The organism is Streptomyces sp. NPDC039424 (genome assembly GCF_055639495.1).
In genome coordinates this window covers 1-57193 of sequence record NZ_JBVKAI010000005.1, presented here as the reverse complement: position 1 = coordinate 57193, position 57193 = coordinate 1, and the positions used below count along the sequence as shown (strand labels likewise).

Sequence of the window (57193 nt, the reverse complement as noted above, 5' to 3'; positions counted from 1 at the left end):
CAACCATGTGCTCAGCACCGAGCTGCCCGCCGGCGCCCCCGCCGACTGGCAGGGCCGCACCCTGGTGTGCAGGTCCCTGAACATGCTCCCGGTCGAGTGCGTGGCCCGCGGCTACCTCACCGGCTCGGGCCTCGCCGAGTACCGGGAGTCCCGTACGGTCTGCGGCCTCGCCCTCCCCGAAGGCCTGGTCGACGGCTCCGAGCTGCCCGCCCCGATCTTCACCCCGGCCACCAAGGCCGAGGTCGGCGAGCACGACGAGAACGTCTCCTACGAGGAGGTCGCCCGCCAGGTCGGCGCCGACACCGCCGCCCGGCTGCGCCAGGCCACCCTGGCCGTGTACACCCGCGGCCGGGACATCGCCCGGGACCGCGGGATCATCCTGGCGGACACCAAGTTCGAGTTCGGCTTCGACGGCGACACCCTCGTCCTCGCCGACGAGGTCCTCACCCCGGACTCCTCCCGCTTCTGGCCGGCCGACGAGTGGCAGCCGGGCCGCGCGCAGGCCTCGTACGACAAGCAGTTCGTCCGTGACTGGCTGACCTCCGCCGAGTCCGGCTGGGACCGCAAGAGCGAGCAGCCGCCGCCCGCGCTGCCGCAGCAGGTGGTGGAGGCGACCCGGGCGAAGTACGTGGAGGCGTACGAGCGCCTGACGGGCGTCAGCTGGAGCTGAACCCACGACGAAGGCCCCGGTCGAGATGACCGGGGCCTTCGGAACTGGAGCGGACGACGAGGCTCGAACTCGCGACCTCAACCTTGGCAAGGTTGCGCTCTACCAACTGAGCTACGTCCGCATTGCGCCGTGGCGCGAGAGCAACTATACCCAACCTCGCTCCCGAGCGAGACGCACCGCCGTATGCCGGTTCTCCGCACCGAGCTTCGTCGCGGCCGAGGAGAGGTAGTTCCGCACGGTCCCCGGCGACAGCGCGGCCCGCTCGGCGATCTCCGCGACCGGCGCCCCGTCCGCTGCCAGCTCCAGCACCTCCGCCTCCCGCACGGTCAGCGGCGAGTCCCCGGCGGAGATCGCGTCGGCGGCCAACTCCGGATCGACATAGCGGTTTCCGGCGTGCACGGTCCGGATGATCTCCGCGAGCCGCTGTGCGCTGACCGTCTTCGGCACGAACCCGCGCACCCCCGCCGCGAGGGCCCGTTTCAGATGCCCGGGCCGTCCATGACCGGTGACGATGAGCACCCGGCAGCCCGGCAGCTCGGCGCGCAACGCTGTGGCCACCTTCACACCGTCCGCCCCCGGCATCTGGAGATCCAGGACGGCGACATCGGGCACGTGGGCCCGCGCCATCGCCAGCGCCTCCGGCCCGCTGGCGGCCTCCGCCACCACCAGCAGGTCGTCCTCCAGGGAGAGCAGGGCGGCCAGTGCCCCCCGGATCAGATGCTCGTCGTCGGCGAGCAGCAGCCGTACCGGAGCGCTCATGCCGTGACCCCGCTCACGGCCACCAGGGGCACCTCGGCCACCAGCCGGAACTTGTCCTCGCCGACGGCCCCAGCCCTCAGCGTCCCGTCCACCGCCGCCAGCCGCTCCCGCAGCCCGGCGAGCCCCGACCCGCCGCTCCCGGCGGGACCCGCGACCCCGTCGTTCTCCACCCTCAGCACCACGTGCCCCTCCTGTACCCGCAGTTCCACCACGCACCGACCGGCGTTCCCGTGCCGCAGCACGTTGGTCGTCGCCTCCCGCACCACCCAGCCGAGCGCCGACTGCACGGCGGCGGGCAGCCCGTCGGCCGCGCCGGTGATCTCGCAGTCGATCCCGGCGGCCGTCAACACGCCCTGCGCACCGGCGAGTTCGACCCCGAGGTCGGCCTCCCGGTAACCCCGTACGACATCGCGTACCTCGCGCTGCGACTCCTGGGCGATGCGCTGCACCTCGATCATCTGCTCCACGGCCTCCGGCCGCCCCCGCCGGACCAGTTGCACGGCCAGCTCGCTCTTGAGGGAGATGACGGAGAGGTTGCGCCCCAGCACGTCGTGCAGATCCCGCCCGAACCGCAGCCGCTCCTCGGCGACGGCCAGCCGGGTCCGGGTCTCACGGGCCGCGTCGAGTTCGTAGACGGCGTTGAGCAGCCAGACGGAGAAGGTGGAGGTGAAGGCGAGGAACCCGGCGCCGACTAGCACCGCGAAGGCGTTGCCCAGCGCGGCGGGCCCGGACACGCCCAGCGGGAAGGACTCGACCCCGGCGCCGAAGGCGAACCCGACCACCAGCCCGAACACCCGCCGCCGGTGGCGGATGCCGAGCGCCATGGTGCCCGCGCCGAAGGTCAGCACGCCCGCGAAGACCGTGCCCGCGGCCGTGTCGGTCCCGTCACCGGGCGGGCCGTACTTCTGGATCACCAGGGCGACGGCCGCGAACGCGTAGGTGGTCGCACCGAGCGCCCACAGCAGCCCCAGTGGCTGCTCCCGCCGCTCGCGTGTCCAGTCCAGGGCCCGGGAGGCGGTCACGGTGGTGAGCGTCGCGTGGGCGACCACCATGGCCATCATCCAGCCCGCGAGCCCGGCCTCCACCTGCCCGAACACCGGCAGGCCGATCGCCGAGACCTCGATCACGCCGAAGAAGTGGAACGACCAGCGCGTGTACGTCTCGAATTTCGCCGGCGTGCTCTTGCCCCGCCACCAGCCCGCGGACCTGCCCATGTCCCCCATGTCCGTGTCCCCCGTAGGTCACCGTCGAGGCTCCCACCGGAACCACCGCCGTACAGCAAACACCGCCACGACGGTCCAGGCCAGCGCGGTCGCCAGGGTGCCCAGGGTCTCGTACGCGCTCAACTGGCCGGTCCAGCCCGCGCGGACCAGCCGGATCGCGGGGGAGAGCGGGAGGAACTGGCAGACGGAGGCGATCCGGTCGGACATGACCTCGGTGGGGACCGCGATGCCGGAGCCCACCATGGAGAGGAACACCAGCGGCAGCGCGGTCACCTGGGCGCTCTCGGCGGTCCGGGTGAAGGACGCGGTGAGCGCGGCGAGCGCGGCGCTCACGACGAGACCGGCCGCCAGGCCCAGCGGGATCAGATACGGCGCCCTGGGCGCCCCGGTGTGCAGCAGCGCCGCGCAGCCCGCGCTCAGCAGCACGGCCTGGGCGAGGCCGAGACCGACGGCGGGCAGGGCCGTGCCGGTGAGGATCTCGGCGTCGGAGAGTTCGCCGGTGCGCAGCCGCTTGAGGACGAGTTCCTCGCGGCGGGCGACGTAGGCGTTCACCAGGGAGGTGTAGACGGCGTAGAGGAAGGAGAAGCCGATCGCCGCCGTCAGCATCACCACGCCGACGTTCAGCCCCTGCTTGGGCAGGTCCATCTCGTCCAGGGCCGGCCGCACGCTGAACGGCAGCGCGAGCGGCACCACCAGCGCGGTGAACAGGACACCGCGGCTGCGGCCGAGGAGGGCGAACTCGGCGCGGGCCAGTGCCCGCAGCCGGCGGCCCGCGGGTGCCCAGGCGACGCTGCTCATGCCACGACCTCCCGCTCCCGCGCGATCCCCAGGAACGCCTCCTCCAGCGAGGCGGAGCGCACATCGAGCTGGCGCAGCTCCACCCCGGCCCGCTCGGCCCACACCAGCAGCCCGGTGGCGGTGCGCTGCAACTCGCGGGTGCGCAGCCGTACGGTCCCGCCGTCGGCCTCGTGTTCGCACACCCCGAGTTCGGCGAGCGGCGGCAGGTCCCCGAGGAAGTACCCCGCGGGCAGCTCGAAGGAGATCCGCGAGGGGCGGCCGGCGGTGACCTCGGCGGGTGTCCCGGCGGTCGCGATGCGCCCCTCGTGCAGGATCGCGAGCCGGTCGGCGAGGCCCTCGGCCTCCTCCAGGTAGTGCGTGGTCAGCAGCACGGTCGTGCCGGCGTCGCGCAGCGCCCGCACCAACTCCCAGGTGTCCCGGCGCCCTTCGACGTCCAGCCCGGTCGTCGGCTCGTCCAGGAACAGCACCTCGGGCTCGCCGAGCAGGGCGAGCGCGAGGTCCAGCCGCCGCCGCTCGCCCCCGGACAGCTGCTTCACCCGCACGGCTGCCTTCCCGGCCAGTCCGACCAGGCTCAGTGCCTCCCCCTCGGGCCGGGACCCGCTGGTGCAACCGGCCCACATCCGCGCGGTCTCGGCGACGGTCAGCTCGGACGGGAAGCCGCCCTCCTGGAGCATCACGCCGGTGCGCGGGCGTACGGCGGCCCGTTCCAGGTAGGGGTCGTGGCCGAGGACGCGCACCCGGCCGCCCGCCGGGGCCGCGAGCCCTTCCAGCAGCTCGACCGTCGACGTCTTGCCCGCGCCGTTGGTGCCGAGCAGCGCGAAGACCTCCCCGCGGGCCACGCGGAAGCTGATTCCGCGCACCGCCTCGAACCCGTCCCCGTACACACGCCGGAGGTCGGTGACCTCGATCACGTGCTCGTGTTCGTCGCTGTCCCTGTGGTTCATGACTCAAGCGTCCCGGCCGCCGGGGCCGGACAGCAGTGCGCGGTGTCATCGCTCGGCATGACAAATGTCAGACGCGTCCGGGCACGAAAAAACCCCGGTCGAGTTGACCGGGGCCTTCGGAACTGGAGCGGACGACGAGGCTCGAACTCGCGACCTCAACCTTGGCAAGGTTGCGCTCTACCAACTGAGCTACGTCCGCACTGCTCCCGACCGGCTCCCACCGATCGGTGCGAGCACCAGCCTACCTGATCCACTTCATGGTCAGGACCGGCGGTGCAGAGCGGGTGACAGGAATTGCACACTGCGCCTTCCCCCTGGAAGGGGGATGTTCTACTACTGAACTACACCCGCATGTACTCCGGGGATCCGGCCTTTCGGCCTCGCCCCTCGGCGTGCTCCAGACATTAGCTGATCAGCAGGGGGGTTGCGCAAGTCGGTTCTCCCCCGCACCCAAGTCGGCTGCCCTCAGAGCCCGCTGACGGACCCTGAGGGCTCACCCCTCGCGGGCGTCACTGTGCCGCGCTGAACGCCTCGTAGACCTTCTTGGGGATGCGACCGCGCGCGGGCACGTCCATCTTGTTCGCCTGCGCCCAGGCGCGGACCGCCGCGGGGTCCGGGGCGACCTCCGTCTGGCGGTACGCCTTGCCCGACCTGGACCGCTTGCGGCCGGCCGCCACGTACGGCTCGAGGGCCTTACGCAGTTTCTTGGCATTGGTTTGGTTCAGGTCGATCTCGTACGACTTGCCGTCGAGTCCGAAGGCGATCGTCTCCGCCGCTTCCGAGCCGTCGATGTCGTCAAAGAGAGTGACCACGACCTTCTGCGCCACGAATATCGGTCCCTTCGTGCGACACCGCCCGGTGACGTGCCAAGACGCACCGGAGATGTCGACTGTCCGCCTGTTATTGGGCAAAGTATCGGCTATTGCTAATTCATTTGTACAGTGCCCGGCATTGCAAAGTGAAGCCCGACTAAATCCATCCGCGTGTCCGGGTGCAATAGGGCCCGCAAGCCGTTCCCGGAACTTTCCCAGAACTTTTCACCGTGGTACCTGTCCGACACCGGATCGTGATGACCCTCACGTAGGTTCCTACAACTCTACCCGCGTAGAAATTTTGTGCGGGTAGTCTGAAGGGACCTGCTCAGCACCACACACCGGGAGTGCCAGTGGCACGCGTCGTAGTCGACGTCATGCTCAAGCCGGAGATCCTCGACCCCCAGGGCCAGGCGGTGCAGCGCGCACTGCCGCGACTGGGTTTCGAAGGCATCTCCGACGTACGTCAGGGAAAGCGATTCGAGCTGGAAGTCGACGGTCCGGTCGACGAGGCCGCGCTCGCCCGCATTCACGATCTTGCCGAATCCTTCCTCGCCAACACCGTGATCGAGGACTTCACCGTCAAGGTGGAGGAAGTCGCGGAGGCCGTGAAGTGACCGCTCGTATTGGCGTCGTCACTTTCCCGGGCAGCCTCGACGACCGGGACACTCAGCGGGCGGTCCGCCTCGCGGGCGCCGAACCGGTCGCGCTGTGGCACAAGGACAAGGACCTCAAGCAGGTCGACGCCGTGGTGCTGTGCGGTGGTTTCTCCTACGGCGACTATCTGCGTGCCGGTGCCATCGCGCGCTTCTCGCCGGTGATGGAACCCCTCATCGAACAGGCGAAGGCCGGCCTTCCGGTCCTCGGCATCTGCAACGGCTTCCAGATCCTCACCGAGGCCCATCTGCTGCCCGGCGCGATGCTCGGCAACGACCACCTGCACTTCATCTGCCGCGACCAGAAGCTGCGGGTGGAGAACGCGGAGACGTCCTGGACCAGCGACTACCGCGAGGGCCAGGAGATCCACATCCCGCTGAAGAACATGGACGGGCGGTACGTCGCCGACGAGTACACGCTCGACAAGCTGGAGGCCGAGGGGCGGGTCGCCTTCCGCTACGTCGACTTCAACCCGAACGGCTCGCTGCGGGACATCGCCGGCATCAGCAACGAGGCGGGCAATGTCGTCGGCCTCATGCCGCACCCCGAGCACGCCGTCGAGCCGCTGATCGGCAGCGGTCGTACCGACGGACTGCCGTTCTTCACCTCGATCCTCAAGAAGCTGGTCAACGCATGAGCCGGACGCCTCTGGACACGGTCGAGCACGCGGCCGCGACCCCCGACGTCGAGCTGCCCTGGGCCGAACTCGGTCTGAAGAAGGACGAGTACGAGCGGGTGGTGGAGATCCTCGGCCGCCGCCCGACCGGCGCCGAACTCGCCATGTACTCCGTGATGTGGTCCGAGCACTGCTCGTACAAGTCCTCCAAGGTCCATCTGCGCCAGTTCGGCGAGAAGGCCCCCCAGTCCGACGCCCTCCTCGTCGGCATCGGCGAGAACGCCGGTGTCGTCGACGTCGGCCAGGGCTACGCGGTCACCTTCAAGGTGGAGTCGCACAACCACCCGTCCTACGTCGAGCCCTACCAGGGCGCGGCCACGGGCGTCGGCGGCATCGTGCGCGACATCATCGCGATGGGCGCCCGCCCGGTCGCCGTGGTCGACCCGCTGCGCTTCGGCGCCGCCGACCACCCCGACACCAAGCGCGTCCTGCCCGGCGTGGTCGCGGGCATCGGCGGCTACGGCAACTGCCTGGGCCTGCCCAACATCGGCGGCGAGGTCGTCTTCGACGCCTGCTACCAGGGCAACCCGCTGGTCAACGCCGGTGCCATCGGTGTGATGCGGCACGAGGACATCCACCTCGCCAAGGCGTCCGGCGCGGGCAACAAGGTCATCCTGTACGGGGCCCGGACCGGCGGCGACGGCATCGGCGGCGCCTCGATCCTGGCCTCCGAGACCTTCGACGACGCCAAGCCCTCCAAGCGCCCCGCCGTCCAGGTCGGCGACCCCTTCCAGGAGAAGCTCCTCATCGAGTGCACCCTGGAGGCCTTCAAGGAGAAGCTGGTCGTCGGCATCCAGGACCTCGGCGCGGCCGGTCTGTCCTGCGCCACCTCCGAGCTGGCCTCCAACGGCTCCGGCGGCATGCGCGTCACCCTGGACGACGTACCCCTGCGCGACTCGACGCTCTCGCCCGAGGAAATCCTCATGAGCGAGTCGCAGGAGCGCATGTGCGCGGTGGTGGAGCCGGAGAAGGTCGACCGGTTCCTGGAGATCTGCGAGAAGTGGGACGTCATCGCCACCGTCATCGGTGAGGTGACCGACGGCGACCGCCTGGAGATCTACTGGCACGGCGGCAAGATCGTCGACGTCGACCCGCGCACGGTCGCGCACGAGGGCCCGGTCTACGAGCGCCCGTACGCCCGCCCGTCCTGGCAGGACGAGCTCCAGGCCGACGACGCGAACAAGCTGCCGCGGCCGTCGACGAGCGAGGAGCTGAAGGACCAGGTCCTGAAGCTGGTCGGCTCCCCCAACCAGGCCTCCAAGAAGTGGATCACCTCGCAGTACGACCACTTCGTGCAGGGCAACACCGTCCTCGCCCAGCCCGAGGACTCCGGCATGATCCGCGTCGACGAGGAGACCGGCCTCGGCGTCGCCATCGCGACCGACGGCAACGGCCGGTACGCCAAGCTCGACCCGTACGCGGGCGCGCAGCTGGCCCTCGCGGAGGCCTACCGCAACGTCGCCACCACCGGCGCCAAGCCGCTCGCCGTCTCCGACTGCCTGAACTTCGGCTCGCCCGAGGACCCGGCGGTCATGTGGCAGTTCGCGGAGGCGGTACGGGGTCTCGCGGACGCCTGCCAGCAGCTCGGCACCCCCGTGACCGGCGGCAACGTCTCGCTCTACAACCAGACGGGCGAGGCGGCCATCCACCCGACCCCGGTCGTGGCCGTGCTCGGCGTCATCGACGACGTGGCCCGCCGCACGCCGGTCGCCTTCCAGGAGGAGGGCCAGCTGATCTACCTCCTCGGCGACACGCGTGCGGAGTTCGGCGGCTCGGCCTGGTCGCAGGTGGTCCACGACCACCTCGGCGGCCTGCCCCCGAAGGTCGACCTGGAGCGCGAGCGCCTGCTCGCCGAGATCCTGATCTCCGCCTCCCGCGACGGCATGATCGACTCCGCGCACGACCTGTCCGACGGCGGTCTGATCCAGGCGGTCGTGGAGTCGGCGCTGCTCGGCGGCAAGGGCGCCCGGCTGATCGTCCCCGACGGCCTGGACGCCTTCACCTTCCTCCTCTCCGAGTCGGCGGGCCGCGCGATCGTCGCCGTGCCGCGCTCGGAGGAGGTCCGCTTCAACGACATGTGCGGCGCCCGGGGCCTCCCGGCCACCCGCATCGGTGTCGTCGACGGCGACTCGGTGGATGTCCAGGGCGAGTTCGCCCTCACGCTGGAGGAGCTGCGGAAGGCCCACGAGGAGACCATCCCGGCGCTGCTCAAGTAGGCCGTCGCACGCCTGGCCAAGGCCCTGCCCGGGGTTCCGGGCGGGGCCTTCGCGCGTGCCGGTTTCGGCGGGACACGGCGGCACCTCCCGGCTCACGCCGCCACAGCCTCCCGGACCGGGTCCGCCTGTGCGGGCCGGGGGCTGGGCAGCAGCAGGCCAGGGCCGAGGGCGGTGCCCAGGGTCTGGAAGAAGCGGATGGCGGTGGTGGCGACGCCCAGCCGGCGCGGGGGTGCCGCGGCCTGTACCAGTTGGATCAGCTGGCCGAGGAGCTGGCCGAAGCCGATGCCGACGAGCAGGAGCGCGGCACGCGAAGAGGGCGAGCGCCGCCGCCGAGGCCACGGCCGCCCCGGCCACCGGCACCAAAGAGGACCTGGTCATCCGGCCCATGGAGGACCACTTCGGTGACGCGGCCCGCGCGGTCCGCGAGCGCGTGCCCGGGGAGTCCGCGGTGCAGGCCGTGCGCCGGCAGTTCCTGGAGATGGCCGAGGCCCGCGAGCCCTCCGTCGGGCTGCACAGCGACCCGTTCACCCGGCAGGTGCGCCGGCTCGTCATGGAGACCCCGGTGCTGATGGAGCGCGTGTTCCTCGGCATGCGGAAGCACCCCGGAGCTGGCCGGCGAAAAAGGCCTGAGCGGATACGCCGTCAAGGAATAGGCTCCCGGCCATGCCACCGGCCAAGAAGCGCACCCGGACCTACGACCCCGCCAAGATCCGCACAGCTGTCCTCGGCCAGCTCGCCCAGGTGCGGGACGCCGTCCGCGGCCTCACGCCCGAGCAGCTCGCGCTCCCCACCCGGCTGGGCGAGTGGACCGTACGGGAGCTGGTCGCACACATCGGGATGGCGCTCACGGCCATCGAGCGTTCCCTCGGTCTGCCGGAACCGGTGAAGCAGGACGCCACGGTCCTCGACTGGCCGTTCGCGACCTCCGCCAACTCCTCGGCCATCGCCGACTTCACCCGGCGGCTCGCCGAGGAGCACCCCGACCTCGACGCCTACCTCGCCGAGATCGCGCGCAAGCTCGCCGAGCAGCTCGACGCCCACCCGGGGGGCCGGCTGCTGCAGACCAACGCGGGCGCCCTGCCGCTCGCCGACTACCTCGTCACCCGGGCCGTCGAACTCGTCGTCCACACCGACGACCTGAACGCCGCCGTGCCCGGCCTCGACGTGCCCTACGAGCGTCAGGCCCTCGCCGCCACCACCCGGCTGCTCGCCGACGCGCTCGCCGTGAAGGCGCCCGGCGGCTCCACCGAGGTGCGGATCCCGCCGTACGCCGTCGTGCAGTGCGTCGAGGGGCCCCGGCATACCCGTGGCACCCCGCCCAACGTCGTCGAGACCGACCCGCTGACCTGGATCCGGCTCGCCACCGGGCGGCTGGCCTGGAAGGACGCGCTCGCGCAGGCCAAGGTGAGCGCGAGCGGGGAGCGGGCGGATCTCGAAGGGCTGCTGCCGCTGATGTCGTGAGGGGAACCGGGCGCCCGCGCCTACCGTCGAATCGGAATGAAACGGCACAAGCAGTGCATGAACCTGACGGTCGCCGCCGTGCTCGTACCGCTGGCGGTGGCCTGCGGCGGTGAGCGGGCGGGCAGCGGCTCGGTCGCGGTCCGGGAGCCCGTCACCGGCGTCGACTGGCACATCGACAGCGTCACCGTCGACGGCACGGCCCGCCGGGCTCCGGCCGCCGCGCACCTCCGGATCGACGACGGCACGGCCCGGGGCAACTACGGCTGCAACGGGTTCAGCGCCAGGGCCACCGTCCGGGGCGACCGGATCCGGCTGAGCGAGGCGCGCTCCACCAGGATGGCCTGCGAACCCCGCCGTATGGCCTTCGAGAACGCCCTCGCCCGCACCCTCACCACCGGCCCGCTCACCGCCAGGACCGACGGCGACCGGCTCACGCTCACCGCGGACGACGGCGACCGGGTCGGCCTGACCCGGGCACCCGATTGATGTGCGACGCCTCACTCACGCATGCGGAAAAGAGCCCCCCTCGCCTGCCCGACGGTCCGGCAGCCAGGCGTATGAATCCCTGAAACAACCGCCCTGACCAGGGGAAACGGCGAGATCATGATCATCCGGGCCGACGGGTGATCCATTACCGCCGGGTATCCCCAATTCGGACCAGTGGTCGACCTCGCCTACACTCGGAAGCGTGCCACGTGGTGACGGTCGACTCAATCACGATCTGCTCCCCGGTGAGAAAGGCCCCCAGGACGCGTGTGGCGTCTTCGGTGTCTGGGCTCCGGGCGAAGAGGTCGCAAAGCTCACGTACTTCGGGCTCTACGCCCTCCAGCACCGGGGTCAGGAATCCGCGGGAATCGCGGTCAGCAACGGCTCCCAGATCCTCGTCTTCAAGGACATGGGCCTGGTCTCCCAGGTCTTCGACGAGACCTCGCTCGGTTCGCTCCAGGGTCACATCGCGGTCGGACACGCCCGCTACTCGACCACCGGCGCCTCCGTGTGGGAGAACGCCCAGCCGACGTTCCGGGCCACCGGGCACGGCTCCATCGCGCTCGGCCACAACGGCAACCTGGTCAACACGGCGCAGCTCGCCGAGATGGTCGCCGAACTGCCGAAGGACACCAACGGCCGCTCGACCCGTGTCGCGGCCACCAACGACACCGACCTGCTCACCGCGCTCCTCGCGGCCCAGGTCGACGACGACGGCAAGCCGCTGACCATCGAGGAGGCCGCCCACACGGTCCTCCCGAAGGTGCGCGGCGCCTTCTCCCTCGTCTTCATGGACGAGCACACCCTCTACGCCGCCCGTGACCCGCAGGGCATCCGCCCGCTGGTCCTCGGCCGGCTGGAGCGCGGCTGGGTCGTCGCCTCGGAGTCCGCCGCTCTCGACATCTGCGGCGCCAGCTACGTCCGGGAGATCGAGCCCGGCGAGTTCGTGGCCATCGACGAGAACGGCCTGAGGACCTCCCGATTCGCGGAAGCGAAGCCCAAGGGCTGTGTCTTCGAGTACGTGTACCTGGCCCGCCCGGACACCGACATCGCCGGCCGGAACGTCTACCTCTCCCGGGTCGAGATGGGCCGCCGCCTGGCGAAGGAGGCCCCCGTCGAGGCCGACCTCGTCATAGCGACCCCGGAGTCCGGCACCCCCGCCGCCATCGGCTACGCGGAGGCCTCCGGCATCCCCTTCGGCTCGGGCCTGGTCAAGAACGCCTACGTCGGCCGGACCTTCATCCAGCCCTCGCAGACCATCCGCCAGCTCGGCATCCGCTTGAAGCTGAACCCGCTGAAGGAAGTCATCAAGGGCAAGCGCCTGGTCGTCGTCGACGACTCGATCGTGCGCGGCAACACCCAGCGGGCCCTGGTGCGCATGCTGCGCGAGGCCGGCGCCGCCGAGGTCCACATCCGGATCTCCTCGCCGCCCGTGAAGTGGCCCTGCTTCTTCGGCATCGACTTCGCCACCCGCGCCGAGCTCATCGCCAACGGCATGACCATCGACGAGATCGGCACCTCCCTCGGCGCCGACTCGCTGGCGTACATCTCCATCGACGGCATGATCGACGCGACCACCATCGCCAAGCCGAACCTGTGCCGCGCCTGCTTCGACGGCGAGTACCCGATGGAGCTCCCGGACCCCGAGCTGCTCGGCAAGCAGCTGCTGGAGACCGAGCTGGCCGCCGGGCCCGCCGCCACGGCTGCCGCCGACGCGATCCGCCGTCCGTAGACAGCCCGTCATACCTGCCGTACGACACGAAAGTTCTCACCGTCATGTCTGAGACAACTGGTGCCAGCTACGCAGCCGCGGGCGTCGACATCGAAGCGGGCGACCGCGCCGTGGAACTCATGAAGGAGTGGGTGAAGAAGACACAGCGCCCCGAGGTGCTCGGCGGCCTCGGCGGCTTCGCCGGACTCTTCGACGCCTCCGCCCTCAAGCGCTACGAGCGGCCCCTGCTCGCCTCCGCCACCGACGGCGTCGGCACCAAGGTGGATGTCGCGCGCCAGATGGGCGTCTACGACACCATCGGCCACGACCTGGTCGCCATGGTCATGGACGACATCGTGGTGTGCGGTGCCGAGCCGCTGTTCATGACCGACTACATCTGTGTCGGCAAGGTCCACCCCGAGCGGGTCGCCGCCATCGTCAAGGGCATCGCGGAGGGCTGTGTGCTGGCCGGCTGCGCCCTGGTCGGCGGTGAGACGGCCGAACACCCCGGGCTGCTGGGCGAGAACGACTTCGACGTCGCCGGCGCCGGTACGGGCGTGGTGGAGGCCGACCGGCTGCTGGGCGCGGATCGTATCCGTAAGGGTGACGCGGTGATCGCCATGGCGGCCTCCGGGCTTCACTCGAACGGGTACTCCCTGGTCCGCCACGTCCTGCTGAACACCGCGAAGCTGTCGCTCGACACGCGGATCGAGGAACTCGGCCGGACCCTCGGCGAGGAGCTGCTGGAGCCGACGAAGATCTACTCCCTGGACTGCCTGGCCCTCACCCGCACCACCGATGTGCACGCCTTCAGCCACATCACCGGCGGCGGGCTGGCCGCCAACCTGGCCCGGGTGATCCCGGACACACTGCACGCGACCGTCGACCGCTCCACCTGGACCCCGGACGCGATCTTCGACCTGGTCGGCAAGACCGGTGACGTCGAGCGCCTGGAGCTGGAGAAGACCCTCAACATGGGCGTCGGCATGATCGCGATCGTCCCCGAGGAATCGGCGGACGTCGCCCTCGAGACCCTGGCCGACCGCGGGGTCGAGGCCTGGGTGGCGGGCGAGATCACGGACCGCGGCGACCACGGGTCGGGCGCGGAACTGGTGGGGGACTACGCGTAACGCCGGGTCGACAGCACGAAACCCGGTCCGGCGCTAGAAGCCCCGGACCGGGTGAACGGCAAAGCCGCCGTAAGCGTTATGCGCCGCGACGGTGCTGTGAGGACTGGTCGTCCTCGTCCTCGTCGTCGTCCTCGTCGTAGAGGTCGGCGTACCGAGAGTACAGGTCGTCGTCGTCATGCTCATCGTCCTCGAAACGCTCGCCATTAGGCGGCGGATTCGACGTCGATGCGCCCAGCTCCTCGGCCAGGCGTGAGAGATCAGTCCCACCGCTGTTGTACTTCAGCTGGCGGGCGACCTTCGTCTGCTTGGCCTTGGCCCGGCCGCGCCCCATGGCTCGACCCCCTCAACGACGGGGCTCGACGGCCCCAGAGTCTGACACGCGTTCATGATCTAGAACGGACTCTCCGCGGAGAGGCCGGTCCGTAGGGCTTCCACGGTACCTGAGCCCACGCCCATACGGTACGTCGCCCGCAGCACGCGCGTGTGCACAGGACCTTCGAGGTGCCCTGTCCTCGCTGGTCAGTGGCGATTTTAACCACTTATCCGGGGACGACCCGCCGACGGAAGTGAGAGTTCTCTCTAAGTTCCCGCCGACGGGTACCGCTCAGGCGTGCGATCGGAAGCCCGGGCCTGCCCTCGGATCAGAGGGCCGCGCCGGCCGCCGCCCGGCCCTCGGCCATCCGCTGCTCGGCGATACGGTCGGCCGCGGCGGCCGGCGGAATGCCGTCTTCCTTCGCACGTGCGAATATGGCCAGCGTGGTGTCGAAGATCTTCGCCGCCTTCGCCTTGCACCGGTCGAAGTCGAAGCCGTGCAACTCGTCGGCCACCTGGATGACCCCGCCGGCGTTCACCACGTAGTCCGGCGCGTAGAGGATCCCGCGGTCGGCGAGGTCCTTCTCCACGCCCGGGTGGGCGAGCTGGTTGTTGGCCGCGCCGCACACCACCTTGGCGGTCAGCACCGGCACGGAGTCGTCGTTCAGCGCACCGCCGAGCGCGCAGGGGGCGTAGATGTCGAGCCCCTCGACGCGGATCAGCGCGTCGGTGTCGGCGACCACGTCCACGGAGGGGTGCTTGCCGGCGATCCTCCCCACGGCCTCCGCCCGTACGTCGGTGATGACGATCTCGGCGCCCTCGGCCAGCAGGTGCTCGACCAGGTGGTGCCCCACCTTGCCCACGCCCGCGATACCGACCTTGCGGCCGCGCAGCGAGGGGTCGCCCCACAGGTGCTGGGCGGAGGCCCGCATGCCCTGGTAGACGCCGAACGCGGTGAGCACGGAGGAGTCGCCGGCGCCGCCGTGCTCCGGGGAGCGGCCGGTCGTCCAGCGGCACTCGCGGGCCACGACGTCCATGTCGGAGACGTACGTGCCGACGTCGCACGCGGTGACGTACCGCCCGCCGAGCGAGGCCACGAACCGCCCGTAGGCGAGCAGCAGCTCCTCGGTCTTGATGCGCTCGGGATCCCCGATGATCACGGCTTTGCCGCCGCCGTGGTCGAGACCGGCCATGGCGTTCTTGTACGACATCCCGCGCGCGAGGTTGAGCGCGTCGGCGACGGCCTCCGCCTCGGTCGCGTACGGGTAGAAACGCGTACCGCCGAGCGCGGGGCCCAGCGCGGTGGAGTGGATGGCGATGACGGCCTTCAGGCCGCTGGCGCGGTCCTGGCAGAGCACGACTTGCTCATGACCGCCCTGGTCCGAGTGGAACAGGGTGTGCAGTACATCAGCAGGTGCGCCGGTTACGTCGGTCACGGTGGTGACTCCTGTAGCGAGTAGCGGCGATGGTCCTGGGACCAGCTCCCGTGCGGGTGGCGGGTGCTGTGGCATGAGCGTAGAGCCTGTGCCCGCACACCATCCGCGCAGTGTTCAGGATCACCCTCCCAGGCCTTCCACGCACGTATCCGCGTGACACGGTTCGCAGTGACTTCCCATCCGTGCCGAGCACGGCTCGTGCGGATCCGGTGCCGGTCCGGCGAGGGTTTCGAGCCGATTCGGGTGGGGAGGGAGCAGGCGTGCCCAAGGTGTCCCCGGTGATCGTCCCCTACGCCACGTACCTGCGCGTGTACGAGCCGCTGGCCGCCTTCCCCGAGCCGGAGCGCGGCCACTGGGCCCGGTACGCCCGCCGCCCCGACCGGCCCTCCTACCAGGACGAACTCCGTCGCTCCCTGGCTGACCTGCTGCCCACCCCGCCGGTCGTGGTGCCGGTGCACGAGAGCGGCGACGCCTTCGTCCTGGACGTCGAAGGGGTGGTCTGCGTCTGCCCCTGGCGCACCCGGCTGCGCGGCTGGCAGGCCCTGGGCGACCTGGCCGAGGTACTGCCGCCGCCGGTACTGGACGCGGTGCTCCCCCCGGTCGTACGCCACCAGACCACCCGGGACTACGAGCGCTGGCTCGCCCGCAACCCCGACGCCCGCCCCTGGATCCGCACCGCGACCTGGCAGGTGCCGCTGAACTGGTTCGTGCTGGTCTCCGACGACGAGCGGGAGTACGCCAAGGGCACCGGCGACCCCCAGGCGGCCGGCGCCGAGCCGCCCGTGCTGCGCTACCGCACACCCATGGTGCAGGCCAGGCGGCGGGTGGCCCGGGGCCTGCGCGCGCTGAAGGACGCCGTCGAGGAGGGTCCACTGATCGACGGCCTGGTGGACGTGGGCCGCTGGCTGGAGGAGTTCCACCCGCGCTCGCTGGTCGAGCTGGACTACGGCGGCCTGGTGCACGTACTGCCCGCCGGCGAGCTCGAGGGGGACCACTCGGCGGCCGACGTGGCCGCGGGCATCGAGGCGCTGCGCCGCGGGGACGGGGCCGCCGCGGGGGACGCGTACGGGCGGCTCGTGGAGCGCTGGCGGGCGGTGCGGGACCGGCGTTCCGCGAACTGACGAGCCATAAGTGACGTACGTCACGGCCAAAACGTCGTAGAACAGCGTACGGTCAACCGCACTTCCGTGACTCACGGGGCGTTGGCCCCGGATCCGGGCTTTTGTGTCAAGGGTGATGGACCGCACGTACACCACCCTTGCGTCTCTTGCCCCTCCTCGTGCCAAAATAGGACAAGGAGTCCGGGGAGGACTCCATCCGCCCAACTGTGCTGCATTGTGGGCGGAATCTCAGCATTGCACGCTTTGGGGGGTCTTGTGACTCCTGATCGCCGCTGTGACTGATCGTCACAGCGGCGTGACTGTCCGCTATGGCATGGTCCATCGGCTTAGGTCGCTGATGAACACCTGGGAGGGCAATTCCATCGGTTTGGCCGACGCGGCTGGACAGATGGTGTAGTTGTAGTGCCGAGGACAAGCCGTTCGTCCTATAACCGACTCGACTCGCGTCCGCCATTTCGGGCAACGCGGGTCAAGGTGCAGAATTTAGAGGAAAGAACCGAGAAGGTTCGGTTCTCCCGAGGAGGCCGCTCATGACCGCTCGCACCCCTGATGCCGAGCCGCTGCTGACCCCGGCTGAGGTCGCCACTATGTTCCGCGTCGACCCGAAGACGGTCACGCGGTGGGCGAAGGCCGGCAAGCTCACGTCGATCCGTACGCTCGGCGGGCACCGCCGCTACCGCGAAGCCGAGGTCCGCGCACTGCTCGCGGGCATCCCGCAGCAGCGCAGCGAGGCCTGAACAACTGAATAACAGGGTGTACGGCAGGTCCCCCACCGGCCGTGGCGCCCGAAAACCCTAGCTCCAAGCGACGCGGGATCTGCCCCAACAGGCCCCACGCCCAAGCCGAACAGAACTTTCCTAGGCAAGCGACACAGGGTGCGTCGTAGATCGCGCTGGACTCCGCCGGGTCCAGCGCGATCTTTTTTGTGCGCCGGACAGGGGCCCGTGCGGGGCTCGGTGAGCGGGCTTGTCGGACTCTGGGGGGCGATGTCGGATCCGCTGCGGGTGGTCGCCGGGAGCGGTGCAATTGCACATATTAAATTGACCAGTTGTAGGCGGCGTGTAAGTACCGCGCTTTCCGAAAGTCATGCGGTGACACCCGTCACATGCCAGCGTGCTTGTTGCCACTGGCCTATGTGCGCTAACAGTCATGCCCTGGAGGGGCTTTCGTCCTCGGCGGCCTCGTCCGGGGCCTGCCCGCCCCCCGGGGCGGAGTCCATCGCCAGCCGCAGCAGGCGATGGCAGACCGGGCAGTGCCGGGTGAGGTGCCCGAGGGACGAGGCGGCCGACAGATGCGCTCTCAGCAGCGCCCGCGTCTCATGCCGTGCCGATGCCGCCATACGCCACCTCCGGGGCCGCTAGGGACAACCGTGCCCTGTTTTCTGGGTACCGGCGGAATGTGACGCCGTCAAGGACGCACGGGGGCGCACGGCGCCGCGTCGAGGGTTGCCCCGCCGGGGCAGATGGAAGTCGTGCCTGGTGGTGGCGCCGCCGCGGGCGCGGTCTGCGCGGGCATGAAAGAGGCCCGCACCCATGATGGGTTGCGGGCCTCTCCTCTATGCGGTCCTGACGGGATTTGAACCCGCGGCCTCCACCTTGACAGGGTGGCGAGCACTCCAAACTGCTCCACAGGACCAGGTTTCGCGGCGCCCGCCCGGCGGAGCCGGATATCGGCACTGCCTGCGTTGCGCTGCGAGAAGAGACTGTACAGGAGGGTGAGGGCCCTGGTCGAACTCACCCCCCGTACCCGGGCGATTACGGGACAGCCGCGTCGATCGCCTTCACGATCCGCTTGTCCGAGACGGGGTACGCCGTGCCCAGCGCGTGGGCGAAGTAGCTCACCCGGAGCTCCTCGATCATCCAGCGGATGTCCAGGACCGAGGAGGGCACCGGACGCCCCTGCGGGAGCTGCTCCAGCAGCCAGGCGTACTCGTCCTGCATCTCGTGGACCTTCTCCATGCGCGTGGTGTCCCGCTGCGCACTCGTCGGCATCTGCTGGAGCCGGCGGTCCGCGGCCACCAGGTACCGCATGAGATCCGGCAGCCGGCGTATCCCCGCCTCCGTCACGAAGCCGGGCTTCACGAGGGCGTCCAGCTGTTTCCGCACGTCCGCCAGGTTCGGCAGCAGCGCGGGGCTGCGTACGGCCTTCAGACGGCGCTCACAGGACTGCCAGGCGGCCAGCACCTGCTGCACTTGGCCCACCGTACGGACGGTCGTGTCGACGATCTCCGCGCGCACCTTGTCGTAGAGCTTCCGGTAGGACTCCTCGTCCCACACGGGGCCCCCGAAGTCCCCGATCAGCTTGTCCGCCGCCGCCATCGCGCAGTCGTCGAACAGCGCCTGGATCGACCCGTGCGGATTCGCGGACAGGGCGAGCTTCTGGGCGTTCGTCAGACGATCGCTCGCGAATTTCGCCGGGTTCACCGGGATGTTGCGCAGGATCAGCCGACGCGTCCCCCGCCACATCGCCTCGGCCTGCTCCGCCTCCGTGTCGAAGAGGCGGACCGAGACCGTGTCGCCGTCGTCCACCAGCGCCGGGTACGCCTTCACCGGCTGCCCGGCCCGGCGCGTCTCGAAGACGCGGGTGAGCGTGCCGATGGTCCAGTCGGTGAGGCCCTTGCGCTCCAGGGACTCCCCGCCCTGCCGCTCGGCGGTGGCCGCCGCGGCCTGGGAGAGGGCCTTGCGCGCCTTCGGCTTCAGCCGGAGCTTCAGTGCTTCGAGGTCCTTGTCCTCCGCCAGCTTCCGGCGCCGCTCGTCGACGATCCGGAAGGTGATCTTCAGGTGGTCCGGGACCTTCGTCCAGTCGAAGTCCCCGGCCTCGAAGGGCACGCCGACCATACGTCTCAGCTCGCGCGCCATCGTCGTGGTGAGGGGCTCCTGGAGGGGCACCGCCTGGTCCAGGAACCGCCTCGCGAAGTTCGGCGCGGGCACGTAGTTGCGGCGGATCGGCTTGGGCAGGGAGCGGATCAGCTCCGTCACCAGCTCCTCCCGGAGACCCGGGATCTGCCAGTCGAAGCCCTCGTCCACGGCCTGGTTCAGCACCTGCAGCGGGATGTGCACGGTCACGCCGTCCGCGTCCGCACCCGGCTCGAACTGGTACGTCACCCGGAACTTCAGAGCGCCCTGCCGCCAGGAGTCCGGGTAGTCGGCCTTGGTGACCGCCTCCGCCGACTCCCGGATGAGCATCTCCCGCTCGAAGTCCAGGTACTCCGGCTGCTCATGCCGCTTCCGCTTCCACCAGGAGTCGAAGTGCGCGCCGGAGACCACGTCTTCGGGCACCCGCTGGTCGTAGAAGTCGAACAGCGTCTCGTCGTCGACCACGATGTCCCGGCGCCGCGCCCGGTGCTCCAACTCCTCCACCTCGCTGAGGAGTCTGCGGTTGTCGGCGAAGAACTTGTGGTGCGTGCGCCAGTCGCCCTCGACCAGCGCGTTGCGGATGAACAGCTCGCGGCTGACCTCCGGGTCGATCCGGCCGTAGTTGACCTTCCGGTCGGCGATGATCGGCACGCCGTACAGCGTGACCTTCTCGTACGCCATCACGGCCGCCTGGTCCTTCTCCCAGTGCGGCTCGCTGTACGTCCGCTTCAGCAGGTGGCCGGCCAGCGGCTCGACCCACTCGGGCTCGATCTTCGCGTTGACCCGGGCCCAGAGCCGGGAGGTCTCGACGAGTTCGGCCGACATGACGAACCGGGGCGGCTTCTTGAACAGCGCCGAGCCCGGGAAGACCGCGAACTTGGCGTTCCGGGCGCCCAGATACTCGTTCTTCGCACCCTCCTTCACGTCCTTCATACCGATGTGCGAGAGCAAACCGGCGAGGAGGGAGACGTGGATGCGGTCCTCGGGGGCGTCCTGCTCGTCGAGGTGGATGCCCATCTGCTTGGCGACCGTGCGCAGCTGCGTGTAGATGTCCTGCCACTCACGGATGCGCAGGAAGTTCAGGTACTCCTGCTTGCACATCCGCCGGAACGACGACGAGCCCCGCTCCTTCTGCTGCTCGCGGATGTACCGCCAGAGGTTGAGATAGGCCAGGAAGTCGCTGTTCTCGTCCTTGAAGCGGGCGTGCTGCTGGTCGGCCTGGGTCTGCTTGTCGGCCGGGCGCTCGCGCGGGTCCTGGATGGACAGCGCGGCGGCGATCACCATGACCTCGCGGACACAGCCGTTCTTCTCGGCCTCCAGCACCATGCGCGCCAGGCGCGGGTCGACGGGCAGCTGGGCCAGCTTGCGGCCGGTGTCCGTCAGGCGCTTGCGCGGATCCTTCTGGGCCGGGTCCAGGGCGTGCAGCTCCTGGAGGAGTTGTACACCGTCGCGGATGTTGCGGTGGTCCGGCGGGTCGATGAAGGGGAACTTCTCGATGTCGCCGAGGCCGGCCGCGGTCATCTGCAGGATGACGGAGGCCAGGTTCGTACGGAGGATCTCCGCGTCCGTGAACTCCGGGCGGGAGACGAAGTCGTCCTCGCTGTACAGCCGGATGCAGACACCGTCGCTGGTCCGGCCGCAGCGGCCCTTGCGCTGGTTGGCGCTGGCCTGGCTGATGGGCTCGATGGGGAGCCGCTGCACCTTCGTACGGTGGCTGTACCGGCTGATCCGGGCGAAGCCGGGGTCGATCACGTACTTGATGCCCGGCACGGTCAGGGACGTCTCCGCGACATTGGTCGCCAGAACGATCCTGCGGCCGGTGTGCGGCTGGAAGACCCGGTGCTGCTCGGCGTGGGAGAGCCGGGCGTACAGCGGCAGGATCTCCGTGAAACGGTAGTTCTTCCTGGTGAGCGCGTCGGCGGTGTCCCGGATCTCCCGCTCCCCGGAGAGGAAGACCAGGATGTCCCCCTTCCCCTCCGCCATCAGCTCCTCGACGGCGTCGGTGATGGCGGTGATCTGGTCCCGGTCGGAGTCGTCCGAGTCCTCTTCGAGAAGGGGCCGGTAGCGCACCTCCACCGGATACGTCCGGCCGCTGACCTCGACGATCGGCGCGTTCCCGAAATGCCGGGAGAACCGCTCGGGATCGATGGTGGCGGAGGTGATGACGACCTTCAGATCCGGCCGCCTGGGCAGCAACTGGGCCAGGTACCCGAGCAGGAAGTCGATGTTCAGGGACCGCTCGTGGGCCTCGTCGATGATGATCGTGTCGTAGGCGCGCAGCTCACGGTCGGTCTGGATCTCGGCGAGCAGGATGCCGTCCGTCATCAGCTTCACGAAGGTGGCGTCCGGGTTCACCTGATCGGTGAACCGCACCTTCCAGCCGACGGCCTCACCGAGGGGCGTGTCGAGCTCCTCGGCGACGCGCTCGGCGACGGTTCGGGCGGCGATCCTGCGGGGCTGTGTGTGCCCGATCATGCCGCGCACACCGCGCCCGAGCTCAAGACAGATCTTCGGAATCTGCGTCGTCTTGCCGGACCCGGTCTCACCGGCGACGATCACGACCTGATGATCACGGATGGCGTCCGCGATCTCGTCCTTCTTCTGGCTGACCGGCAGCTGCTCGGGGTACGTGACGGCGGGCACGCGGGCATACCGCGCCCCCATCCGCTCCTCCGCCTTCCCGACCTCGGCCTCGATCTCGGCGAGAACGGCGGCACGGGCCTCCGGCTTACGGATCTTGCGTGCGCCTTCGAGCCTGCGCCCGAGCCGGTGCGCGTCGCGCAGCGAAAGCTCGGTCAGGCGGGGGGCGAGGGCGCCGAGGGCGGGGGCTGGATGCGTAGACATACGCGGTCCAGGATCTCACCTCGGGGAAACGGTGGGCGAATGAATTGCTGCCGTCTCACGGAGTGTGCTGAGCCGGGGGTGCCGGCGCAGGCTGCGCCGGGGCGTTCCGGGCGGCACCGTCCCCCAGAGCGATCGACCTCGCGGTGTTGGACACGGCCTTGATCCCCAGATACGCCGTGGTCATGCTGCTCACCGCGGTGAACGCGGCCGTCAGCACCCCCACGATCACGGCCTTGTCCCCGCCGAGGCGCCACACCCCGACGATCGCCACTCCGGCGATCGCCAGATTGCTGACGACCACCGCGAGTAACCCGTACCGCGCGCGGTCCTTCTCCAGCCCGACATCCCGAGCAGCTCTCGCCTCGTCCCGGCTCATCGTCCCCCGCTCCACGACATCACGGTCCGGCCAGGCAGAACGTAGCGCCGGGCAGGCCCGCTGCCAAGCGGTACGACGAAGGCCCCGTCCTGATCGGACGGGGCCTTCTGGTTGTGGCTGGGGCCGGGGTCGAACCGGCGACCTATCGCTTTTCAGGCGATCGCTCGTACCAACTGAGCTACCCAGCCACGAGGTTTCACGTGAAACGAAACCTCAGCGGTCCTGACGGGATTTGAACCCGCGGCCTCCACCTTGACAGGGTGGCGAGCACTCCAAACTGCTCCACAGGACCAAGCGTTGTGTACGACAGTGTCGCACACGGTGTTGCGTGCCCCCAACGGGATTCGAACCCGTGCTACCGCCTTGAAAGGGCGGCGTCCTAGGCCGCTAGACGATGAGGGCTATCGGCCCGCCTGGGCGCTTCTCAGCGCGTCGGGGACGTGAGAAGCATATGGGATGGCGAGGGGTATCGCCAAAACGGTTTACGGGCTCCCGGACGACGAGGGCGAGGAGGGGGAGGAGGGGCCGGGTGAGGAGGTTGTGGGGGTGGGGGTGGCGCCCGGCTGGTTTTCCTTCGGTAGGTGGCGGCTGACCTCGGCCGTCGTCAGGCCGAGGCCGCCCAGCTTGATCGCGTCCCAGGCCTGGAGGCGGTGGGTGTCCCGGTCGAAGTAGAGGATCGACGCCTCGATGGGCGCCGGGTACTTGTGCTCGACGGCGCGCAGACCGCTGCCGCCCGTGGAGCCCTCGATGCGCAGCCGGGTGCCGTGCTTCATGATCTCCGTGCCCTCGTGGTGGAGGTGCCCGGACAGCACCAGGGGCACCTCGCCGTCCGTCTCACGGGCGGCGGAGGGCTCGTGGATCATGGCCACGTCCACCGGCTTCCCGGCCGTCCGCTGGTCGCGCAGGGCGGAGGCGAGGCGGTCGCCCGCCAGCTGCTCCGCGTTGTCGCTGGAGCGGCCCGAGCGGTCGGGGGTGAACTGCGGATCGCCCATGCCCGCGAAGCGCAGGCCCGCGATCGACTCCGCGCGGCCGTCGTCGAGGACGTGGACGTTCTTCATGCGTTCCAGGTAGCGCTGGGTCACCCGGGAGTCGTGGTTGCCGCGGACCCAGACGTACGGGACGCCCAGGTCGGCGATCGGGTCGAGGAAGCCGTTCTCCGCCGCCGAGCCGTGGTCCATGGTGTCGCCGGTGTCGACGATCACGTTCACCTTGTACTGCTCGACCAGCGAGGCGATGATCCGCCAGCTCGCCGGGTTGAGGTGGATGTCCGACACGTGCAGCACCCGGATGGTGGTGGGGTCCGGCTGGTAGGCCGGGAGCGTGGACGTGACGTCGTACAGCTTGGTCACGTTCGTCACCAGACGCGCCAGCTCCTTCTGGTAGACGTCGAACTCCGTCACGATGCTGCGCGCGTTGCCGACGAGCGAGGGCGCGGAGGACAGCAGGCCGGAGAAGCGCGGCTCCAGGACCGACTTGGGGTTGAAGGTGGCGTACGCCGTCGCCCCGGAGGCCGCGAGGAGGGTGAACGCGAGACCGCCGGCCGCCAGTGCGCGGCGCGGGCGGCGGTAGACGGCGAGACCGAGTGCCGTCGCGCCGGAGACCACGGCGACGCAGGAGCGTACGGCCAGGTCGAAGGTGCCGTGCTGGACGTCCTGGGCGATTTCGTCCTGCAGTCCGGAGAGGCGTTCGGGGTGGTCGACGAGGGCCTGGGAGCGGACCGGGTCGAGCTGGTCGACGCTCACGTCGAGGCGGACCGGGGCGACGTGGCTGTCGAGCGACAGCGCGCCGAGCGGCGCGACGTTGATCTTCGTGCCGCCGGTGAGGGAGGGGCGCAGCGTCATCGTCGTGTTCATCGGCCCGACCGGGGCCCGTACGTTGCCCACGATCAGCAGCCCCAGCCAGGCGCCGGCGAGCACGACGGCCGTCAGACCGAGGGCGCGGACCCAGGGGCGGGGCTGGGCGGCGAGTTCGAGCGGGGGGAGGGTGCGGGAGCGTTTCGTGCGGTCGTGGGCTGCGAGGGGGGCGCGGGCCATTGGTGCCGTATGCCCGGGTCCGGGCGTGGATATGCGGCGGTCCTTGAGTCCCGTACGGGGGTGTCGTACCGGACAATGGCCCTGTGCTGGAGATGACGCGCGAGGAGTTCGAGGAGCTGGTCGCCGAGGCGCTCGACCGGATTCCGCCGGAGTTGACGCGGCTGATGGACAACGTCGCGGTGTTCGTCGAGGACGAGCCGCCCGCCGACGATCCCGAGCTGCTCGGGCTGTACGAGGGGACTCCGCTGACCGACCGCGGCGAGTGGTACGCGGGGGTGCTGCCTGACCGGATCACGATCTACCGGGGGCCGACGCTGCGGATGTGCGAGACGCGGGAGGACGTGGTCGCGGAGACCGAGGTGACGGTGGTGCACGAGATCGCGCACCACTTCGGGATCGACGACGCGCGGCTGCACGCTCTCGGGTACGGCTGAGCCGTCCGGAAGTCTTTTCGGTCGGGCCGCGTGTCCTCTTGTGGGCGGCGGGAGTTGGGCAGGTTGACTTCTTCGCTCCGCCCTCGGAGGTGGCCGCCGTGCGCTCCTTGTCCGTACCCGTCCGACTGGCGGCCACGGTGATGGCCCTCGCCGCCGCCTCCGGCTGTGTGAACGTGGGCGAGGACGCGGGCCCGGCCGGCCCCTCGCACTCCGCGGGCCGGCGGGGCGGTGAGGCGTCCGGCGGCGCGGCGGCGGTGTCGGGAGGTGGCGCGGGGCACGGCGGGGTGGCGGGCGACGGCAAGCACGGTCACGGCAGGAAGCGGAAGCGGGGGGAGTCGGCCTCGGCGTCGGCCACGTCGTCGTCGGCGGGCAGTGCCTCCGCGGCTGCTCCGGACAAGCCGGGCAAGAGCGACAAGCCGGGGGATCCGGCACCGCCCAAGGACCAGCCCAGCCCCACCCGGACGGCCGAGCCGACGCCCACACCGCCGCCTCCCCCGCCGCCGCCCGCCTCCTCCGCGCCCCCGTCCGCCGAGCCGTCGTCGTCGGCGCACGAGGAGGCGGGGCCGCAACTGGTGCAGCGGGAGCCTGCGCCGGAGGCCGGGGCGCCGGTGTAGCGGGGCGGGTGTGACGTAGGTCAACGGAGCTCGGTTTGCCTTCGGGGGTGGGGGGTGCGTATGGTGGTAGATCGTTTGATCCCATTTGCCCGGCGCCACTGCAGAGCGCGCCGTGTGGCGCGTACTCTCCCTTGCCGTGGCGGACCGCATAGAGGCGGTCGTAATGCGACTCACGGAGTTGACGGGCGCGTGCCGAAGAGACTCCGGAAGGTTTCGCATTCGCATGTCCATTTCCAGTACTGATCACGTCGTCGTGCCCGAGAACATCGACGCCGAGAACGTCGAGAGCGTCGAGAGCGTCGAGAACGCCGAGCTCCAGGCCGACGACGAGACCAGCACCCCCGAGGTCACCTTCGCGGACCTCGGTCTCCCCGAGGGCGTCGTGCGCAAGCTCGCGCAGAACGGCGTGACCGTCCCGTTCCCGATCCAGGCCGCGACCATCCCGGACGCCCTGGCCGGCAAGGACATCCTCGGCCGTGGCCGCACCGGCTCCGGCAAGACCCTCTCCTTCGGTCTGCCCACCCTGGCCACGCTGGCCGGCGGGCGCACCGCGAAGCACAAGCCGCGCGCCGTCATCCTCACGCCCACCCGTGAGCTCGCCATGCAGGTCGCCGACGCGCTCCAGCCGTACGGCGACGTCCTCGGCCTGAAGATGAAGGTCGTCTGCGGCGGTACGTCGATGGGCAACCAGATCTACGCCCTGGAGAGGGGCGTCGACATCCTGGTCGCCACCCCCGGCCGCCTGCGCGACATCATCAACCGCGGCGCCTGCTCCCTGGAGGACGTGCAGATCGCGGTCCTCGACGAGGCCGACCAGATGTCCGACCTGGGCTTCCTGCCCGAGGTGACGGAGCTGCTCGACCAGGTCCCGGCGGGCGGTCAGCGGATGCTGTTCTCGGCCACCATGGAGAACGAGATCTCCACGCTGGTCAAGCGCTACCTGACCGACCCCGTCACGCACGAGGTCGACAGCGCCCAGGGCAACGTCACGACCATGTCGCACCACATCCTCATCGTGAAGCCCAAGGACAAGGCGCCGGTCACCGCCGCGATCGCCTCCCGCAAGGGCCGCACGATCATCTTCGTCCGCACTCAGCTGGGCGCCGACCGTATCGCCGAGCAGCTGCGCGACGCCGGTGTGAAGGCCGACGCGCTGCACGGCGGCATGACGCAGGGTGCGCGGACGCGGACGCTGGCGGACTTCAAGGACGGCTACGTCAACGCGCTGGTCGCCACCGACGTCGCCGCCCGCGGTATCCACGTCGACGGCATCGACCTCGTCCTGAACGTCGACCCCGCCGGCGACCACAAGGACTACCTGCACCGGGCGGGCCGTACCGCCCGCGCGGGCCGCACCGGCACCGTGGTCTCCCTCTCCCTCCCGCACCAGCGGCGCCAGATCTTCCGCCTGATGGAGGACGCCGGCGTCGACGCCGGGCGGCACATCATCCAGGGCGGCGCCGCCTTCGACCCGGAGGTCGCCGAGATCACCGGCGCCCGTTCGATGACCGAGGTCCAGGCCGAGTCCGCGGGCAACGCCGCCCAGCAGGCCGAGCGTGAGGTCGCCGAGCTCACCAAGCAGCTGGAGCGGGCCCAGCGCCGCGCGGCCGAGCTGCGCGAGGAGGCCGACCGGCTGGTCGCCAGGGTCGCCCGCGAGCGCGGCGAGGACCCGGACGTCGCGGTGGCCGAGGCCCAGGCGTCGGCGGCCGAGGCGATCGAGGTCTCCCTGCCGGAGCAGCCGGCTGCCCAGGACGTCAACCGGGCCGAGCGCGCGGAGCGTCCGGAGCGTCGTGAGGAGCGGGGCGACCGTGGGGACCGGGGCGGGTTCAACCGTGACCGGGACCGTGGTGACCGTGGTGGCCGTGGCTTCGAGCGCCGCGACGACCGCCGTCCGTTCGACCGCGACCGTGACCGTGGGTTCGAGCGTCGTGACGACCGTGGCGGCCGTGGCGGCTTCGAGCGTCGTGACGACCGGGGTGACCGTGGTGGCCGTGGCTTCGAGCGCCGCGACGACCGCCGTCCGTTCGACCGCGACCGTGACCGGGACCGTGGGTTCGAGCGTCGTGACGACCGTGGCGCCCGTGGTGGCTTCGAGCGTCGTGACGACCGTGGCGGCCGTGGCGGTTTCGAGCGTCGTGACGACCGTGGCGGCCGTGGCGGCTTCGAGCGTCGTGACGACCGCCCCGGCTTCCGCCGTGACGACCGCACCGGTCACCGTGGCAGCGACCGTCCCTTCAACCGCGACCGCCGCGACGACCGCCCGGGCTTCCGCTCCGCCGGCCACGACCGCCCCAACGGCCGTCGTGACGACCACCGTGGCACCGGCTCCTTCGGCCGCCGCGACGACAAGCCGCGCTGGAAGCGCAACGGCTGACGCCGATAGGCACTGAAGAAGGGCCCGTACGACTCCGGTCGTACGGGCCCTTTTTCGCCACCGCGTGACGCATGTCACGCCCCCGACGAGGGAATCGCTGGGGACATGACAGAAGATGCGAGAGCGAACGGGCTGTCGGACGAGGAACGGCTTGCCCAGCTCGGATACACCCAGGTCCTCGCCCGCCGTATGTCGGCGTTCTCCAACTACGCCGTCTCCTTCACGATCATCTCGGTTCTGTCCGGCTGCCTGACCCTCTACCTCTTCGGGATGAACACCGGCGGCCCGTCGGTGATCACCTGGGGCTGGGTGGCGGTCGGCCTGATGACCCTGTTCGTGGGCCTGTCGATGGCTGAAATCTGTTCGGCCTACCCGACGTCGGCGGGCCTGTACTTCTGGGCGCACCGCCTGGCGCCGCCCCGCTCGGCCGCCGCCTGGGCCTGGTTCACGGGCTGGTTCAACGTGCTGGGCCAGGTTGCGGTGACGGCGGGCATCGACTTCGGCGCGGCGTCCTTCCTGGGCGCCTATCTGAACCTGCAGTTCGACTTCGAGGTCACCCCCGGCCGGACCGTCCTGCTCTTCGCCGGGATCCTGCTCCTGCACGGCCTGTTGAACACCTTCGGCGTCCGGATCGTCGCCTTCCTGAACAACGTGAGCGTGTGGTGGCACGTGCTCGGGGTGGCCGTCATCGTCGGCGCGCTGACCTTCGTACCGGACCACCACCAGTCGGCGTCCTTCGTGTTCACCGAGTTCGTCGACAACACCGGCTGGGGCAGCGGCCCGTACGTCGTGCTGCTCGGCCTGCTGATGGCCCAGTACACCTTCACCGGCTACGACGCCTCCGCCCATATGACGGAGGAGACCCACGACGCGGCGACGGCGGGCCCGAAGGGCATCGTGAGATCCATCTGGACCTCGTGGATCGCCGGATTCGTCCTTCTGCTGGGCTTCACCTTCGCGATCCAGTCGTACGACAAAGAACTCGCGTCCCCGACCGGCGCGCCCCCGGCCCAGATCCTCCTCGACGCGCTGGGCGCTACCTCCGGCAAGCTGCTGTTGCTGGTGGTGATCGGCGCTCAGCTGTTCTGCGGGATGGCGTCGGTGACGGCCAACAGCCGCATGATCTACGCCTTCTCGCGCGACGGCGCGCTGCCCTTCTCACACGTCTGGCACACGGTGAGCCCGCGCACCCGGACGCCGGTGGCGGCGGTGTGGCTGGCGACCACGGGCGCCCTGTTCCTCGGCCTCCCCTACCTCATCAACAACACGGCGTACGCGGCCGTGACCTCGATCGCGGTGATCGGCCTCTACATCGCGTACGTCGTCCCCACCCTGCTGCGGGTACGCAAAGGGGCCGCCTTCGTGCGGGGCCCCTGGCACCTGGGCCGCTGGTCCCAGCCGATCGGCATCGTGTCGGTGGCCTGGGTCGGCGTGATCACGGTCCTCTTCATGCTCCCCCAGGTCTCCCCGGTCACCTGGAAGACCTTCAACTACGCCCCGGTCGCCGTCCTGGTCGTCCTCGGCTTCGCGGCGGCCTGGTGGCTGGCCTCGGCCCGCCACTGGTTCCTCAACCCCAACCACTCCCGCACCCACGCCCGCGAGGCGTCCCGCGCCGTGGCACCCGAACCGGCCGATCCCTGACTCTTCCGGTCCCTTCCGCCCCGCGACGTCGGCCGGGTCCCCAATACCTGATCGGAGACTCGGCCGCGTCCGGCTATGCTCGGGTAGGCAACATCGCCTGGGCCCTTAGCTCAATTGGCAGAGCAGTGGACTTTTAATCCATTGGTTGTGGGTTCGAGTCCCACAGGGCCTACCGGTGGTGGTCGGGGGTCATGCCTTCTGACCTGCTACGCAGCGCCTGAGCCGGCATCGTCCGGCTCAGGCGCTGTCTTGTCCGGCTCGCGGTGGACCCGTCGGGAGGGCACCGGGCCGTCGCCGCGTCGGGCAGGTCCCGGGCCGGCGGCGAGGACTGACGTACCGCCAGTCGAGGCGCGTCTGGCCCCGAGCAGCCGACGCAGCGCCCGCCGGGCCCGCTCCGGTGCCTCGGGGGCTGCGAAGAGCTGGATCTCCTGGTTCAGGGCGAGGTAGACGCCGACGATCTCGAAGGCGAGCTGCTCCGGGTCGGTGTCGGCCGGCAGGTCGCCCGCGGTGACGGCGGTGCGGGCCTCCTCGGCGAGGCGGCGGCGCCAGACGCGGAACAGGCGGGCCACGGCGTCGCGTACGAGGCCGCCGCGGGCGTCGAACTCGACCGAGGCGGTGGTGAAGAGGCAGCCGCCGGGGAAGCTGTCGCGTTCCGTCGTCAGGTAGGCGATCCAGGCTTCGCACAGGGCGTGCAGCCGGGGCAGGCCGGGTTCCTCGCCCGCCGCGCGCTCCCAGACCGTCCGGGAGAAGACCGCCGAGGCCGCCTGGAGGGTGGCCAGTTGCAGGGTCTCCTTGGTGCCGAAGTGGCCGAGCACTCCGGCCTTGCTCATGCCCAGGTCGGTGGCGAGCCGGCCGATGGTGAGCCCGTCGAGCCCGTCGACCGAGGCGATCGCCATACCGCGCTCCACGATGCGCTCCCGCGTCCTGCGGGCTTCGGCGACGGAGTTGCGTGGGCTCATGTTCGTCATCGTACCGAGCGGGAAAGTATTTAGCGTCCGACCGATCGGTTGCTATATTCCGGGCCGTCCAGCGAGATGACGCCGTCCAACCGAGGAGACCGACCGTGCCGGGAAGCCGTATCACCGCCCTGGGCCACCACCAGCCGTCCCGAGTGCTGACCAATGACGACCTGGCCGCCATGGTCGACACCAGCGACGAGTGGATCCGCCGCCGTACCGGCATCGCCACCCGCCGTATCGCCGCCGCGGACGAGTCGGTCACCGACCTCGCCACGGCCGCCGCGGGCAAGGCGCTCGCCGCGTCCGGCCTCGAACCGTCCGAGATAGGACTGGTCACAGTGGCGACCTGCACGGCGATCGACCGCTGCCCCTCGATCGCCGCCCAGGTCGCGGGCCGCCTGGGCATCCCGTCCGCGGTGGCCTTCGACCTCAACAACGGCTGCGCGGGCTTCTGCACGGCCCTCGCCTGCGCCGACCACTCGGTACGGGCGGGCGCCGCCCGGCACGCCCTGGTCATCGGCGCCGAGAAGATGTCCGACGTCACCGACTGGAGTGACCGCCGTTCCTGTGTCCTGCTCGGCGACGGCGCGGGCGCGGCCGTGATCGGCGCCGCCGAGGACGCCGGGATCGGTCCGGTGGTCTGGGGCTCCGACCCGGCGCGCGCCGACGCCGTGCGCCTGGTCGACGACTGGCACCCGCGCTTCGCCCAGGAGGGCCAGACCGTCTTCCGCTGGGCCACCGGCGAACTCCCCGCCATCGCCCGCGAGGCCTGCCGCCGCGTCGGTCTCACACCCGCCGATCTCGGGGGCGTCGTCACCCACCAGGCCAACCTCCGCATCATCGAGTCGGTCGTACGCCAACTCGACCTGCCCGAGTCCGTGCTGATCGCCCGGGACGTCGTCGACTCCGGCAACACCTCCGCCGCGTCCGTCCCCCTCGCCCTGTCCAAGCTGACGGAACGCGGCGAGCTCCCCTCCGGCGCCCCGGTGCTGCTGCTCGGCTTCGGCGGCGGGCTGTCGTGGGCGGGGCAGGTGGTCGACTGCCCTTGAGCCGGGTGCCGGGTGCTGAGGGTCGATGCCGGGTGCTGTGTGCGTCGGCGCGCCCCCCGTGCCGGGGCGGTCCGTGCCGGGGGTCGTGAGCCCGCCGGGGTGGGCGGACCGCCGCGCGGGTGTCGGGGCGCGTCTGCTCGGCGCGTAGGAGGCGGGTACGCCGATGGGCGCGGCCGGCCCGGGCGGTCCGGCGCAGGCGGGGCTCGCCCGGGTTCGGTACCGGCGGCCTGAAGTGCGGCACCGGCCCGGGCCGCCCGAGCCTCTCGCTCAGCCCGCGCTGAGCTCCGTCAACTCGCCGAGCGGCAGGGTGTGCTGGGTCTGCAGGACCTTCGCCCGGAGGTAGCGGACGTTGTGGGCGGTGGTGAAGACACCCGTGGGCACCCGGTCGCGGACGTCGATGCCGAGGCCGCGCAGCTGGTCGGCCTTGTCGGGGTTGTTGGAGAGCAGGTCCAGCTCCGAGATGCCGAGCGCCCGGAGCATCTGCCCGGCCGCCGTGTAGTCGCGGGCGTCCTCCGGCAGGCCGAGGGCGGCATTGGCCTCGTACGTGTCCAGGCCCTGGTCCTGGAGGGCGTACGCGTCGAGCTTGTTGTACAGGCCGATGCCGCGGCCCTCCTGGCGGAGGTAGAGCAGCACGCCGCCGCGGTCGGCGATGCGCTCGACGGCCTCGCGCAGCTGGGGGCCGCAGTCGCAGCGGGCGGAGCCGAAGACGTCCCCGGTCAGGCACTCGGAGTGCAGGCGGACCAGGGGGGTGGCGCCGGGGGCCGGGGTGCCGAGGACGACGGCCACGTGTTCCTGGCCGTCGGCCAGGCCGTGGAAGGTGACCAGTTCGGTGTCGACGCTGTAGCCGTCGTGGAAGCGCAGCGGTACCCGGACGCGGGCGCGCGGGGTGGCGGCGGGGGTGTCGGGCATGCGGGTTCTCCGGGTCCGGTGGTCATGGCCGGATGCTGCTTCAGATTTGAAGCAGATCCTCGGCGGGAACCCTACTCCATGCTTGAAATTTGAAGCAACGGGAAATCCGAGAAAGGTCACGAACAGGGCGGCGAGGAGCGGCGGCGCCACGGCACCTCGTCGGGCGCGGGCCGGGACGCCCCGTCCCCCTGGAGCGCCCGCACGATCCCCTCGCAGATCTCCTCCAGCTGTTCCACCTGATCCGGCGCGAGGTGGTCGAACAGCGAGGCCCGGACGGTCTCCACATGGCCGGGCGCCGCACGCTCCAGTACGGCCATCCCCTCGTCGGTGAGGGCGGCGACACTGCCCCGCTTGTCCCACCGGCAGCTCTCGCGGCGCACCAGCCCGTCCTTCTCCAGCCGGGTCACCGCGTAGGTCAGGCGGCTGCGGGTGATCTTCAGTGCCTCGGCGAGTTCGGTCATACGCAGGCGGTGTTCCGGTGTCTCGGACAGGGTGGCCAGGATGGAGTAGTAAAGATGCGGCATGCCCGCGTCCTGCTGGAGCTGCCGGTCCAGCGCGTCCTCCAGGAGATGCGTCGCGGCCACGTACGCGCGCCAGGCGCGCTGCTCCTCGGGGGTGAGCCAGCGGGTCGTCATGCGGCCAGTGTAGGTTTGTTTCAAACTTGAACCAAGAGCCATGTCCGTCGGCCTGCCACCTGGCGGCTTTCTGTCCACCTTCCGCCCGCCTTCTGCCCGCCTTCGTCCGTCCTCGGAAGAGAGTGCGTCGATGCCCCGTCCGTACGTCCTGCTGTCCGCCGCCGTCTCCCTCGACGGCTACCTCGACGACACCGGCCCCGACCGGCTGCTGCTCTCCAGCCCGGCCGACTTCGACCGGGTCGACGAGGTACGGGCGTCCGTGGACGCGATCCTGGTCGGCGCCGGCACCATCCGCGCCGACAATCCGCGGCTGCTGGTCAACTCGCCCGAGCGGCGGGCGGCCAGGCTCGCCGCAGGGCAGGCCGAGTACCCCCTCAAGGTCACCGTCAGCGGCTCCGGCGACCTGGACCCGGACGCGAACTTCTGGCACACGGGCGGCGAGAAGGTCCTCTACACGACCGACGAGGGCGCCGAGCGGGCCCGCGCACGGCGCCTCGCGACCGACGTCGTCCCGCTGGGCGCCGACCTCGACTGGCCGGCCGTACTCGATCATCTGTACGCGGTGCGCGGGGTGCGGCGCCTGATGGTCGAGGGCGGCGGAACCATCCACACGCAGCTGCTGCGGCAGGGCCTGGCCGACGAGCTGCACCTGGTCCTGGCCCCCCTGCTCGTCGGCGACCCGGCCGCGCCCCGCCTCTTCGGGCCCGGGGGCTACCAGGCCGGACGGCTGCGGCTGCTGGAGGCGCGGCGCATCGAGGACGTCGTCCTGATGCGCTACGAGCCCACCGCGCCCGGCACCGGCGCCGCGGCCGCCGCTGCCGACCGCCACTGGCTGCGGATCGCCTGCGAGCTGGCGGCGCTGTGCCCGCCCTCCGAGACGGCGTTCAGCGTGGGGGCGGTGGTGGTGGCCGCCGACGGGACGGAGCTCGCGCGCGGTCACTCGCGGGAGGGGGGCGATCCCGTGGTCCACGCGGAGGAGGCGGCGCTGGCCAAGATCCCGGCCGGCGACCCCCGGCTGGCCGACGCCACGGTGTACAGCAGCCTCGAACCGTGCGCCCGCCGGACCTCCCGGCCCGCGCCGTGCGCCCGGCTGATCCTCGACGCGGGAGTACGCAGAGTGGTCACGGCATGGCGGGAGCCGGACACGTTCGTCGCCGGGGCCGACGGGAGCGGGCTGCTGGCGGCCGGCGGCGTGGACGTGGTCGTCCTGCCGGAGTACGAGGCCGCGGCGAAGGAGCCGAACCGGCACCTGCCGAGCTGACCGCGAGCACGTGCGGGCACGGGCGGAAAACCGCAGGTCGAAAACCCGTGTACGAGCTGTCCTGCGCATGGCGTACACTGGAGTCACAACGACGCGGGGTGGAGCAGCTCGGTAGCTCGCTGGGCTCATAACCCAGAGGTCGCAGGTTCAAATCCTGTCCCCGCTACTGAAGGCTCAGGGCCGGGATCCAGTACATGGATCCCGGCCCTGAGTGTTTTCCCCCGGCGGCCTCCGCCCCCTGGCGCGCGAAGCAGTCAACTCGCCCGGTTTTCACCGGTGATGGCCGGTAAGGTCCCCTGTGAAAACGTTAATGATCAAGTGGAACAGCTTGGAAACTGACAGGTAGGTCTATTAACGTTCGATAACGCAGCGCGGTCGTCCCAGCCGTCACCCGAGACGGCTCCGTGCGCACTGCCGAATCCCGCGAGGGAACCGGGGAACCACCACCTTGGGGTGAATCACGCGTACACCATCGTGAACTCACGTTGAGTCCACGAGAGATATACGCGCGTAGGAGACCTTCCCGCTCCGAACCCGTCAGCTAACCCGGTAGGCGATACGGAAGGAAAGGAGCACGCCCGCGTGGCGTCAAACCGGCCTGCCCCCACCGCCCCGTTCGTGCCGAGCCAGCGCACCGAGACCTTCGGCTACGGCGAGTACCGCACCGACGAGGGCCCCTGGGAGGAGTGGAACCCCACCGAGGAGTCCCTCCCCCCGGTACGCGGCCGGCACCGCGTCAGCAAGCAGCGCGGCGGCGGACTCGCCCGCAGCTCCACCGTCCTCGGCGTCGGTGTCATAGCCGCCGTCGGCGCGGGCGGTATGGCCAGCGCCAACACCGGCAAGCCGCCGGTCTCCATCTCCCTGCCCGACATGGCGTCCGTCAGCTCCCTGCTGAGCGACGACGCCGGCGGCGCCAAGGCCGAGGCGGCCACCCTGACCCACGTCGGCGTGGCCTCCGCCGGCACCGACGAGGGCACCACCGACGCCGGCGAGGCACTGCGCAGCCGGATCATGGCCCAGGCCGAGCTGCAGCAGAGCCAGGTCGCCGGCAAGGCCACCGCCCGCGCCATGGCCGCCGCCGAGAAGCAGTCCGCCGAGGCGGCCGCCAAGGCGGAGAAGGAGGCCGCCGCCAAGGCCGCCGCCGCCAAGGAGAAGGCGGAGGACGCCGCCGAGAAGCAGGCCGAGGCCGACCGCCTCGCCAAGCTGGCCAAGCAGTACACGCTGCCGACCTCCTCGTACACGATCACCTCGACCTTCGGCCAGGCCGGCGCCATGTGGTCCTCCGGGTACCACACCGGCCTCGACTTCGCCGCGCCGACCGGCACGCTGATCAAGGCCGTCCACAGCGGCACGATCACCGAGGCGGGCTGGGCCGGTTCCTACGGCTACCGCACGATCCTCACCCTCGACGACGGCACCGAGCTGTGGTTCTGCCACCAGTCCTCGATCAACGTCAAGGCCGGTCAGAAGGTCGGCACCGGTGAGGTCATCGGCCGCGTCGGCGCCACCGGCAACGTCACCGGCCCGCACCTCCACCTCGAGGTCCACCCCGGCGGCCAGCCCACCGGCATCGACCCGATGGCGTGGCTGCGCGGCAAGGGCCTCACCCCCTGACCCCCACCTCCGGTCCCTGGCGGCCTTGACGACAACCCCCCGACGTCAGGGCTGCCGGTTTCCCCGTATGCGGAATGCCTGCCACCGGTTCGGTCGTTGAATCAAGGCATGACTTCTCCCCGCAAACTCGGCTCCTCCGACCTCCAGGTCTTCCCGCTCTCCCTCGGCGGCAACGTCTTCGGCTGGACCGCCGACCAGGCGCAGTCCTTCGCCGTCCTCGACGCCTACGCGGCGGCCGGCGGCAACTTCCTCGACACCGCCGACTCCTACTCGGCGTGGGTCGAGGGCAACGAGGGCGGCGAGTCCGAGACCATCATCGGCAACTGGGTGAAGGCCCGCGGCAACCGCTCCGACGTCGTCATCGCCACCAAGGTCAGCCAGCACCCCAAGTACCCGGGTCTGACCGCCGACAACATCAGGGCCGCGGCCGACGCCTCCCTGCGCCGCCTCGGCACCGATCACATCGACCTGTACTACACCCACTTCGACAAGACCGAAGTCCCCGTCGAGGAGATCATCGGGGCGCTCGACGGGCTGGTCCGGGCGGGCAAGGTCCGGCACATCGCCGCCTCCAACATCACGCCGGAGCGACTCCAGGAGTCCCTGGACTTCTCCGAGTGCGAGGGCTTCGCCCGGTACGTGGCGCTCCAGCCGCACTACAACCTCGTCTCGCGCGACACCTACGAGGGCCCCCTGCGCGACGTCGCCACCCGCGCCGGCCTCGCGGTCGTCCCCTACTTCTCCCTCGCCTCCGGCTTCCTCACGGGCAAATACCGCCCCGGTACGACCGTGGACAGCACCCGGGCGGCCGGTGCCGCCAAGCACCTGGAGTCCGAGCGCGGCAGGCGGGTCCTCGCCGCCCTGGACGAGATCGCCGCCGCGCACGCCGTCCCGGTCGCCACCGTGGCCCTCGCCTGGCTCGCCGCCCAGCCGACGGTCGCCGCCCCCCTCGCCTCGGCCCGCACGGTGGACCAGCTGCCGGCCCTGCTCGGGGTGGCGGAGCTGGAGCTCACCCAGGAGGAGCTGAAGAGGCTCACCGAGGCGTCGGCGTAGGACCAGGCCCTAGGCCGTGTCCGCAAAGTCCCGCCTGCCCCGCGACGCCTAGGTTCGGTACGGGTTGTACGCCGGATGGGCGACGTAGGGATACCCGTACCCGGACCCGTATCCGTACGCGCCCTGCACCCCGTACACCGGCCAGGGCGCCGGGACCACCGGTGCCGACGTCCGCGCCGCGTACTCCAGCGCGGGCCGCGCCACCTGCCGGCGGCTCCACAGCTCGTGCAGCAACTCCTGCTCCCGTACGACGAAGTCGGCGCCCGCCCGCCCGCGCCGCCCCCGGTGCCGCAGGAACGCCAGGGACGTCGCATAGGCCTCGTACTGCTCCACGGCGCGTGCCGCGGGCCTGCCGAGGTGGTGGCGGGCGTAGTCGCGGGCCAGCCGCCGCGCCCGCATCGAGCCCAGCGCGAACGGCTCGCCCGGACCCAGCCACCCGGCGAGGACATAGGCCGGCAGCTCCTCGCGCACGGTCCGCAGCTCGCGCTGCCGCGTCCAGATCACCAGCCAGGTCAGCAGGCCGAACGCGGGCACCATGAAGGTCCCGTACACGGCGAAGAAGCCGTACTCGCCGAAGGTCGAGGAGCCGTTCCAGAACGCGTGCATGCTCATCGCGAGCAGCAGCCCGCCGAGCGGCACCAGGACGCGCCGCACGTGCTGCCGGTCGGCCGAGAGCGCGGCGATGCCGAAGCCGATGCCGGTCAGGACGGTGAACAGCGGGTGCGCGAACGGGGACATGATGACGCGCACGAAGAAGGTCGCTGCGGTGACGGAGGCGATGCCGCGGTCGCCGCTGAGCTGGTCGGTACCGAAGGCGGTTCCGAGGTAGAGGATGTTCTCGGTGAAGGCGAACCCGGTGGCGGTGACCCCGGCTATCACCACGCCGTCCACGATCCCGGTGAAGTCCCGTCTGCGGAAGAGGAAGACGAGCAGGACGGCGGCGGCCTTGGCGGACTCCTCCACGACGGGCGCTATGACCGTCGCGCCGAGGGTGTCGGCGCCGGACGGGTCGGCGGTGGCCGTGGCTATCCACCGGGTGGCGAAGCTGTTGGCGACGATGGCTATCAGCGCCGCGGCGCAGGCGCCCCAGGCGAAGGCGAAGACCATGTTCCGCCAGGGCCCGGGTTCGACCCGGTCCAGCCACCGGAAGGCGGCTATCAGCAGCGGGACGGGCAGCACGGCCAGTCCGAGACCGACGAGGAACCCGTCCGTGCCGGTCTGCCGCCGCACGAGCGCGAGGATCACCAGCCCGGAGAGCGCGAGCAGGGTGATGAGCGCCCCGTAGCGCACCCACCGCCGCTGCCACCAGTGCGGGTGCCGCCTCACCCCGCCGGCGGGGCCGGGGGGCTGCGTCGGGTACGGGGGACTGGTGGTCACGGCATGGCCCTAACGAGATCGACCCTCTTCTTCCGGAGCTCTTTATCGCTCGCGACGCTGTACGCGGCGGAAGAGCAGATCATTCACCACATGACCCTTCTCCAGCCCCTGCCCCTCGAAACGGGTCAGCGGCCGGAAGCCGGGCCGGGGCGCGAAGCCGCCGTCGGACCGGGTGTTCTCGAAGTCCGGGTGCGCGTTCAGCACTTCGAGCATCTGTTCGGCATACGGTTCCCAGTCGGTCGCGCAGTGCACGATCGCCCCCGGCTTCAGCCGGGTCGCGGCCAGACTGAGGAACTCCGGCTGGATCAGCCGCCGCTTGTGGTGCCGCTTCTTCGGCCAGGGGTCCGGGAAGTAGACCCGCAGCCCGTCGAGCGAGTCCGGCGTGAGCATCTCGCGCAGCAGGATGATGGCGTCGCCGTTGCCGACCCGGATGTTGGACAGCCCGTTCCGGTCGGCCAGATTGAGCAGGTTGCCCTGCCCGGGGGTGTGCACGTCCACGGCGAGGATGTTGGTGTCGGGGTCCCCGGCGGCCATCCGCGCGGTGGCCTCGCCCATCCCGAACCCGATCTCGAGCACCACGGGCCGGTCGTTCCCGAACAGCTCACCGAGATCGACGCCCCGCTGCCCGTCGATGTCCAGGCCCCACTTGGGCCACAATCGCTGCAGCGCGTCCGCCTGCCCCGCCGTCACCCGGCTCCGCCGGGGCTGGAAACTCCGGATCCGCCGCTCGAAGTGCGAACCGGCGGGATCGGCCTTGGGCCCGTCCGGAAAGCGGGGCTCCCCCTTGGCCCGGCTGTGCCGGATGGACCCACCGGGGGCGGGAAGCGGGGTGCCGGGGGTTTCGGGGGTGTTCAACGAGTCAGACACAGTGAGGTCGATTTTAGTGGAGCCCCTGGCGAGGGTCACCGTGCCGAGTCCAGCACGGCCAGTGCCCGCCGGGCCACCGACCTCCCGATGGGCAGCGAAGCGGTGGCCGCGGGCGACGGCGCGTTCAGCACATGCACCGCCCGTGCCCCCTCCCGGATCAGGAAGTCGTCCACCAGCGTCCCGTCCCGCAACACCGCCTGCGCCCGCACGCCCGCGGGCGCCCGCACCAGGTCGTCCTCCCGCACCACGGGCAGCAGCCTGCGCACCGCCTCGGTGAACGCCCCCTTCGACGCCGACCGCCGAAACTCCCCGAGCCCGTACCGCCAGTGCCGCCGGGCCATCGCCCACGCCCCCGGCCACGCCAGCGTCCCCGCCACCTCCCGTGGCCGCACGACCCCCCAGCCGTACCCCTCCCGGGCCAGCGCCGGCACCGCGTTCGGCCCGATGTGCACACCGCCGTCGATCCCGCGGGTGAGATGCACCCCGAGGAACGGGAACGCCGGATCCGGCACCGGATACACCAGCCCCCGCACCAGTTCGGGCCGCGCCAGCTCGTAGTACTCCCCCCGGAACGGCACGATCCGCATGCCGGGCTCGTCCCCGGTCAGCCGGGCCACCTCGTCGCAGTACAGCCCGGCGCAGTTCACCAGCACCCGCCCCCGCACGACGTCCCCGGCCGCCGTCCGCACCGCGACCCCGAGCTCCGGGCGCCGGTCCACCCGGACCACCCGCGCCCCGTACCGGATCTCCGCCCCGGACGCCTCGGCCAGCTGCCGCGCGACCCCGCCGAAGTCGCACACGCCGGTCGTCCCGACGTGTATGGCCGCGAGTCCGCGCACCTCCGGCTCGTACTCCTGAATCTGGGCCGGGCCCAGCTCCCGTACCGGAATCCCGTTCTCCCGGCCGCGCTGCACGAGCGCGTGCAGCCGGGGCAGCTCCTCGCGCTCGGTGGCGACGATCAGCTTGCCGGTGACGGCGTGCGCCACCCCGTACTCCGCGCAGAACTTCACCATCTCGGCGGCGCCCCGCACCGCGTACCGGGCCTTCAGGGACCCGGGCCGGTAGTAGATCCCGCTGTGGATGACGCCGCTGTTGCGGCCCGTCTGGTGCCGGGCCGGGCCCGGCTCCTTCTCCAGCACCGTCACACGCGTGCCCGGCGCCGCACGCGTGATCGCGTACGCCGTCGACAGGCCGACGATCCCGCCCCCGACCACCAGCACGTCACAGTCGTACGCGATCTCCCGCACCTGCCGCGCCACCTGCACCACCTCCCGGTTCCGATAGTGCACTGCGCCACTGACAATGCCCTCAAACCCGGGAGGCCCGGGTCAGGCCGGAGCCATCAGCAGGGGCCGGGCGCGCTCGCGGAGCTCGACCACGCGCGGTTCGTCGCCGTACGGCTCCAGCCGGTGCAGGAGATCCTTCACATACTCGGTGGTGCGCGCCGAGGAGATCCGCCCGGCGACCTCGACCGCCCGTACGCCCTGCTCGCAGGCCGCGTCCAGATTGCCCGACTCCAGCTCGGCGACGGCCGAGACGACGAGCCGGAGCCCGTGCGAGCGCACGAACTCCTCCGTCGGCTTCGACAGCGCCTGCTCGGTGAAGCGGCGGACCTGGCGGGGTGCCTTCAGATCGCGGTAGCACTCGGCGGCGTCGGCGGCGAAGCGGTCGTAGCCGTAGAAACCGAGCCAGGACGGGTCCTGGTCGCCGTCGCGGGACCTTTCCAGCCAGCCCTCGGCCGCCTTCAGGGCCGCCCCGGCCGCCTGGGCGTCGCCCGCGCGTGCGTGCGCGCGTGCCTCGACCAGGCGGAAGAAGCTCATGGTGCGGGCGGTGGCCAGACCGCGGTTGCGCTCCAGGGCGGCCTGCGCGAGGTCGACGCCCTCGTCGCCGAAGCCCCGGTAGGTCGCCTGCAAGGACATGGAGGCCAGCACATAGCCCCCCAGCGGAACGTCCGCCGCCGCCCGCGCGAGGCGCAGCGCCTGGATGTAGTAGCGCTGGGCGGCCTCCTGCTGGCCGGTGTCGAAGGCCATCCAGCCCGCCAGGCGGGTGAGTTCGGCGCTGGCGCCGAAGAGAGCGCGGCCGACCTCGTCCGAGTACGAGCCGAGCAGCAGTGGTGCCGCCTCCACCCGCAGGCACTCGGGCACCATGGACGAACGCCAGTCGCCGCCTCCGTATTTGGAGTCCCAGCGCCTGGCGTCCTCGGCTGCCTCCCGCAGCTTCTGCACATCGCTGTGGCCGACTTTGATCGGTGCGCCGGAGCCCTCGGTGGGGTTCGCGTCCCGCGCGACCGAGCTGTCGGCGGGGGTTATCAGCCACCGTGAGGCGGGCGTTGCGTATGCGCTCACCGCGAACGACCCGGCCAGTGACTGCCAGATGCCGCCGGCGCCGGACCGGCGCCCGGCGAGGTCGAGACGGTACAGCTCCGTCGCCGTCCGCACCGCCTGTCCTACGTCCCTGGGGAAGGCGAGGCCCACTTCGGGCGCGGGATCCGCGTCCGCCAGGCCGATCTCGTGGAGCGGCACCGGGCGGCCGAGCTTCTGGCCGATGGCTGCGGCGATGAGATGCGGCGCGGCACCCTGCGGCACCATGCCCTTCGACACCCAGCGCGCCACCGACGTCTTGTCGTAGCGAAGAGTCAGACCACGTTGGGCGCCAAGGTCGTTGACGCGTCGCGCGAGGCCTGCGTTGCTGATTCCCGCGAGGGCGAGAACGGTGCCGAGTTTTTCGTTCGGCCCGCGTTGCTCCCTGGACATGCGCCACCCCTCGACACAGACGGCTGCCGCGCTGGCATAACCACGCGGCATTCGTAAACCCAGCGTAGTTCGCCGCATCCCAAGCGTTAAGGGGCATTCTTCCGGATGGCGGGATTGTGGTCCGTACGTGAGCGCGCGCCCTGTACGCACCGTGCACGGGCTGTCGCGGCGTGCCCCCGCCGTGTGGCCGTGCGCCTGTGCGTGCGCTCTTCTCCGGCCACCCGGCAAGCGGTTCCATGGCTCGTGCGTGGGTCGGCCCGCTGTACTGGATCCAGTGGGCTGGGGGACACCGCCACCTACATCCCCGCGGGTGGCGGACCGGTCCGGGAGGCGATGCCCGCCTCCCGGACTGTGCGCTGTTCTGTGCGCTGCGCAGAACATGTACGGAGCGTGCGCAAGCCTGCCTGCGCCGTGCCGAATTGGCCGAAAATCGACCCCGCCTCCAACGGGCGATCATCGCTCCTACCACGGTAGTTGAGGGCGCGAAGGGCGTTTTCGGGGAGCGTTTTGGGGGCGCATTCGTGCCGCAGTCGCCGTGCGGTGTACGGAGGTTGGCCTTCGTGCGGGCACGCGCGCGCAGTCGCGCCGATGGGATCAAAGGCGGCGCCGTCGCCCCTCGGGGGCGCGTTCTTCATGGCAGCATGGACCCGGTTCGTACGGTGCACTGGTTGTCCACAGTCTGTGGAGGCGTCCATGCGGTGGTTGGTGGGATGGAGCAGCACCGCCGCCGGGGCCGCCGGAATCGGCTCCGCCGGCGCCGCCGGGGACGACGGCGAGACCGTCCACCCGGTCGGCTCCCAGCTCCTGTGGGGCGACCCGGATCCCCTGTGGGCGGTCGGCGACTGGCGCCCGGACGAGGTGCGCGTGGTCAAGGCCGACGCGCAGAACCGCATCGCCGTCCTGGGCACCTGCGGCGCCTCCGACGAGGAGCTGCGGCTCGGCCTGTTCACCGCGCGCGGGGGCGCGCTCAGGCATCTGACGACCTGGCCCGGCAGCTACACGGCCGTCGTCCAGGTCGGCCGCCGCGTCACCGTCTGCGGCGACCTCGCGGGCGCCCGCCCGGTGTTCCACACCCCCTGGGCGGGCGGCACGGCCTATGCCACGGCCGCGCTGCCGCTCGCCGACCTCATCGAGGCCAACCTCGACTTCGGCCACCTCGCGGCCCTGCTCGCCGCCCCTGACGTACCGGCCGCGCTGTACGACTCCACGCCGTACGACGGCGTGCGACGCGTTCCGCCGGGGCACGCACTGATCCTGCGCGCCGGGGCGCGAGAGATCGCCGGGTACGAGCCGGTCGCCTCCCTCGCGGTGGCGGCGCCGTCCGCCGACCCCGACAGCGCGGTGGACGCGGTGCGCGACGCGCTGGTGGACGCGGTCCGGGCCCGCCTCTCCGCGCCCCGGCACGTCCCCGGCGCCGACATCGACCCCGGCCCGGTGCCCGGCATGGGACCCGCCGAGCGGCGGGCCGCGCGCGGGATGCCCGTACCGGGGATCGGCGCCGACCTGTCCGGCGGCCCGGCGTCGGGCACCCTCGCCCTGCTGGCGGCAGGGCTGCCGGGTATGCCCGGCACGGTCCTGGGCCACGGCACGGGCGCGGGCGAGCGGCTGCTGGCCGTCACCTTCAACGACCTGGCCGTGGGCGGCCGGGAGGCGGAACTGGAACGCGCGGGGACGCTCGCGGCCAACCCGCGCCTGCACCACGTGGTGGTGACCGGCGACGAGGAGGTCCTGCCCTACGCCGACCTGGACGGCCCGCTCACGGACGAGCCCGGCCCGTCCCTGATCGCGGCGGCCCGCCATCGCGCGCGCCTGGCCGCCGGCAGCGCGGACCACTTCACCGGACACGGCGCCCGCCAGGTCCTGGACGCGCACCCCGCCCGCCTGGCCGACCTGCTGATGGACCGCAAACGACGCCACCTGGTGCGGCCGGTCGCCGCGCTGGCCAAGGCCGACGGTTCGGTGCTGGTCCCCGCGCGCGTGTACAGCGCGGCACGGCGGCTGGCCCGCACCCCGTACCGAACCGGTGTGGAGGCGCTCGCCGAGCGGCTGCTGCGCCGCCGCTTCGACGAACCGGGAGGCGCGGTCGGCGCGTCCCTCGCGGCACTCACCTGGGCCAGACCCGGCCCGGCGGCCCGCTGGCTGACCGGGGAGGCACTCGCTGAAGTATCGGTTCTGCTGCAGGGTGCGGCCCACCGCTCCGGCGTGGGCCCCGGCCAGCGCCCCGGCGACTACCGCGCGCGTGCCGCACTCGCCCGCTACGCGGCGGACATCCGGGTCCTCGAACAGGCCGCCGAGATCCGCTTCCAGCGCCTGCACACCCCCTTCCTCGACAACCAGGTCGTCCGCGCCTGCCGCGCCCTCCCCGAAGCCCTCCGCGTCCGGCCCGGGGCACGCGCCGACATCCTGCGCACGGTCCTGGAGGGCACCGGCATCACCGACCTCCCGCCCGGCTGGGGCGCCCCCTCCCACGCCTCCTCGGCCGCCGCCGCCCGCACCGGCCTGAGAGTGGCCGCCGACTCCCTCGTCTCCCTCTTCGCCACCCCCCTGCTCGCCGAGGCCGGTCTGGTCGAGGCCCGCGTCGTCCGCAAGGCCCTGCGCGGCGCGGCGGCCGGCGAACCCCTCCCCCTGGACGGCCTGGCCGACCTCGTCTCCCTGGAACTGTGGCTGCGCCGCCTGCTCTCCCGCCGCGGCACATGCTGGACGGGGACACCGGCACGCGCGCGTGCGGTGCCCTCCGGGATCACACCGAGGCGCGGGGCGCTGGCCTCGGGCGGCTGAGGTCCGTCAACACGCCCGCGCCGCCCGTCGGACGGCGCAGCAGCGACAACGGTGCCCGAAGTCCCGTGCCGTCCCGCCGTACCCCCGTCACAATGATCCGGTGCGGTACAGAATCCTGGGCGCGACCCAAGCGACGGACGACCAGGGCACCCCCCTGCCCCTCGGCGGCCAACGCCTGCGCGCCCTCCTCACCGCCCTAGCCCTGCGCCCGGGCCGCACCACCACCCCCGACACCCTGATCGACGAGGTCTGGGCGGACGACCCGCCCCAGGACGCCCCGGCCGCCCTCCAGGCCCTGGTCGGCCGGCTCCGCCGTGCGGTCGGCAAGGACACCGTCGCCCTGGCCCCGGGCGGTTACCGCCTCACGGCGAGCGAGGACGACGTCGACCTCTTCGTCTTCGAGCGCCTGGTCCGCGACGGCACCACCGCCCTCGACCGCGGCGACCCGGCCACCGCCTCCCGCACCCTGACCGAGGCCCTCGCGCTCTGGCGCGGCCCCGCCCTGGCCGACCTCCCCGACCGCACCGCCGCCACCCGCCCGGAGGCCCTCCGGCTGGAGGCGGTCCGCGCCCGAGCCGACGCGGCCCTGCGACTCGGCCACGCCGCCGACGTCGTACCGGAGCTGAGGGAACTGACCACGGCCCACCCGTACGACGAACCGCTGCACGCCCTCCTCATCCGCGCCCTGCGCGACACGGGCCGCACCGCCGACGCCCTCGCCGCGTACGAATCCGCCCGCCGCACCCTGGCCGACACCCTCGGCACCGACCCGGGCCCGGAACTCCGGTCCCTGCACGCGTCGCTGCTCAGGCAGGAGACCCCACCGGCACCGGCACCGGCACCCCGCCGCACCGGCAACATCCGCCCCCGCCTCACCTCGTTCGTCGGACGGGAACCAGAACTCGCGGCCGTCCGTTCCGACTTGCACAGGGCCCGTCTCGTCACCCTCACCGGGCCCGGCGGCTCGGGAAAGACCCGGCTCGCCGAGGAGGCCGCCGCCGGGCACCCGCAGGCCTGGCTGGTCGAACTCGCCCGGCTCGACCGGCCGGAGGCGGTACCCGGCGCGGTGGTCAGCGCGCTCGGTCTGCGCGAGACCGTGCTCATCACCAACGACCTGGTGACGCCCCAGGCCGACCCGGTCGCCCTGCTCGTCGAGTACTGCGCCCCGCGCAGCCAGCTCTTGATCCTCGACAACTGCGAACACGTCATCGGCGCCGCCGCCGACCTCGCCGAGACACTGCTCACCCGCTGCCCGGGACTCACGATCCTCGCCACCAGCCGTGAACCCCTGGGCGTCCCCGGCGAGTCGGTGCGCCCGGTCGAACCCCTCGTCCCCGAGCAGGCGCACCGCCTCTTCGCGGAGCGCGCGGCGGCCGTCCGTCCCCACGCCGCCGACGTGCTGAAGGACACCGCGGCCGTGGACGAGATCTGCCGCCGCCTCGACGGGCTGCCGCTCGCCATCGAACTGGCCGCCGCCCGGCTCAGACTGCTGACACCCCGGCAGATCGCCGACCGCCTCGACGACCGCTTCCGCCTGCTGACCTCCGGAAGCCGCACGGTCCTGCCCCGCCAGCAGACCCTGCGCGCGGTCGTCGACTGGTCCTGGGACCTGCTCGACGAGCGGGAGCGGACGATGCTGTGCGAGGTGTCGGTGTTCGCCGGCGGCTGGGACCTCGCGGCGGCGGAGGCCGTGTGCACCGGCCCGGCGGCGGACCTCGTGGGCGCGCTGGTCGACAAGTCCCTGATCGTGGCCGCCCCGGGCGAGCGGGACGGCACGGCCCCTGCGAGCGGCATGCGGTACCGCATGCTGGAGACCATCCACGAGTACGCCGCCGAGCGCGCCGCCGAAATCCCCGAGCTGCGTGCGGCGGCCGAGCGGCGGCACCGCGCATGGGTGCGCGCGCTGGTCGAGGAGGCCGAGCCGCTGCTGCGGTCCGGGGAGCAGCTCCCGTGGATCTCCCGTCTGGAGACCGACCTCGACAACATCCGCGCGGCCCTCGACCGCGCGGTGGGCGCCGGCGACGAGGAGGAGGCCGGCGCCCTCGTCCTCGGCATGGGCTGGTTCTGGTGGCTGCGGAACTACCGCCAGGAGGCCGTGGAGTGGGTGCAGCGCGTCCTGTGCCTGGGTGTCGCCCTGGACACCCTCCCCGAGGGCGCCCCGGCGGCGGACCTGCTCGCCCTGGCCGAATCCGCCGACCCGGTGGGCGCCCTGCTGGACGCCCCGGACGGGCAGACCGGGCATCCCCGGTACGCCCTGCGCATGGACCTGCGGATGCTGGACCTCTTCCTGACCTCCGAGGCCGCCTCCCGGGACCTCGCAGCGGACGAGCGGGCCCCCGCCTACATAGCCCGGGTACGGGCCGCCTTCGAGGGCGGCGGTCCACGAGCCGCCCGGTTGCCGGGCATCGTCTGGCCGCTGAGCTCCTACTACCTGGGCGGCCCGGTCGACATCCGGCCCATCATGGACAAGGTGGTCGCCAACTGCCGCCGATACGGCGGAGACTGGGAGATGGGCGTCGTCCTGATGTTCCGCACCCACATGGTCGTCGACTCACCCGGCAACCTCCAGGGCGTGGACGAGGACCTGGCCGAACTGCGGGTGCTCAGCAGGCGCGTGGGCGACCGCTGGATGCGTGCGCAGGTGTGCAGCGCGGCGGGCGAGGCGGCCATGGCGCGCGGCCGGTTCGACGAGGCAAGGAGCGAGTACGAGGAAGCGCTGCGGCTCGCCTACGAGGTGGGCGCGCACACCGAGTCGCCGTTCCTCGTCGCCCGCCTCGCCGAGATCGCCTACCGCTCCGGGGACCGCGACACCGCACTGGCCGCCCTGGACGAGGCGAGCACGGCGGCCGAGCGGTACGGAGTGGCGGACTCCGGGGCGTTCGTCCTGCTGCTGCGGGCGCACATCGCCCAGGACGGCGGGAACATCGCCGGCGCGCGCGAGCTGTGGGAGGCGGCACGCGCGGAGACGAGGAACGGCACCCCTCCGCCCCAGTTCATGGCCGGGCTGCACGCGACGGAAGCGCTCATCACGGCCGGCGAGTCGGGCCCGGCGCACGGGCTGCCGATCATCGCCCACGCCCTGCGCGAGGCCGTCGAGCAGCGCTGTGCGGAGACGATCACGGCGACGCTCGTGGACATCGCCGCGGACCTGCTGGCCCGGCTCGGCGACCTGGCCGGAGCGGTCCGGCTGTTCGCCGCCGGCGACCACTGGCGCGGCGGCCACCCACGCCCCGAGCCGGAGCGCACACGGGCCGAGCGGGTCGTCGCCACCGCCCGCGCGACCCTGCCCGGCGACCGCTTCACGGCCGAGCGCACCCGGGGCGCCTCGCTCACCGCGGACGACGTACTGCGCGAGCTGGGCAGGACGCCGACCGCCACCGGCGGGGCCAGGGGGTGTCGTTCGGATCCCCCCGGGTCCGCGACGCCTGGCACGGCACCTCGCCGCGTTGTCGCATCACCCGAGTACGCCCAGTACGCGGGTGACGCTCCGCCTTGCGATGCACCGCACCAGACGCCGCGGCCTGATCCGGGCTGATCCGAACGACACCACCTAGCGGCAGGTGAACCTGGACTCCGCCCAGTCCGCGAGCAGGGCCGAGTCGAGGGCTCCGTGCGGCTCGACCACCAGCCGTACGGTCCGGTGTCCGGCCAGACTCACATGGACGGGGACGGCCGGGGCCCCGCCCCGCAGGATCCCGGACTTCCACAGCCGGGTGCCGTCGGCGTAGACGGAGAACGACACCTTGCCGAGCCCCAGCGTCAGGTCGTCGACACCGACCAGCGCGTCATAGGCGGAGCACGAGCGGTTGAGGTCGATGGTGACGGAGGACGCGCCGTGGACGGTCACACCGTGCGCGTACCGCTTGCCGGCGACCGCCACGCCGTACCGCTGCCACACCCAGCCGCTCTCGTGGATCCGCATCTCGGGCGCCGTGCCGTCACCGGTGACGTCGTACCGCAGCTCGCTCCACTGGTAGACGACCGGCGTCGGCGCCGACGGGGGAGTGGGCGTCGGGGTCGGCGCGGGCCTCGGCCTCGGCTCGGAGGTGGGCGCGGGGGTAGAGGGACGGGGCGGCGTCGGCCCGGGGCCCGCCCCGGATGCGGACGTGGGGGACGGGGTGGGCGCCGTCGGCGCCGTCCGGGCAGGCGTCGGCCCGGGCACCATGACCGGCCTGACGGGCGCGGGCGCCTTGTTCGAGGGCGCAGCGGGTGCCGAGGGCGCCGAGGGTGCCGGGACCGGTGACTCCGGCACGACCGCCGGGGCGGACGGGGACGGCCTGGCCGTCTCCTTCACGGGCTCGTCGTGATGCATCAGGGCAAGCCCCACCGCGGCCACCCCGGCCGCCACCACCCCGGCCGCGATACCGGCCTTCACCGGCGCGCCCAGCCCCTCCGAGACCGCTGCCCCGCCACCCGCCCCGCCGGACGAGCCGCCCGCCGCCGCGGCTGCTCCCGCGGCGCCCGCCCCCGCGCCCCCGGCGATGATCCCGAGCGCCTTGGCGTACCCGGCGGCACCGAACCAGCCGATGACCGCGACCGGCACGACGGCCGGGATACCGGCGGCGACCTCCTCGATCTGGGCGGCCGCCAGTCGGCACCTGGCGCACTCCTCCAGATGCTTGCGCAGCCCCCGCTCGGCACGGGTGCGCAGCCTGCGCCGGGCGTACGTGCCGAGCTGGTCGGCGTACCGGGCGCACTGCTCGTCGTCGGCGAGGGCCGCGCTGACATGGGCCTGGAGGTAGGCCTGCTTCAGGCCCTCGCGGGCGCGGCTGGCGAGCACGCGGGTGCCGTTGGCGTCCAGCCCGAAGAGCGTGGCCACCTCGCTCGGCGACTCGTCCTCCACCTCGGTGTGCCACAACACGGCCTGCCAGCGCTCCGGTAACGAGCGGAACGCCCGCACGGCCAGGGACTGCTCGGCCTCGTGCATCGCGCGCACATCGGCGCCCAGGTCCACGGTCCGGCTGTCCGGCACCTCGCAGGCGCGCGCGGACTGCGCCGCGAACACCGCGAAATCGTCCACGAGCTGCTCGCGCCGGGCCGACTTCGACCAGTGCGCGGCCACGCGCCGCAGGGAGGTGAGCAGATAGGCGCGCACGGCGTACTCGGGTCCGGAGCCGCCGCGCACCGCCTGCAGCATGCGGGCGAAGACCTCGGCGGTCAGGTCGTCCGCGGTGTGGCCGTCCCGGCAGCAGGTACGGGCGTAACGGCGCACCGCGTCCGCGTGCCGCCGGTACAACTCCTCGTACGCGCCGTCGTCACCCGCGCGCATCCGCCCGATCAGCTCGCCGTCGGTCGGCGGCCGCCGACCCGACGGGGGAACACCGCCCTCGCGCTGGGCCGGGACACCGCCCTCGGCGCGCCCCTCCCGCCCCTCACCACTCATCGCGGAAAGCCCCCGCCACCAGCCCAGTCAAGCCCCACCCGATCACCGGGTCAGAGTGCCACACGGACTTTCGTACCGGACCCCGCCGGACGGACCATCCACTCATCCGAGCGGACTTGTCGCCCGGCGGTACCGGACGTCACCCGGACGGGGAAGGCCCAAGGGCCCGCCCCGCCCGACATGATCGACGCGCCGGAACCGTCACACCGGCCGGGACCGCAGCCCCTCCAGCAGGATGTCCAGCAGCCGCGCCGAGGCCGCCGCCTGCTGGGCCGGGTCCGGCAGCGCGGGCGCCGCCGTCGCGATCACCAGCAGCACGTCCGACACCGACACGTCCGGCCGCAGCTCGCCCGCCGCGCGCGCCCGCTCCACGAGCTGGCCCACCACCTCGAGCAGCGCCGCCGCCCCCGCGTCGTCCCCGACCACCGTCACCGGCTGCTCCGGCACCAGCCGCAGCTCACCGGTGCCCGGCTGGGTGCGCTGCTGCGGCACCCGCGCCTCCTCGGCCACGGCGTCGCCGCCGTCCTCCGAGACGCCGACCCGCAGCACCTGCGGCGGCAGCAGCCGCCCCGCACCCGAGGCCACCGACGTCCGCAGGAAGCGCGACAGCGCCGACCACGGCTCGTCCTCCTGACCGAGCGCCGCACGCGCCTGGTCGGTCAGCCGGGAGGTCTCCTCCTCGGCTATCCGCCGCACCAGGACGTCCTTGCTCGGGAAGCGCCGGTACACCGTGCCGACACCGACCCGCGCCCGTCGCGCCACATCCTCCATCGGCGCGCCGTAACCCAGCTCGCCGAAGACCTCACGCGCCGCACGCAGCACGTGCTCCAGATTGCGCTGTGCGTCCACCCGCAGCGGCGTCGTCCGCGCACCGTCCCCGCGTCCGTTGCCCGCCGCCGCGCTCATCGCCGAGCCCACCACCGCGCCACCGGGCGCGAGAGTGGACGCCGATGCCCAATGAGTGTCCTGAATATGCATATGTGTTCCCCCGGTTAATGACGTCTCCCCCCGGAGACTCTCCCCGCACTGATTCGCGGAGTGCGCGGAACGGGTACCGGTCATGACCGGGACCACCCGTCGCGGGCCCGTTTCGACCACATCCCCTACACCCCGTCGACACGAACATAGTTGAGAGGCTGTCAATTCAGAAGGGGCAGGTTCCGCACAGAGCGCCCCCCGATCGGAGTACGGGGCACATACGTCCCGATTCCGCACCCCCGCGCCCACCTGCCCGCCCCCGCTGACCTGCCCCCTTTCGCCCCGATCCGCCGATCACGCGCCCCCCGCGCACGCCCCCGCCCCGGTCACACAAATTGCCGGGCCTGTGGACAAACAACAGCGCCGGGTGCGTCATGGGATGGTGAAGGAACGTGCGCGCATTCTCGTTGTCGGCGGCGGCTACGTCGGGATGTACACGGCCCTGCGCCTCCAGCGGAAGCTGAAACGGGAGCTCAGGCAGGGCAACGTCGACATCACTGTCGTCACTCCCGACCCCTACATGACGTACCAGCCGTTCCTCCCCGAAGCGGCCGCCGGTCTGATCTCCCCCCGCCACGTCGTCGTACCGCTGCGCCGCGTCCTGGAGCAGTGCCATGTCGTCGTCGGCGAGGTGACCTCCATCGACCACGCGGGGCGCACCGCCACCCTCACCACGCTCGCCACCGAGGAGGGCGGCCCCGCCGAACAGCTGGCCTACGACGAACTCGTCCTCGCCCCCGGCTCGATCTCCCGCACCCTCCCCATCCCCGGCCTCGCCGAGCACGGCATCGGGTTCAAGACCGTCGAGGAGGCCATCGGCCTGCGCAACCACGTCATCGAGCAGCTCGACATCGCCTCCTCCACCCGCGACCCCGCCATCCGCGACGCCGCCCTCACCTTCGTCTTCGTCGGCGGCGGCTACGCCGGGGTGGAGGCGCTCGCCGAACTGGAGGACATGGCCCGCTACGCCACGCGCTACTACCACAACGTCCGGCCCGAGGACATGAAGTGGATCCTCGTCGAGGCCTCGAACCGCATCCTGCCCGAGGTCGGCGCCGAGATGGGCCGCTACACCGTCACCGAGCTGCGCCGCCGGGGCATCCAGGTGCTGCTCGAGACCCGCCTCGAATCCTGCGCCGACCGCGTCGCCGTACTCAGCGACGGCCAGCGCTTCCCGACCCGTACGGTCGTCTGGACCGCCGGCGTCAAACCCAGCCCCCTGCTCGCCGCCACCGACCTGCCGCTGGGCGAGCGCGGCCGGCTCCGGTGCACCCCACAGCTGACCATCGACGGCGCCGAGCACGCCTGGGCCGCGGGCGACGCCGCCGCCGTCCCCGACGTCACCGCCGCCGAACCCGGCGCCGAGACCCCGCCCAACGCCCAGCACGCGCTACGCCAGGCCAAGGTCCTCGGCGACAACATCGTCCACGCGCTGCGCGGCGAACCCCTGGAGACGTACGCGCACGCTTACGTCGGCTCCGTCGCCTCCCTCGGGCTGCACAAGGGCGTCGCACAGGTCTACGGGCGCAAGCTGAAGGGCTACCCTGCCTGGTTCATGCACCGCGTCTACCACCTCAGCAGGGTGCCCACCTTCAACCGCAAGGCCCGCGTGCTCGCCGAGTGGACCCTCGCCGGGCTCTTCAAACGGGAGATCGTCTCCCTCGGCTCACTCGAACACCCCCGCGCGGAGTTCGAACTGGCGGCCGGTGGAAAGCCTCCTCACAGCCCCACGAACGACCCGAAGGGGTCGTCCTGACCGGATCCAGGAACTCCACGGCCCACCCCGGCGTCTGAGGGATGTCGCCCGGACGGCCATCCTGCGAGACTGCCCCACGTCCTCGGACGGGTACCCCGCCCGCCCTCAGCACCCACGAGGCTTTCCCCACTGTGAACTTCACGCGCTGGAGCGCCCGGCTCCCCGGAACACAGCGCCGCGCCGCAGCGCGGACCGAGCACGCGGTCTCCCCGGACCGGCGGGGGGAGAACTCCGTGCCCGCGGCCCGCGCCGAACAGACGAGCGACGGGACGCCGTCCGTGCCCACCGTCGACGAACTGCCCGCGCGCGAGGTCCTCGACCGCGTCCCGGCCCTCGTCGCCCTGGTGCACGGCCCGGACCACCGCATCGCCTACCTCAACGACGCCTACACCGCGGCCTTCGGCGCACGCCCCCCGGGCGTACCCGCCCGCGACGCGCTCCCCGAACTGGCCGAACTGGGCCTGATGCCCCTCCTCGACCAGGTCCTGCGCAGCGGCAAGCCCCGCACACTCAAGTCCCGCAAGGCCGTCGACGGCCGCTCCTACACCTTCACCTGCACCCCCGTCGCCCAAGACGGCGACCGGGGCGGCTCCGCGGACGGCGCCGTCCTGGTCTTCGCCACCGACGTCACCGACCACGCCGAGGCCGCCGCCCGGCTGCGCGCCAGCGAACGCCGCCAGCGCGAGACCGCGGTGACCCTCCAGCGCTCCCTGCTCCCCCAGGAACTCGAACAGCCCGACGACCTCCGCATCGCCGCCACCTACCAGCCCGGCGGCACGGAGGCCGCGGTCGGCGGCGACTGGTACGACGTGATCACGCTCGGCGGCGGACGCACCGCGCTCGTCATCGGCGACGTCATGGGCAGAGGCGTGCGGGCCGCCGCGGTCATGGGTCAACTCCGCACGGCCGTCCGCGCGTACGCCCGCCTGGACCTCCCCCCGCACGAGGTCCTCCAGCTCCTCGACGGCCTCGCCGGCGAGATCGACGCCAACCAGATCGCCACCTGCGTGTACGCCATCCACGACCCGAACGAGGGCCGGCTGGTGTACGCCTCCGCCGGCCATCTCCCGATCCTCGTCCGGGACGAGACCGGCACCGTCCAGCGCGCCGACGAACCCACCGGCCCGCCGCTCGGCACCGGCGGCTGGATGCACGCGTCCGGCTCGGTGCCGCTGGGCCCCGGCTCCACGGCGGTCCTCTACACCGACGGCCTGGTGGAACGGCGCAACGAGGACCTGGACGAGGGGATCGCATCCCTGGAGCGCGCCCTCGCCGGAGCGACCGGCACCCCCCAGGTCGTCTGCGACCGCCTCGTCCGCTCGGCCGGCGTCACCGCCGACCACGACGACGACGTCGCCGTCCTCGTCCTCCAGCACCCCGCCCGTACGGGCCCCGACGGCGACCTCTTCCGCAACGCCGCCCTGGAACTCCTCGGCGGCGTGGAAGCGGCACCACGCGCGCGTGCCTTCGCCTCCGGCGTGCTCACCAGCTGGCGCTTCCCGGCCGACCTGCACGACCTCGGCGTCCTGGCCGCGTCCGAACTGGTCGCCAACTCCCTCCAGCACGGCACCCCGCCCATGCGGCTCCGCCTGCGCCGCACCGACCGCCGCCTCATCGTCGAGGTCACCGACGGCGACGACCACCTCCCACGCCGCCGCCGCGCCGAGCCCGGCGACGAGTCGGGCCGGGGCATCGCCATCGTCGCGACCATCGCGTCCAACTGGGGATCACGGCGGACGCCGGGGGGCGGGAAGGCGGTGTGGTGCGAGTTCGTGTTGCCGCGATCGTGACGCCATAGCCGACCGCGCCACCGGTCCCCCGCACCAGCCGCGGGCGCCTAGGCCTCCGCGGCCACCGGCTCCGCCGCGGCTCCACCCCGGGCCACCACCCGACTGGACGCAGCCACCCACGGACGGTCCTGCGCCTCCGTCAGGGACCGGCCGAGCCGAACCGCCAGCACACTGATCCCCAGCGAGAACAGCAGGAAGGTCACCACATACGGCCCGTGCAGCGAGGCCGCCAGCGGCCCGCCCACGGCCGGCCCGACAGCCAGCGCGAGCTGCTTCACCAGAGCGAAAGCGGAGTTGTACTGCCCGGCCATCCCGGTCGGCGCCAGATCGGCCACCAGCGGAGCCACCGTGGGCGACAGCATCGCCTCACCCAGCCCGAACAACGCGTACGTCGACACGAACGCGGCCGTGGCCATCTCCCGGCTGCCATGCCCCAGCCCCGCGTACCCGGCCGCGACCCACGCCACGGCCCAGATCAGCCCCACAGCCGCGATCACCCGCGACCGCCGCCGCCGCTCCACGAACTTCAGCACGGCGAACTGCGCCACCACGATCATCGCCGTGTTCGCGGCCAGCGCGGTCCCCAGCGCGGACGTGGATATCCCGGCCGCCTCCACGCCGTACGCGCTCAGACCCGACTCGAACTGCCCGTAACAGGCGAAGAACAGCACGAAGCCCAGCACGCACAGCTGCACCATGGCCCGGTTGCCCAGCAGCTGCTTCCAGCTTCCCCTCGCGCTCCCCTGCGCCGCCCCGGCCGGCGTGTCCTCGATACGCGGCGCGTGCGGCATCCGCACGGTCGACATCACCACGACCAGCAGCAGGAACACCGCCGCCTCGATCGCGAAGAGAAGAGTGAAGGAGGAGACCCGGGTCGTGTCCACCAGATGCCCACCGATGAGGCCGCCGATCCCGAGCCCCAGGTTCTGCAGGAAGAACTGCGTCGCGAACGCCCGCGACCGCGTGTCCGCCGACGAGCAGTCCACGATCATCGTCGCCAGCGCCGGCTGCGTCACGGCCTGCCCGGCCCCCAGCGCCGCCGCGGACAGCAGCACGGTCACCGCGCTCCCCGCCAGCCCCAGCGCCAGTGCCCCCAGTGCGGCCGTGACCAGGGCGGCGAGCAGGACCGGCAGCGGGCCACGTCGCACGATCGCCCGGCCGGCGAACGGCAGCACGATCAGCGCCGCCACCGCGAAGACGGCGAGGACCAGCCCCGCCGTCATGGCCCCGAGCCCCCGCACCTGCGCCACATAGACGTACAGGTAGGGGACGGTGAAGCCGAGCCCGAACGCGCTGAGTGCGTTGCCCACGTGGATCCGGCGCATCGCTGCGCCCATCGCCCTGGTCACGTTCACCTCTCTCACTAGTTAGGTGTGAAGACTTCGAAGCTAAAGTTCGAAGCTAAAGAGTACACATCGAAGGACTTCAAGGCAAAGGGGCTCCGTGCGATACTGCGCCCATGGCCGACACCCCCGGCGTCACAGAGCCGACACTCGAAGAACAGATCGCCGCCTATCAGCGCGAGTTCCAGGACCTCGACCCCCAGGTCGAGAAGATCGTGTCGGCGCTGTCCCGCCTGAACCGCCGTATGAACGTCGCGTACGGCCGTCAGACCTCCGCCCTGGGCATCAGCAACGCCGAGTGGGAGGTGCTGAAGGCCCTGGTCCTCTCCGGCGCCCCCTACCGCATGGGCCCCAGCGACCTCGCCAAGCGGCTCGGCCTCACCCCGGCCGCGATGACTCACCGCATCGACCGCTTGGTCACCGAGGGACTGGTCACCCGGGAGCGCGACGAGTCCAACCGCGTGCGGGTCATCGTCGAGCTGACGCCCGAGGGCCGGGAGAAGTGGCTGGAGGCCATGCGCCTCGCGACCGTCTTCGAGGAGGACCTGCTCCAGGACCTCACCCCGGCCGAGCGCGCCGTACTCGGCGAGGTCCTGACCCGGCTCCTACGTCGCGTGGAGCATGCCCAGCCGGACGCAGGCGGCCGACTCAGCGACCTGGACTGAGCGCAACAAAGACCTTGACAGGGGTCGCTTGACACGCCCCTGCCCGTTCCGTAGAGTTCTTCGGGTTGCCGCGGAGCCGTAACGGTTCTTCGACAGCACCTCCGCCGCCGCGAGCGGCACATCAAACCATCAGCACGATCTCCCGACGGGGTTGATTTCGGCGTGCCCGGAATTCAATTCGAATAGGGACTCGGCGGCCCGATTGGGAATCGCCGAGAGGATCCGCTAAGGTTTGAGACGTCGGAACGGCCCAACAGCCGGGAAGACAACCCCCTCTGACGGGGAATCAGACGCCGAAAGGATCTGATAGAGTCGGAACCGCCGGAAAGGGAAACGCGAGAGCGGGAACCTGGAAAGCACCGAGGAAATCGGACCGGAAACAGTCTGATAGAGTCGGAAACACCGAAGGGAAGCCCGGAGGAAAGCCCGAGAGGGTGAGT

General features: G+C 71.6%; 43 protein-coding genes, 9 tRNA genes, 2 pseudogenes and 1 riboswitch (1 of these 55 cut by a window edge). Of the genes and pseudogenes, 25 read left to right on the top strand and 29 right to left on the bottom strand.

What is annotated here, in order from left to right:
* Nucleotides 1–670 carry the 3' portion of a phosphoribosylaminoimidazolesuccinocarboxamide synthase gene (locus ACZ7L0_RS14535; protein WP_471242795.1) on the top strand. The gene continues 230 nt to the left of window position 1, outside the view, so only the last 670 of its 900 coding nucleotides appear in the window; the start codon falls outside the window, past its left edge; the stop codon is at nt 668–670.
* Nucleotides 671–715: 45 nt separating this feature from the next.
* On the opposite strand, the gene ACZ7L0_RS14530 is transcribed toward ACZ7L0_RS14535, so the two are convergent.
* From ACZ7L0_RS14530 to ACZ7L0_RS14495, 8 genes are all read right to left on the bottom strand, one after another.
* Nucleotides 716–791: transfer RNA gene (locus ACZ7L0_RS14530), tRNA-Gly, on the bottom strand.
* A 23-nt stretch (nt 792–814) separates the two neighbouring features.
* On the bottom strand, nt 815–1429 hold the full coding sequence (locus tag ACZ7L0_RS14525) for a response regulator (protein ID WP_471242794.1): 615 nt from the start codon (nt 1427–1429) through the stop codon (nt 815–817).
* A complete protein-coding gene (locus ACZ7L0_RS14520; RefSeq protein WP_471242793.1) occupies nt 1426–2643 on the bottom strand; it encodes a sensor histidine kinase in 1218 nt (405 codons plus the stop codon). Before ACZ7L0_RS14520 ends, ACZ7L0_RS14525 begins: the two co-directional genes overlap by 4 nt.
* A gap of 27 nt (nt 2644–2670) precedes the next feature.
* Nucleotides 2671–3450 carry an ABC transporter permease gene (locus ACZ7L0_RS14515; RefSeq protein ID WP_471242792.1) on the bottom strand — a complete coding sequence of 260 codons (780 nt, stop codon included), beginning with the start codon at nt 3448–3450 and terminating at the stop codon, nt 2671–2673.
* Nucleotides 3447–4394 (bottom strand): ABC transporter ATP-binding protein, encoded by a 948-nt coding sequence (locus ACZ7L0_RS14510; RefSeq protein ID WP_471242791.1) that lies wholly within the window; start codon nt 4392–4394, stop codon nt 3447–3449. Before ACZ7L0_RS14510 ends, ACZ7L0_RS14515 begins: the two co-directional genes overlap by 4 nt.
* Before the next feature lie 123 nt (nt 4395–4517).
* Nucleotides 4518–4593, bottom strand: a tRNA-Gly gene (locus tag ACZ7L0_RS14505).
* A gap of 80 nt (nt 4594–4673) precedes the next feature.
* Nucleotides 4674–4745 (bottom strand) — tRNA-Gly (locus ACZ7L0_RS14500).
* 158 nt (nt 4746–4903) lie between these two features.
* On the bottom strand, nt 4904–5221 hold the full coding sequence (locus ACZ7L0_RS14495; protein WP_471242790.1) for a histone-like nucleoid-structuring protein Lsr2: 318 nt from the start codon (nt 5219–5221) through the stop codon (nt 4904–4906).
* 338 nt (nt 5222–5559) lie between these two features.
* Here ACZ7L0_RS14495 and purS point away from each other — a divergent pair, with 338 nt between their 5' ends.
* From purS to purL, 3 genes are read left to right on the top strand one after another with little or no spacing between them, the layout of a single operon-like run.
* Nucleotides 5560–5823 (top strand): phosphoribosylformylglycinamidine synthase subunit PurS, encoded by a 264-nt coding sequence (purS, locus tag ACZ7L0_RS14490; protein WP_003999970.1) that lies wholly within the window; start codon nt 5560–5562, stop codon nt 5821–5823.
* Entirely contained in the window at nt 5820–6500 is a 681-nt protein-coding gene (purQ, locus tag ACZ7L0_RS14485; protein ID WP_471242789.1) for a phosphoribosylformylglycinamidine synthase subunit PurQ, read from the top strand. Before purS ends, purQ begins: the two co-directional genes overlap by 4 nt.
* Entirely contained in the window at nt 6497–8755 is a 2259-nt protein-coding gene (purL, locus tag ACZ7L0_RS14480) for a phosphoribosylformylglycinamidine synthase subunit PurL (RefSeq protein WP_471242788.1), read from the top strand. The genes purQ and purL overlap by 4 nt, the downstream gene beginning before the upstream one ends.
* Before the next feature lie 152 nt (nt 8756–8907).
* On the opposite strand, the pseudogene ACZ7L0_RS14475 reads toward purL, so the two are convergent.
* Nucleotides 8908–9063 (bottom strand): annotated as a pseudogene (locus ACZ7L0_RS14475) (MFS transporter); the annotation flags it as partial.
* Between the two features lie 355 nt (nt 9064–9418).
* On the opposite strand from ACZ7L0_RS14475, the gene ACZ7L0_RS14470 reads away from it, so the two are divergent.
* The 4 genes from ACZ7L0_RS14470 (at nt 9419) to purM (ending at nt 13543) form a co-directional block, all read left to right on the top strand.
* Nucleotides 9419–10216, top strand: coding sequence for a maleylpyruvate isomerase family mycothiol-dependent enzyme (locus ACZ7L0_RS14470; protein WP_471242787.1), 798 nt, complete (start codon nt 9419–9421; stop codon nt 10214–10216).
* A 57-nt stretch (nt 10217–10273) separates the two neighbouring features.
* Nucleotides 10274–10702, top strand: coding sequence for an META domain-containing protein (locus tag ACZ7L0_RS14465; protein ID WP_471242786.1), 429 nt, complete (start codon nt 10274–10276; stop codon nt 10700–10702).
* A 202-nt stretch (nt 10703–10904) separates the two neighbouring features.
* On the top strand, nt 10905–12434 hold the full coding sequence (purF, locus tag ACZ7L0_RS14460; RefSeq protein WP_471242785.1) for an amidophosphoribosyltransferase: 1530 nt from the start codon (nt 10905–10907) through the stop codon (nt 12432–12434).
* A gap of 44 nt (nt 12435–12478) precedes the next feature.
* Nucleotides 12479–13543: a phosphoribosylformylglycinamidine cyclo-ligase gene (gene purM, locus ACZ7L0_RS14455; protein ID WP_471242784.1), complete on the top strand. Its 1065-nt coding sequence runs from the start codon at nt 12479–12481 to the stop codon at nt 13541–13543.
* 76 nt (nt 13544–13619) lie between these two features.
* On the opposite strand, the gene ACZ7L0_RS14450 is transcribed toward purM, so the two are convergent.
* The gene (locus tag ACZ7L0_RS14450) at nt 13620–13874 is read right to left on the bottom strand and encodes a DUF3073 domain-containing protein (protein ID WP_471242783.1); all 255 of its coding nucleotides are present in this window, start codon (nt 13872–13874) and stop codon (nt 13620–13622) included.
* A 310-nt stretch (nt 13875–14184) separates the two neighbouring features.
* Nucleotides 14185–15291: a Leu/Phe/Val dehydrogenase gene (locus ACZ7L0_RS14445; RefSeq protein ID WP_471242782.1), complete on the bottom strand. Its 1107-nt coding sequence runs from the start codon at nt 15289–15291 to the stop codon at nt 14185–14187.
* Between the two features lie 260 nt (nt 15292–15551).
* Here ACZ7L0_RS14445 and ACZ7L0_RS14440 point away from each other — a divergent pair, with 260 nt between their 5' ends.
* Nucleotides 15552–16412 (top strand): DUF8083 family protein, encoded by an 861-nt coding sequence (locus ACZ7L0_RS14440; protein ID WP_471242781.1) that lies wholly within the window; start codon nt 15552–15554, stop codon nt 16410–16412.
* 530 nt (nt 16413–16942) lie between these two features.
* The gene (gene bldC, locus ACZ7L0_RS14435; RefSeq protein WP_003949541.1) at nt 16943–17149 is read left to right on the top strand and encodes a developmental transcriptional regulator BldC; all 207 of its coding nucleotides are present in this window, start codon (nt 16943–16945) and stop codon (nt 17147–17149) included.
* A gap of 410 nt (nt 17150–17559) precedes the next feature.
* Here bldC and ACZ7L0_RS14430 read toward each other — a convergent pair whose 3' ends face one another.
* The 8 genes from ACZ7L0_RS14430 to ACZ7L0_RS14395 form a co-directional block, all read right to left on the bottom strand.
* The gene (locus ACZ7L0_RS14430) at nt 17560–17751 is read right to left on the bottom strand and encodes a DUF6274 family protein (RefSeq protein ID WP_471242780.1); all 192 of its coding nucleotides are present in this window, start codon (nt 17749–17751) and stop codon (nt 17560–17562) included.
* 221 nt (nt 17752–17972) lie between these two features.
* Nucleotides 17973–18047, bottom strand: a tRNA-Asp gene (locus tag ACZ7L0_RS14425).
* Nucleotides 18048–18166: 119 nt separating this feature from the next.
* Nucleotides 18167–22111 carry an ATP-dependent RNA helicase HrpA gene (gene hrpA, locus ACZ7L0_RS14420; protein WP_471242779.1) on the bottom strand — a complete coding sequence of 1315 codons (3945 nt, stop codon included), beginning with the start codon at nt 22109–22111 and terminating at the stop codon, nt 18167–18169.
* A gap of 55 nt (nt 22112–22166) precedes the next feature.
* Entirely contained in the window at nt 22167–22487 is a 321-nt protein-coding gene (locus tag ACZ7L0_RS14415) for a hypothetical protein (protein ID WP_471242778.1), read from the bottom strand.
* Nucleotides 22488–22601: 114 nt separating this feature from the next.
* Nucleotides 22602–22675, bottom strand: a tRNA-Phe gene (locus ACZ7L0_RS14410).
* Between the two features lie 29 nt (nt 22676–22704).
* Nucleotides 22705–22779 (bottom strand) — tRNA-Asp (locus tag ACZ7L0_RS14405).
* A gap of 37 nt (nt 22780–22816) precedes the next feature.
* Nucleotides 22817–22889, bottom strand: a tRNA-Glu gene (locus ACZ7L0_RS14400).
* Nucleotides 22890–22969: 80 nt separating this feature from the next.
* Nucleotides 22970–24520 carry a metallophosphoesterase family protein gene (locus ACZ7L0_RS14395; protein ID WP_471242777.1) on the bottom strand — a complete coding sequence of 517 codons (1551 nt, stop codon included), beginning with the start codon at nt 24518–24520 and terminating at the stop codon, nt 22970–22972.
* An 83-nt stretch (nt 24521–24603) separates the two neighbouring features.
* Here ACZ7L0_RS14395 and ACZ7L0_RS14390 point away from each other — a divergent pair, with 83 nt between their 5' ends.
* The 5 genes from ACZ7L0_RS14390 to ACZ7L0_RS14370 all read left to right on the top strand — a co-directional run bounded on the left by ACZ7L0_RS14390 (nt 24604) and on the right by ACZ7L0_RS14370 (nt 29755).
* On the top strand, nt 24604–24954 hold the full coding sequence (locus ACZ7L0_RS14390; RefSeq protein ID WP_059249887.1) for a metallopeptidase family protein: 351 nt from the start codon (nt 24604–24606) through the stop codon (nt 24952–24954).
* Nucleotides 24955–25052: 98 nt separating this feature from the next.
* Nucleotides 25053–25568: a hypothetical protein gene (locus ACZ7L0_RS14385; protein WP_471242776.1), complete on the top strand. Its 516-nt coding sequence runs from the start codon at nt 25053–25055 to the stop codon at nt 25566–25568.
* Between the two features lie 223 nt (nt 25569–25791).
* Complete coding sequence (locus tag ACZ7L0_RS14380) at nt 25792–27942, top strand: DEAD/DEAH box helicase (RefSeq protein WP_471242775.1); 2151 nt, start codon at nt 25792–25794, stop codon at nt 27940–27942.
* A 105-nt stretch (nt 27943–28047) separates the two neighbouring features.
* Nucleotides 28048–29583: an amino acid permease gene (locus ACZ7L0_RS14375; protein WP_471242774.1), complete on the top strand. Its 1536-nt coding sequence runs from the start codon at nt 28048–28050 to the stop codon at nt 29581–29583.
* Between the two features lie 99 nt (nt 29584–29682).
* Nucleotides 29683–29755: transfer RNA gene (locus ACZ7L0_RS14370), tRNA-Lys, on the top strand.
* Between the two features lie 187 nt (nt 29756–29942).
* Here ACZ7L0_RS14370 and ACZ7L0_RS14365 read toward each other — a convergent pair.
* A pseudogene (locus tag ACZ7L0_RS14365) lies at nt 29943–30542 on the bottom strand (TetR/AcrR family transcriptional regulator); the annotation flags it as partial.
* A gap of 104 nt (nt 30543–30646) precedes the next feature.
* Between ACZ7L0_RS14365 and ACZ7L0_RS14360 the strand changes: the two are divergent.
* Nucleotides 30647–31591, top strand: coding sequence for a beta-ketoacyl-ACP synthase 3 (locus tag ACZ7L0_RS14360; protein WP_471242773.1), 945 nt, complete (start codon nt 30647–30649; stop codon nt 31589–31591).
* Nucleotides 31592–31858: 267 nt separating this feature from the next.
* On the opposite strand, the gene ACZ7L0_RS14355 is transcribed toward ACZ7L0_RS14360, so the two are convergent.
* On the bottom strand, nt 31859–32500 hold the full coding sequence (locus ACZ7L0_RS14355; RefSeq protein WP_471242772.1) for a GTP cyclohydrolase II: 642 nt from the start codon (nt 32498–32500) through the stop codon (nt 31859–31861).
* A gap of 116 nt (nt 32501–32616) precedes the next feature.
* Nucleotides 32617–33135 carry a MarR family winged helix-turn-helix transcriptional regulator gene (locus tag ACZ7L0_RS14350; protein ID WP_471242771.1) on the bottom strand — a complete coding sequence of 173 codons (519 nt, stop codon included), beginning with the start codon at nt 33133–33135 and terminating at the stop codon, nt 32617–32619.
* Between the two features lie 130 nt (nt 33136–33265).
* On the opposite strand from ACZ7L0_RS14350, the gene ACZ7L0_RS14345 reads away from it, so the two are divergent.
* The 4 genes from ACZ7L0_RS14345 (at nt 33266) to ACZ7L0_RS14330 (ending at nt 37063) form a co-directional block, all read left to right on the top strand.
* The gene (locus ACZ7L0_RS14345) at nt 33266–34396 is read left to right on the top strand and encodes a dihydrofolate reductase family protein (RefSeq protein ID WP_471242770.1); all 1131 of its coding nucleotides are present in this window, start codon (nt 33266–33268) and stop codon (nt 34394–34396) included.
* Nucleotides 34397–34488: 92 nt separating this feature from the next.
* Nucleotides 34489–34562: transfer RNA gene (locus tag ACZ7L0_RS14340), tRNA-Met, on the top strand.
* 236 nt (nt 34563–34798) lie between these two features.
* Nucleotides 34799–34967: riboswitch (cyclic di-AMP (ydaO/yuaA leader) on the top strand.
* 11 nt (nt 34968–34978) lie between these two features.
* Complete coding sequence (locus tag ACZ7L0_RS14335; protein WP_471242769.1) at nt 34979–36010, top strand: M23 family metallopeptidase; 1032 nt, start codon at nt 34979–34981, stop codon at nt 36008–36010.
* A gap of 108 nt (nt 36011–36118) precedes the next feature.
* On the top strand, nt 36119–37063 hold the full coding sequence (locus ACZ7L0_RS14330; protein WP_471242768.1) for an aldo/keto reductase: 945 nt from the start codon (nt 36119–36121) through the stop codon (nt 37061–37063).
* 48 nt (nt 37064–37111) lie between these two features.
* Here the strand turns inward: ACZ7L0_RS14330 and ACZ7L0_RS14325 are convergent, their stop codons facing one another.
* From ACZ7L0_RS14325 to ACZ7L0_RS14310, 4 genes are read right to left on the bottom strand one after another with little or no spacing between them, the layout of a single operon-like run.
* Complete coding sequence (locus tag ACZ7L0_RS14325; protein WP_471242767.1) at nt 37112–38440, bottom strand: PrsW family intramembrane metalloprotease; 1329 nt, start codon at nt 38438–38440, stop codon at nt 37112–37114.
* 42 nt (nt 38441–38482) lie between these two features.
* Nucleotides 38483–39307 (bottom strand): tRNA (guanosine(46)-N7)-methyltransferase TrmB, encoded by an 825-nt coding sequence (trmB, locus tag ACZ7L0_RS14320; protein WP_471242766.1) that lies wholly within the window; start codon nt 39305–39307, stop codon nt 38483–38485.
* Nucleotides 39308–39342: 35 nt separating this feature from the next.
* Nucleotides 39343–40596: an L-2-hydroxyglutarate oxidase gene (lhgO, locus tag ACZ7L0_RS14315; RefSeq protein ID WP_471242765.1), complete on the bottom strand. Its 1254-nt coding sequence runs from the start codon at nt 40594–40596 to the stop codon at nt 39343–39345.
* 39 nt (nt 40597–40635) lie between these two features.
* Complete coding sequence (locus ACZ7L0_RS14310) at nt 40636–42060, bottom strand: MFS transporter (RefSeq protein ID WP_471242764.1); 1425 nt, start codon at nt 42058–42060, stop codon at nt 40636–40638.
* Nucleotides 42061–42753: 693 nt separating this feature from the next.
* Here ACZ7L0_RS14310 and ACZ7L0_RS14305 point away from each other — a divergent pair.
* The gene (locus ACZ7L0_RS14305; protein WP_471242763.1) at nt 42754–44838 is read left to right on the top strand and encodes an asparagine synthase-related protein; all 2085 of its coding nucleotides are present in this window, start codon (nt 42754–42756) and stop codon (nt 44836–44838) included.
* 100 nt (nt 44839–44938) lie between these two features.
* A complete protein-coding gene (locus ACZ7L0_RS14300) occupies nt 44939–48373 on the top strand; it encodes a BTAD domain-containing putative transcriptional regulator (RefSeq protein ID WP_471242762.1) in 3435 nt (1144 codons plus the stop codon).
* A 15-nt stretch (nt 48374–48388) separates the two neighbouring features.
* On the opposite strand, the gene ACZ7L0_RS14295 is transcribed toward ACZ7L0_RS14300, so the two are convergent.
* Together ACZ7L0_RS14295 and ACZ7L0_RS14290 are read right to left on the bottom strand one after the other, a co-directional pair.
* Nucleotides 48389–50221: a sigma-70 family RNA polymerase sigma factor gene (locus tag ACZ7L0_RS14295; protein ID WP_471242761.1), complete on the bottom strand. Its 1833-nt coding sequence runs from the start codon at nt 50219–50221 to the stop codon at nt 48389–48391.
* A gap of 201 nt (nt 50222–50422) precedes the next feature.
* Entirely contained in the window at nt 50423–51199 is a 777-nt protein-coding gene (locus tag ACZ7L0_RS14290) for a TetR/AcrR family transcriptional regulator (protein WP_471242760.1), read from the bottom strand.
* A 379-nt stretch (nt 51200–51578) separates the two neighbouring features.
* Between ACZ7L0_RS14290 and ACZ7L0_RS14285 the strand changes: the two genes are divergently transcribed.
* On the top strand, nt 51579–52955 hold the full coding sequence (locus tag ACZ7L0_RS14285) for an NAD(P)/FAD-dependent oxidoreductase (RefSeq protein WP_471242759.1): 1377 nt from the start codon (nt 51579–51581) through the stop codon (nt 52953–52955).
* A 131-nt stretch (nt 52956–53086) separates the two neighbouring features.
* Entirely contained in the window at nt 53087–54745 is a 1659-nt protein-coding gene (locus ACZ7L0_RS14280) for an ATP-binding SpoIIE family protein phosphatase (protein WP_471242758.1), read from the top strand.
* A gap of 47 nt (nt 54746–54792) precedes the next feature.
* Here the strand turns inward: ACZ7L0_RS14280 and ACZ7L0_RS14275 are convergent, their stop codons facing one another.
* The gene (locus ACZ7L0_RS14275) at nt 54793–56070 is read right to left on the bottom strand and encodes an MFS transporter (RefSeq protein WP_471243207.1); all 1278 of its coding nucleotides are present in this window, start codon (nt 56068–56070) and stop codon (nt 54793–54795) included.
* Between the two features lie 134 nt (nt 56071–56204).
* Between ACZ7L0_RS14275 and ACZ7L0_RS14270 the strand changes: the two genes are divergently transcribed.
* Nucleotides 56205–56753, top strand: a complete 549-nt coding sequence (locus ACZ7L0_RS14270) for a MarR family winged helix-turn-helix transcriptional regulator (RefSeq protein WP_471242757.1) — start codon at nt 56205–56207, stop codon at nt 56751–56753.
* Nucleotides 56754–57193 lie beyond the last annotated feature (440 nt).

Excerpts from the sequence above, each read along its gene's own strand:
- ACZ7L0_RS14525 (WP_471242794.1), bottom strand. The coding sequence starts at position 1,429 with ATGAGCGCTCCGGTACGGCTGCTGCTCGCCGACGACGAGCATCTGATC.
- ACZ7L0_RS14520 (WP_471242793.1), bottom strand. The coding sequence starts at position 2,643 with ATGGGCAGGTCCGCGGGCTGGTGGCGGGGCAAGAGCACGCCGGCGAAA.
- ACZ7L0_RS14515 (WP_471242792.1), bottom strand. The coding sequence starts at position 3,450 with ATGAGCAGCGTCGCCTGGGCACCCGCGGGCCGCCGGCTGCGGGCACTG.
- ACZ7L0_RS14510 (WP_471242791.1), bottom strand. The coding sequence starts at position 4,394 with ATGAACCACAGGGACAGCGACGAACACGAGCACGTGATCGAGGTCACC.
- purL (WP_471242788.1), top strand. The coding sequence starts at position 6,497 with ATGAGCCGGACGCCTCTGGACACGGTCGAGCACGCGGCCGCGACCCCC.
- ACZ7L0_RS14470 (WP_471242787.1), top strand. The coding sequence starts at position 9,419 with ATGCCACCGGCCAAGAAGCGCACCCGGACCTACGACCCCGCCAAGATC.
- ACZ7L0_RS14465 (WP_471242786.1), top strand. The coding sequence starts at position 10,274 with ATGAACCTGACGGTCGCCGCCGTGCTCGTACCGCTGGCGGTGGCCTGC.
- purM (WP_471242784.1), top strand. The coding sequence starts at position 12,479 with ATGTCTGAGACAACTGGTGCCAGCTACGCAGCCGCGGGCGTCGACATC.
- ACZ7L0_RS14450 (WP_471242783.1), bottom strand. The coding sequence starts at position 13,874 with ATGGGGCGCGGCCGGGCCAAGGCCAAGCAGACGAAGGTCGCCCGCCAG.
- bldC (WP_003949541.1), top strand. The coding sequence starts at position 16,943 with ATGACCGCTCGCACCCCTGATGCCGAGCCGCTGCTGACCCCGGCTGAG.
- ACZ7L0_RS14430 (WP_471242780.1), bottom strand. The coding sequence starts at position 17,751 with ATGGCGGCATCGGCACGGCATGAGACGCGGGCGCTGCTGAGAGCGCAT.
- hrpA (WP_471242779.1), bottom strand. The coding sequence starts at position 22,111 with ATGTCTACGCATCCAGCCCCCGCCCTCGGCGCCCTCGCCCCCCGCCTG.
- ACZ7L0_RS14415 (WP_471242778.1), bottom strand. The coding sequence starts at position 22,487 with ATGAGCCGGGACGAGGCGAGAGCTGCTCGGGATGTCGGGCTGGAGAAG.
- ACZ7L0_RS14395 (WP_471242777.1), bottom strand. The coding sequence starts at position 24,520 with ATGGCCCGCGCCCCCCTCGCAGCCCACGACCGCACGAAACGCTCCCGC.
- ACZ7L0_RS14380 (WP_471242775.1), top strand. The coding sequence starts at position 25,792 with ATGTCCATTTCCAGTACTGATCACGTCGTCGTGCCCGAGAACATCGAC.
- ACZ7L0_RS14375 (WP_471242774.1), top strand. The coding sequence starts at position 28,048 with ATGACAGAAGATGCGAGAGCGAACGGGCTGTCGGACGAGGAACGGCTT.
- ACZ7L0_RS14355 (WP_471242772.1), bottom strand. The coding sequence starts at position 32,500 with ATGCCCGACACCCCCGCCGCCACCCCGCGCGCCCGCGTCCGGGTACCG.
- ACZ7L0_RS14350 (WP_471242771.1), bottom strand. The coding sequence starts at position 33,135 with ATGACGACCCGCTGGCTCACCCCCGAGGAGCAGCGCGCCTGGCGCGCG.
- ACZ7L0_RS14345 (WP_471242770.1), top strand. The coding sequence starts at position 33,266 with ATGCCCCGTCCGTACGTCCTGCTGTCCGCCGCCGTCTCCCTCGACGGC.
- ACZ7L0_RS14330 (WP_471242768.1), top strand. The coding sequence starts at position 36,119 with ATGACTTCTCCCCGCAAACTCGGCTCCTCCGACCTCCAGGTCTTCCCG.
- ACZ7L0_RS14310 (WP_471242764.1), bottom strand. The coding sequence starts at position 42,060 with ATGTCCAGGGAGCAACGCGGGCCGAACGAAAAACTCGGCACCGTTCTC.
- ACZ7L0_RS14305 (WP_471242763.1), top strand. The coding sequence starts at position 42,754 with ATGCGGTGGTTGGTGGGATGGAGCAGCACCGCCGCCGGGGCCGCCGGA.
- ACZ7L0_RS14295 (WP_471242761.1), bottom strand. The coding sequence starts at position 50,221 with ATGAGTGGTGAGGGGCGGGAGGGGCGCGCCGAGGGCGGTGTCCCGGCC.
- ACZ7L0_RS14290 (WP_471242760.1), bottom strand. The coding sequence starts at position 51,199 with ATGCATATTCAGGACACTCATTGGGCATCGGCGTCCACTCTCGCGCCC.
- ACZ7L0_RS14285 (WP_471242759.1), top strand. The coding sequence starts at position 51,579 with ATGGTGAAGGAACGTGCGCGCATTCTCGTTGTCGGCGGCGGCTACGTC.
- ACZ7L0_RS14275 (WP_471243207.1), bottom strand. The coding sequence starts at position 56,070 with ATGCGCCGGATCCACGTGGGCAACGCACTCAGCGCGTTCGGGCTCGGC.
- ACZ7L0_RS14270 (WP_471242757.1), top strand. The coding sequence starts at position 56,205 with ATGGCCGACACCCCCGGCGTCACAGAGCCGACACTCGAAGAACAGATC.